The 57671-nt window shown below is 37.0% G+C and carries 51 protein-coding genes (2 of these 51 running past the window's edge); 33 read left to right on the forward strand and 18 right to left on the reverse strand.

All coding sequences use genetic code 11. From position 1 onward, the window contains the following. The 7 genes from speE to M1F37_RS00685 all read left to right on the forward strand — a co-directional run. Positions 1 to 269: the end of a polyamine aminopropyltransferase gene (gene speE / locus M1F37_RS00655; protein WP_247934324.1), read on the forward strand. 592 nt of this gene lie to the left of the window's left edge; 269 of the gene's 861 nt are visible here — the last part of the coding sequence; the start codon falls outside the window, past its left edge; the stop codon is at positions 267 to 269. Next, positions 266 to 1525: a saccharopine dehydrogenase family protein gene (locus M1F37_RS00660; RefSeq protein WP_006148503.1), complete on the forward strand. Its 1260-nt coding sequence runs from the start codon at positions 266 to 268 to the stop codon at positions 1523 to 1525. The genes speE and M1F37_RS00660 overlap by 4 nt, the downstream gene beginning before the upstream one ends. Then, positions 1525 to 2652 (forward strand): carboxynorspermidine decarboxylase, encoded by a 1128-nt coding sequence (nspC, locus tag M1F37_RS00665; RefSeq protein ID WP_247934325.1) that lies wholly within the window; start codon positions 1525 to 1527, stop codon positions 2650 to 2652. The genes M1F37_RS00660 and nspC overlap by 1 nt, the downstream gene beginning before the upstream one ends. Continuing rightward, the gene (gene aguA / locus M1F37_RS00670; protein WP_247934326.1) at positions 2649 to 3734 is read left to right on the forward strand and encodes an agmatine deiminase; all 1086 of its coding nucleotides are present in this window, start codon (positions 2649 to 2651) and stop codon (positions 3732 to 3734) included. Before nspC ends, aguA begins: the two co-directional genes overlap by 4 nt. Before the next feature lie 9 nt (positions 3735 to 3743). Beyond that, positions 3744 to 4619: an N-carbamoylputrescine amidase gene (gene aguB, locus M1F37_RS00675; protein ID WP_247934327.1), complete on the forward strand. Its 876-nt coding sequence runs from the start codon at positions 3744 to 3746 to the stop codon at positions 4617 to 4619. Positions 4620 to 4809: 190 nt separating this feature from the next. Beyond that, positions 4810 to 5511: a response regulator transcription factor gene (locus M1F37_RS00680; RefSeq protein ID WP_247934328.1), complete on the forward strand. Its 702-nt coding sequence runs from the start codon at positions 4810 to 4812 to the stop codon at positions 5509 to 5511. Then, a complete protein-coding gene (locus M1F37_RS00685; RefSeq protein WP_247934329.1) occupies positions 5508 to 6386 on the forward strand; it encodes a sensor histidine kinase in 879 nt (292 codons plus the stop codon). The genes M1F37_RS00680 and M1F37_RS00685 overlap by 4 nt, the downstream gene beginning before the upstream one ends. 147 nt (positions 6387 to 6533) lie before the next feature. On the opposite strand, the gene M1F37_RS00690 is transcribed toward M1F37_RS00685, so the two are convergent. From M1F37_RS00690 to M1F37_RS00700, 3 genes are all read right to left on the reverse strand, one after another. Further along, positions 6534 to 7295, reverse strand: a complete 762-nt coding sequence (locus M1F37_RS00690; protein ID WP_247934330.1) for an ABC transporter permease — start codon at positions 7293 to 7295, stop codon at positions 6534 to 6536. Positions 7296 to 7305: 10 nt separating this feature from the next. Continuing rightward, positions 7306 to 8214 (reverse strand): ATP-binding cassette domain-containing protein, encoded by a 909-nt coding sequence (locus M1F37_RS00695; RefSeq protein ID WP_247934331.1) that lies wholly within the window; start codon positions 8212 to 8214, stop codon positions 7306 to 7308. 270 nt (positions 8215 to 8484) lie between these two features. Then, the gene (locus tag M1F37_RS00700; protein WP_247934332.1) at positions 8485 to 9294 is read right to left on the reverse strand and encodes a Cof-type HAD-IIB family hydrolase; all 810 of its coding nucleotides are present in this window, start codon (positions 9292 to 9294) and stop codon (positions 8485 to 8487) included. A 118-nt stretch (positions 9295 to 9412) separates the two neighbouring features. On the opposite strand from M1F37_RS00700, the gene rexB reads away from it, so the two are divergent. Continuing rightward, positions 9413 to 12688, forward strand: coding sequence for an ATP-dependent nuclease subunit B (gene rexB, locus M1F37_RS00705; RefSeq protein WP_247934333.1), 3276 nt, complete (start codon positions 9413 to 9415; stop codon positions 12686 to 12688). Beyond that, a complete protein-coding gene (gene addA / locus M1F37_RS00710) occupies positions 12685 to 16335 on the forward strand; it encodes a helicase-exonuclease AddAB subunit AddA (protein ID WP_247934334.1) in 3651 nt (1216 codons plus the stop codon). Before rexB ends, addA begins: the two co-directional genes overlap by 4 nt. 22 nt (positions 16336 to 16357) lie before the next feature. On the opposite strand, the gene M1F37_RS09950 is transcribed toward addA, so the two are convergent. Continuing rightward, positions 16358 to 16483 (reverse strand): hypothetical protein, encoded by a 126-nt coding sequence (locus M1F37_RS09950; protein ID WP_282184438.1) that lies wholly within the window; start codon positions 16481 to 16483, stop codon positions 16358 to 16360. A 22-nt stretch (positions 16484 to 16505) separates the two neighbouring features. On the opposite strand from M1F37_RS09950, the gene M1F37_RS00715 reads away from it, so the two are divergent. The 18 genes from M1F37_RS00715 (at position 16506) to msr(D) (ending at position 36427) form a co-directional block, all read left to right on the forward strand. After that, positions 16506 to 17684 carry a hypothetical protein gene (locus tag M1F37_RS00715; RefSeq protein WP_247934335.1) on the forward strand — a complete coding sequence of 393 codons (1179 nt, stop codon included), beginning with the start codon at positions 16506 to 16508 and terminating at the stop codon, positions 17682 to 17684. Positions 17685 to 17872: 188 nt separating this feature from the next. Further along, positions 17873 to 18724: a ribosome biogenesis GTPase YlqF gene (ylqF, locus tag M1F37_RS00720; RefSeq protein WP_247934336.1), complete on the forward strand. Its 852-nt coding sequence runs from the start codon at positions 17873 to 17875 to the stop codon at positions 18722 to 18724. After that, positions 18711 to 19490, forward strand: a complete 780-nt coding sequence (locus M1F37_RS00725) for a ribonuclease HII (RefSeq protein ID WP_247934337.1) — start codon at positions 18711 to 18713, stop codon at positions 19488 to 19490. The genes ylqF and M1F37_RS00725 overlap by 14 nt, the downstream gene beginning before the upstream one ends. Before the next feature lie 16 nt (positions 19491 to 19506). Further along, positions 19507 to 21057 (forward strand): ClC family H(+)/Cl(-) exchange transporter, encoded by a 1551-nt coding sequence (locus tag M1F37_RS00730; RefSeq protein ID WP_247934338.1) that lies wholly within the window; start codon positions 19507 to 19509, stop codon positions 21055 to 21057. A 589-nt stretch (positions 21058 to 21646) separates the two neighbouring features. Then, positions 21647 to 22669 (forward strand): hypothetical protein, encoded by a 1023-nt coding sequence (locus tag M1F37_RS00735; RefSeq protein ID WP_075228601.1) that lies wholly within the window; start codon positions 21647 to 21649, stop codon positions 22667 to 22669. Then, positions 22656 to 24137, forward strand: coding sequence for an LA2681 family HEPN domain-containing protein (locus M1F37_RS00740; RefSeq protein WP_247934339.1), 1482 nt, complete (start codon positions 22656 to 22658; stop codon positions 24135 to 24137). The genes M1F37_RS00735 and M1F37_RS00740 overlap by 14 nt, the downstream gene beginning before the upstream one ends. A 375-nt stretch (positions 24138 to 24512) precedes the next feature. Next, positions 24513 to 25130 carry a TetR/AcrR family transcriptional regulator gene (locus M1F37_RS00745; RefSeq protein WP_025197146.1) on the forward strand — a complete coding sequence of 206 codons (618 nt, stop codon included), beginning with the start codon at positions 24513 to 24515 and terminating at the stop codon, positions 25128 to 25130. A gap of 109 nt (positions 25131 to 25239) precedes the next feature. Beyond that, entirely contained in the window at positions 25240 to 25950 is a 711-nt protein-coding gene (locus tag M1F37_RS00750) for an ABC transporter ATP-binding protein (RefSeq protein WP_025197147.1), read from the forward strand. Continuing rightward, positions 25943 to 27502 (forward strand): putative ABC transporter permease subunit, encoded by a 1560-nt coding sequence (locus tag M1F37_RS00755; protein WP_075228599.1) that lies wholly within the window; start codon positions 25943 to 25945, stop codon positions 27500 to 27502. Before M1F37_RS00750 ends, M1F37_RS00755 begins: the two co-directional genes overlap by 8 nt. Before the next feature lie 18 nt (positions 27503 to 27520). Next, positions 27521 to 27742 (forward strand): DUF1648 domain-containing protein, encoded by a 222-nt coding sequence (locus M1F37_RS00760; protein ID WP_025197149.1) that lies wholly within the window; start codon positions 27521 to 27523, stop codon positions 27740 to 27742. Continuing rightward, positions 27739 to 28080, forward strand: coding sequence for a GntR family transcriptional regulator (locus tag M1F37_RS00765; protein ID WP_025197150.1), 342 nt, complete (start codon positions 27739 to 27741; stop codon positions 28078 to 28080). Before M1F37_RS00760 ends, M1F37_RS00765 begins: the two co-directional genes overlap by 4 nt. A gap of 156 nt (positions 28081 to 28236) precedes the next feature. Beyond that, positions 28237 to 28872 (forward strand): TetR/AcrR family transcriptional regulator, encoded by a 636-nt coding sequence (locus tag M1F37_RS00770; protein ID WP_025197151.1) that lies wholly within the window; start codon positions 28237 to 28239, stop codon positions 28870 to 28872. A gap of 271 nt (positions 28873 to 29143) precedes the next feature. Further along, a complete protein-coding gene (locus M1F37_RS00775; RefSeq protein WP_000949747.1) occupies positions 29144 to 29884 on the forward strand; it encodes an ABC transporter permease in 741 nt (246 codons plus the stop codon). 135 nt (positions 29885 to 30019) lie between these two features. Next, positions 30020 to 30757, forward strand: coding sequence for an ABC transporter ATP-binding protein (locus tag M1F37_RS00780; protein ID WP_001244586.1), 738 nt, complete (start codon positions 30020 to 30022; stop codon positions 30755 to 30757). A 2-nt stretch (positions 30758 to 30759) separates the two neighbouring features. Then, the gene (locus tag M1F37_RS00785) at positions 30760 to 32442 is read left to right on the forward strand and encodes an ABC transporter ATP-binding protein (protein ID WP_000811441.1); all 1683 of its coding nucleotides are present in this window, start codon (positions 30760 to 30762) and stop codon (positions 32440 to 32442) included. 628 nt (positions 32443 to 33070) lie between these two features. Continuing rightward, complete coding sequence (locus M1F37_RS00790; RefSeq protein ID WP_000873143.1) at positions 33071 to 33241, forward strand: hypothetical protein; 171 nt, start codon at positions 33071 to 33073, stop codon at positions 33239 to 33241. Positions 33242 to 33626: 385 nt separating this feature from the next. Then, positions 33627 to 34844, forward strand: a complete 1218-nt coding sequence (mef(A), locus tag M1F37_RS00795; RefSeq protein WP_000417519.1) for a macrolide efflux MFS transporter Mef(A) — start codon at positions 33627 to 33629, stop codon at positions 34842 to 34844. Positions 34845 to 34963: 119 nt separating this feature from the next. Further along, positions 34964 to 36427 (forward strand): ABC-F type ribosomal protection protein Msr(D), encoded by a 1464-nt coding sequence (gene msr(D), locus M1F37_RS00800; RefSeq protein ID WP_000420313.1) that lies wholly within the window; start codon positions 34964 to 34966, stop codon positions 36425 to 36427. A 117-nt stretch (positions 36428 to 36544) separates the two neighbouring features. Here the strand turns inward: msr(D) and M1F37_RS00805 are convergent, their stop codons facing one another. The 4 genes from M1F37_RS00805 to M1F37_RS00820 are packed head-to-tail and all read right to left on the reverse strand — an operon-like array spanning position 36545 to position 37789. Further along, a complete protein-coding gene (locus M1F37_RS00805) occupies positions 36545 to 36844 on the reverse strand; it encodes a DUF5960 family protein (RefSeq protein WP_001072467.1) in 300 nt (99 codons plus the stop codon). Then, positions 36831 to 37199, reverse strand: coding sequence for a hypothetical protein (locus tag M1F37_RS00810; RefSeq protein WP_000567222.1), 369 nt, complete (start codon positions 37197 to 37199; stop codon positions 36831 to 36833). Before M1F37_RS00810 ends, M1F37_RS00805 begins: the two co-directional genes overlap by 14 nt. Before the next feature lie 12 nt (positions 37200 to 37211). Continuing rightward, a complete protein-coding gene (locus M1F37_RS00815; protein ID WP_000806926.1) occupies positions 37212 to 37547 on the reverse strand; it encodes a hypothetical protein in 336 nt (111 codons plus the stop codon). After that, complete coding sequence (locus tag M1F37_RS00820; protein ID WP_001813542.1) at positions 37544 to 37789, reverse strand: hypothetical protein; 246 nt, start codon at positions 37787 to 37789, stop codon at positions 37544 to 37546. Before M1F37_RS00820 ends, M1F37_RS00815 begins: the two co-directional genes overlap by 4 nt. Positions 37790 to 38689: 900 nt before the next feature. Between M1F37_RS00820 and M1F37_RS00825 the strand changes: the two genes are divergently transcribed. The 6 genes from M1F37_RS00825 to xerS all read left to right on the forward strand — a co-directional run bounded on the left by M1F37_RS00825 (position 38690) and on the right by xerS (position 47387). Continuing rightward, positions 38690 to 39958 (forward strand): site-specific integrase, encoded by a 1269-nt coding sequence (locus M1F37_RS00825; RefSeq protein WP_006151645.1) that lies wholly within the window; start codon positions 38690 to 38692, stop codon positions 39956 to 39958. A 3-nt stretch (positions 39959 to 39961) separates the two neighbouring features. Beyond that, positions 39962 to 41812, forward strand: a complete 1851-nt coding sequence (locus tag M1F37_RS00830; RefSeq protein ID WP_247934340.1) for a hypothetical protein — start codon at positions 39962 to 39964, stop codon at positions 41810 to 41812. Then, the gene (locus M1F37_RS00835; RefSeq protein WP_049498825.1) at positions 41809 to 43479 is read left to right on the forward strand and encodes a hypothetical protein; all 1671 of its coding nucleotides are present in this window, start codon (positions 41809 to 41811) and stop codon (positions 43477 to 43479) included. Before M1F37_RS00830 ends, M1F37_RS00835 begins: the two co-directional genes overlap by 4 nt. After that, positions 43472 to 44185, forward strand: coding sequence for a hypothetical protein (locus M1F37_RS00840; RefSeq protein ID WP_118228166.1), 714 nt, complete (start codon positions 43472 to 43474; stop codon positions 44183 to 44185). The genes M1F37_RS00835 and M1F37_RS00840 overlap by 8 nt, the downstream gene beginning before the upstream one ends. A gap of 8 nt (positions 44186 to 44193) precedes the next feature. Further along, complete coding sequence (locus M1F37_RS00845) at positions 44194 to 46041, forward strand: zinc-ribbon domain-containing protein (protein ID WP_075228591.1); 1848 nt, start codon at positions 44194 to 44196, stop codon at positions 46039 to 46041. A gap of 275 nt (positions 46042 to 46316) precedes the next feature. After that, entirely contained in the window at positions 46317 to 47387 is a 1071-nt protein-coding gene (gene xerS / locus M1F37_RS00850; RefSeq protein WP_247934341.1) for a tyrosine recombinase XerS, read from the forward strand. 71 nt (positions 47388 to 47458) lie between these two features. Here xerS and M1F37_RS00855 read toward each other — a convergent pair whose 3' ends face one another. From M1F37_RS00855 to M1F37_RS00900, 10 genes are all read right to left on the reverse strand, one after another. Continuing rightward, positions 47459 to 48448: a lipoate--protein ligase gene (locus M1F37_RS00855; protein WP_247934342.1), complete on the reverse strand. Its 990-nt coding sequence runs from the start codon at positions 48446 to 48448 to the stop codon at positions 47459 to 47461. Positions 48449 to 48506: 58 nt separating this feature from the next. Next, a complete protein-coding gene (gene lpdA, locus M1F37_RS00860) occupies positions 48507 to 50210 on the reverse strand; it encodes a dihydrolipoyl dehydrogenase (RefSeq protein WP_247934343.1) in 1704 nt (567 codons plus the stop codon). 39 nt (positions 50211 to 50249) lie between these two features. Then, positions 50250 to 51293 carry a dihydrolipoamide acetyltransferase gene (locus tag M1F37_RS00865; protein WP_247934344.1) on the reverse strand — a complete coding sequence of 348 codons (1044 nt, stop codon included), beginning with the start codon at positions 51291 to 51293 and terminating at the stop codon, positions 50250 to 50252. Between the two features lie 331 nt (positions 51294 to 51624). Beyond that, positions 51625 to 52617 carry an alpha-ketoacid dehydrogenase subunit beta gene (locus M1F37_RS00870; RefSeq protein WP_049548449.1) on the reverse strand — a complete coding sequence of 331 codons (993 nt, stop codon included), beginning with the start codon at positions 52615 to 52617 and terminating at the stop codon, positions 51625 to 51627. A 16-nt stretch (positions 52618 to 52633) separates the two neighbouring features. Next, positions 52634 to 53602: a thiamine pyrophosphate-dependent dehydrogenase E1 component subunit alpha gene (locus M1F37_RS00875; protein WP_247934345.1), complete on the reverse strand. Its 969-nt coding sequence runs from the start codon at positions 53600 to 53602 to the stop codon at positions 52634 to 52636. Between the two features lie 153 nt (positions 53603 to 53755). Next, a complete protein-coding gene (gene pdrM, locus M1F37_RS00880) occupies positions 53756 to 55117 on the reverse strand; it encodes an MATE family efflux transporter (protein ID WP_247934346.1) in 1362 nt (453 codons plus the stop codon). A gap of 41 nt (positions 55118 to 55158) precedes the next feature. Further along, positions 55159 to 56427: a dihydroorotase gene (locus M1F37_RS00885; RefSeq protein WP_247934347.1), complete on the reverse strand. Its 1269-nt coding sequence runs from the start codon at positions 56425 to 56427 to the stop codon at positions 55159 to 55161. Between the two features lie 12 nt (positions 56428 to 56439). After that, positions 56440 to 56904, reverse strand: coding sequence for an NUDIX hydrolase (locus tag M1F37_RS00890; RefSeq protein ID WP_247934348.1), 465 nt, complete (start codon positions 56902 to 56904; stop codon positions 56440 to 56442). 9 nt (positions 56905 to 56913) lie between these two features. Next, complete coding sequence (locus M1F37_RS00895; protein ID WP_247934349.1) at positions 56914 to 57567, reverse strand: uracil-DNA glycosylase; 654 nt, start codon at positions 57565 to 57567, stop codon at positions 56914 to 56916. A gap of 11 nt (positions 57568 to 57578) precedes the next feature. Then, positions 57579 to 57671 carry the 3' end of a DUF4336 domain-containing protein gene (locus tag M1F37_RS00900; protein ID WP_247934350.1) on the reverse strand. The gene runs 663 nt beyond the window's last position, so 93 of the gene's 756 nt are visible here — the last part of the coding sequence; its start codon lies off the right edge, out of view; it ends in the stop codon at positions 57579 to 57581.

Genomic DNA, 57671 nt, shown 5'->3' on the forward strand with positions numbered 1-57671 from the left:
AGTCAGCTTGCCGTAGTATGCACCGCAAGGTCAATCAAGCCTTTCCAATCAGCCGTGTCTATCAGGCACATATTCCAACCAGTCCTGCTGGTTATTGGTTGTTTGGATTTGCATCGAAAAAATATCACCCTGTCAAAGATTTTGACAAGGAAGGCTGGAAAAAACGCCAGTTATTTACGGAATATTACACTGCAAACTTACATGTCGGTGCCTTTATGTTGCCTAAGTATGTTGAGGACATTTTAGAAGAAGAGGAAGGAAGAAAATGAGTCGTTTATTAGTTATCGGATGTGGGGGCGTTGCCCAAGTTGCTATTTCAAAGATTTGTCAAGATAGCGAAACCTTTAAAGAAATTATGATTGCTAGCCGTACCAAGTCAAAATGTGATGACTTGAAGGCTAAATTAGAAGGCAAAACTAATACCAAGATTGAGACAGCCGCTCTTGATGCTGACAAGGTAGAAGAAGTGATTGCCCTGATTGAAAGCTACAAACCAGAAGCTGTTTTGAACGTAGCTTTACCATATCAAGATTTAACCATTATGGATGCTTGCTTGGCTACGGGTGTTCACTATATCGATACAGCCAACTACGAAGCAGAAGACACAGAAGATCCTGAGTGGCGTGCTATCTATGAAAAACGTTGTAAGGAACTTGGTTTTACAGCTTACTTTGATTACTCATGGCAATGGGCTTACCAAGATAAATTCAAAGAAGCAGGCTTAACTGCTCTACTTGGATCTGGTTTTGACCCAGGAGTGACTAGTGTCTTTTCAGCATACGCTCTTAAACACTACTTTGACGAAATCCACTATATCGACATTTTAGACTGTAATGGTGGTGACCACGGTTATCCATTTGCGACCAACTTTAACCCAGAAATCAATCTACGTGAAGTTTCTGCACCAGGTTCATACTGGGAAGACGGAAAGTGGGTAGAAGTCGAAGCTATGTCTATCAAGCGTGAGTACGATTTCCCTCAAGTTGGACAAAAAGATATGTATCTTCTTCACCATGAAGAAATTGAATCACTTGCCAAAAACATTCCAGGAGTCAAACGCATTCGTTTCTTCATGACTTTTGGTCAATCTTATCTAACGCACATGAAATGCTTGGAAAACGTTGGACTCCTTCGTACGGATGCGATTAATTTTAATGGACAAGAAATCGTACCAATCCAATTCTTGAAAGCTTTGCTTCCAGATCCTGCAAGCCTTGGCCCACGCACTGTTGGAAAAACAAATATCGGATGTATCTTTACAGGTGTCAAAGATGGCGTTGAGAAGACAATCTACATTTACAATGTTTGTGACCATCAAGAATGTTACGCAGAGGTTGGTTCACAAGCGATTTCTTACACGACAGGCGTTCCAGCCATGATTGGAACAAAATTAGTGATGGATGGCACATGGAAGCAACCAGGAGTTTATAACCTTGAAGAATTGGATCCAGATCCATTTATGGAAGCTTTGAATAAATACGGTTTGCCATGGGTTGTGGTTGAAAATCCACAAATGGTGGACTAATGAAGTTAGAACAAGTACCAACACCAGCCTATGTTATTGACTTGGCCAAGTTAGAAGCCAACTGCCGCATTCTACAATATGTACAAGAAGAAGCTGGTTGCAAGGTTTTGCTAGCTCAAAAAGCTTATTCCCTCTATAAAACCTATCCTTTGATTAGTCAGTATCTGTCAGGTACGACAGCTAGTGGACTCTTTGAAGCTAAGCTAGCTAGAGAAGAGTTCCCGGGAGAAGTTCATGTATTTGCGCCCGCTTTCAAGGAATCAGATATGGAAGAGCTACTGCAAATATCGGATCATATTGTTTTCAACTCAGAGAGACAACTACGTAAATATGGTCAACTTTGTCGTGAGGCTGGTATTAGTGTAGGCCTTCGCATTAATCCTCAATGTTCAACGCAGGGTGACCACGCGCTCTACGACCCTTGCGCTCCTGGCTCACGTTTTGGAGTGACTTCAGACAAGATACCAAGTGATTTGTTGGATTTGGTTGATGGACTACATTTTCATACCCTCTGTGAGCAAGGGGCAGATGATTTAGAGACAACTTTGAAAGCAGTAGAAGCGCAGTTTGGTCCTTATTTACATGAGGTGAAATGGCTCAATATGGGTGGCGGACACCACATAACAAGAGAGAACTACGATGTGGATTTACTGATTTCTGAAATCAAGCGAATTCGAGAAACCTATAACCTTGACGTCTATATCGAACCAGGAGAAGCCATTGCACTTAATGCGGGTTATCTAGCTACTGAGGTCTTAGATATCGTTCAAAATGAGATTGAGGTTCTAGTGCTGGATGCATCGGCGACTTGCCATATGCCTGATGTACTTGAGATGCCTTATCGTCCCCCATTGAGAGATGGCTTTGAAGCGCAAGAAAAAGCGTATACTTATAGACTCTCTTCCAATACCTGTCTAACAGGTGATATCATTGGAGACTATAGTTTTGAAAATCCTGTTAAAATTGGAGATAGACTTTATTTCGAAGATATGGCAATTTATTCCTTTGTCAAAAATAATACCTTTAATGGTATTGGATTGCCAAGTCTCTATCTCATGGACGAGCAGGGTGACTGCAGCTTAGTCAAAGCCTTTGGCTATCAAGATTTTAAAGGGAGATTATCATGATGGACAGTCCAAAAAAATTAGGCTATCGTATGCCGGCGGAGTATGAACCCCACCATGGAACTCTCATGATATGGCCGACTCGACCAGGTTCATGGCCTTATCAAGGAAAGGCTGCTAAAGCAGCTTTTAGCCAAATTATTCATACCATTGCTAAAGGTGAACAAGTCTATCTCTTGGTAGACCAAGCTCACTTATCTGAAGCACAATCTTATCTTGGAGACAAGGTCGTTTATCTAGATATCGCAACAAATGATGCCTGGGCGCGTGATACAGGTCCGACCATTCTCGTTAGTGATAAAAGAGAAAAGTTGGCAGTTGATTGGTCTTTCAATGCCTGGGGTGGGGCTGTTGATGGTCTCTACCAAGACTATGAAGCCGATGACCAAGTAGCCAGTCGTTTTGCTGAGGTCTTGGAAATGCCTGTCTATGATGCTAAACCTTTTGTATTAGAAGGTGGAGCTATTCATAGTGACGGTCAAGGAACGATTCTTGTTACAGAAAGCTGCTTGCTCAGTCCGGGTCGAAATCCTCACCTGACTAAAGAGGAAATTGAAGAGACCTTACTAGAGAGTCTTGGTGCAGAAAAAGTTATCTGGTTGCCTTATGGGATTTATCAAGATGAGACAAATGAACACGTCGATAATGTTGCAGCATTTGTTGGTCCTGCTGAGGTTGTTTTAGCATGGACGGACGACCAAGATGATCCCCAGTATGCCATGTCTGCAACTGATTTAGCTATCTTAGAAAAAGAAACTGATGCAAAAGGCCGTCCCTTCACTATTCATAAACTCCCGATTCCAGCATGTCATCAAGTAGTTACAGAAGAAGATTTACCGGGCTATTCTTATGAAGAAGGAGAAGAGGAGCGTTATGCTGGGGAACGTCTAGCAGCTTCCTATGTGAACTTTTACATCGCTAATAAGTCTGTATTAGTTCCACAATTTCAGGATGTAAACGACCAAGTAGCATTAGATATTCTGAGTCAGTGTTTCCCAGACCGTGAAGTTGTCGGAATTCCTGCAAGAGATATTCTATTAGGTGGTGGAAATATCCACTGCATTACCCAACAAATTCCAGAATAGGAGAAAAAGATGAGAAATGTAACGGTTGCAGCTATTCAGATGCAATGCGCTAAGGATGTTGAAACCAATATCCAAACAGCTGAACGTTTAGTTCGACAAGCTGCTGAGCAAGGAGCCCAAATTATTCTCTTGCCTGAATTATTTGAACGTCCCTATTTCTGTCAGGAACGTCAGTATGACTACTACCAGTATGCCCAATCGGTGACAGAAAATACGGCTATTCAGCATTTTAAAGGAATTGCCAAGGAGCTTAAGGTCGTTTTACCGATCAGTTTCTATGAAAAAGATGGCAATGTTTTATATAACTCTATTGCTGTCATTGATGCGGATGGAGAAGTGCTAGGAGTTTATCGCAAAACTCATATCCCAGATGACCATTATTATCAGGAGAAATTCTTTTTCACACCTGGAAATACAGGCTTCAAGGTCTGGGATACCCGCTACGCCAAGATTGGTATCGGCATTTGTTGGGACCAGTGGTTCCCTGAAACAGCACGTTGCCTTGCATTGAATGGTGCTGAATTACTCTTTTATCCAACAGCCATTGGTTCAGAGCCGATTTTGGATACAGATAGTTGTGGTCATTGGCAACGTACCATGCAGGGACATTCTGCAGCAAATATTGTCCCAGTTATTGCAGCCAATCGTTATGGTTTGGAAGAAGTTACTCCTTGTGAGGAAAATGGGGGACAAACTTCCAGTCTTAATTTCTATGGTTCATCCTTTATGACGGATGAAACAGGAGCTATTCTAGAGCGAGCTGAAAGTCATGGAGAAGCTATTCTGCTAGCAACTTATGACCTTGACAAAGGAGCAAGCGAACGCCTAAACTGGGGCTTGTTTCGAGATAGAAGACCAGAAATGTATCAACGGATTACGGACTAGTATGGGAGAAATGAGAGATTCATTCTGCTAGACTAACTTCTTATTATCAACAGAAAAATACTATGTTATCTAGCAAGTGGATTGTACATTTTAACCCTTTAAGGCTTTCTCGCGCTTTTATGCGAGGAGCTTTTCTGTTTAAGCTTTATCAATAAAACATGCTATAATAGTTGCAGAAAGGTTGGTATTTATGGCTAGAATACTTATCATTGAAGATAATAATGAGATCCAGGAAATTTTGAAAACTCTTCTTTCTAAGGAACATGAGGTGATTCAAGCTTTTTCTGGTACTGAAGGAATGATTCGATTTGAACAAGAGGCTATTGATCTAATCTTGTTAGATATTATGCTTCCGGGTAAAAATGGTGATCAGGTATTAAAACTCATTAGACAAGATAGTTCAGTTCCTATCATCATGCTAACTGCCCTAAGCGATAAAAAGCTTATCAGTCAATATCTCCTAGATGGTGCTAATGATTATATTGTAAAGCCTTTTGATTTGGATGAAGTTTTTGCCAGGGTTATGGTACAATTACGTCAAAATAGTGACAAACAACCAGCTGAAATTGAACATTCAGACAAGTTAATTCAAAAATTAAAAAACATTCAATTTGATGCAGATAGTTTTGAAATAAAAAATAGCCAGAAAACTATTCGCCTAGCTAAGAAAGAATGTTTGATACTCCAAACCTTGCTGAGACATCCTAAGAAGATTTTTACGAAAGAAGAACTCTATGAGTTGGTCTGGGAGGATACATATTTACCAGGCGACAATACTCTCAACACTCATTTAAGTAATCTCCGAAAAAAATTAGGTCAACTAGACCCAGAGCAAGAGTATATTGAAACTATCTGGGGAGTTGGTGTTCGGTTAAAAGGAGATGAGCAATGATCTATATTTTACTTTCTTTTCTACTGCTGGTTATTATCCTATTGACGATAGGCTTGATTCGTTATCATTTAGCACTCATGAACTTGAGCCAACAAATCGAAGACAAGATTCATACTGGAAGTATGAAGAGAATAGGAGTGTCAACCTTCTCCAAGGCTTTTTTACATCTTTACCAGCAAGTCAATCATCTTTTTCAAGAAGTTGAACAGTCACGCTTGATTATGAAGCGTGAAAAACAGACTTTAGACATGGCTATTAGCAACATTGCACACGATATTAGAACCCCTTTAACGATTGCGTCGGGTTATACTCAGCAATTACTTAAAACAGAAAATCCTGAGTCTGAGAGTTTAAAAAAAATTTCCCATCATCTCAATCAAGTTTCAAAACGTCTAGAGGCTCTTTTGGACTATCGTCGGTTAATGGAAGGAGCAGTGAAACCTAACTTATCAGAGTTAGAAGTTTCAACTTTTATAACTCAAAAATTACTGATCTATTATGATTCTTTTCAAACGGCAAAGATTAACCTTGATTTGCAAGTAGAACCTGGTTTGTATTTACTGACAGATTCAGATTTATTAGACCGTATGTTACAAAATCTGCTTGGCAATGTTCTAAAACATGGTAAAGATGAAGCAACATTTTCTTTGAAGGAAGTGGACAATCACATCTGTTTAGAAATTGCGAATCTGGTCAAACAACCGATTCGTAAAATTGAAAATCTCAGTCAACGATTTTACTCTGAAAATCTCTCAGATACTGAAGAATCCTCTGGTTTAGGTCTTTATATTACAGAAGAATTATCCCATATACTTGGTGCAGAACTGCAACTAAGTACAGATGGTGCTTGGTTTACAGTTAAAATACTCTTTTAATACTCTTCAAAAATCAAATTCAAACCATGTTAGCTTCACCTTGCCGTACTCAAGTACAGCCTGCGGCTAGCTTCCTAGTTTGCTCTTTAATTTTCATTGAGTATAAAACAAGAAAACCTCCTCTTTTTGAACAGAGGAGGTCATTTTTTATAGACTTTTCTTTTTGAAAACTGTCAGTCCACTTATATTAAAGATTACAATAACAACTAAAGTAACTATAAGTGTGTAGAGAATTGACTCACTATTAGCAGTCATAGCATAGACAAATTGTAATGATAAATATGGTAAAATTTTGATATTTGGAAAAATGAGCATCGGCAATGAAAGCAAGGTAGAACTGATTAAATAGCCAATGAAAACAGCCAAATAAGAATGAGTCACATAGAGAATGAAGGAAACAATAGATAGCCAAGCTAGAATGCAGAGAAATTGAAGAGAAATTGTTAGAAGGAGATTGCCAATAAATCCTTCTGGCATCGTACCAAGACCGTTTAGGATAGTCGCTGGTACGAAAGCAATAACTAGGCTAACAAGAATTTGCATTAGAGCGATACTTGCTAATACTACAGACTTGGCTAGGAAGAATTCTGTGCGAGAAACACCCACTGTCAAACTGTTTTTATAGAGTTTTCCGATAAGATCAACTCCTAGAACTAAGCAAGCAAGGATAATACAGAGGAAAACTAGGTTTGAGCTATTGCTAGAGGTGTTAATAAGGGCTTGTATACCATCCCATCCCTTGCTTGGCAGTTCGGTTTCTGCGTTTGTACTTGTATTGACGGATACGAAGTGTCCTGTAGCTCCGAAAGTAGCCCCCATTAGCATGAGTGCAAAGAGAATGAGCTCTGTAATCCAAAAGCCTTTGGAACGGAAAAGACGGTAAAAGTCTGCTTGAATTGTGTGTATCATGGTTTATCTCCTATTTTACTAATTGTGTGAAGTAATCTTCAAGATTTTGACGAGCATAGTAAATCTCATCCACAGCAACATCTGCTAGAGTAAGTTCTTTGAGAATGCGTTTGACATCTTGTTCATGACTAAAAATATGAATCTCATTGTCTGAATTAACAACTTTAAATTCAAGATGCACTTTGTCTTTTAAGATTTGACTAGCTTTTTCTTTGTCAATTGTTTTTAGAACGATATAGTCTTCATTAAGTGTCTCAAATTCGGTCTTACTGATTTCTCGAATGATTTTCCCTTGGTCAAGAATTCCAAAGCGATTGGCAACCAGATAGAGTTCTGACAAGATATGACTAGAGATGAGAATTGTTATTCCTAGTTCTTGATTCAGACGTTGAATCATTTGACGAAACTCTTTGATACCGATTGGGTCAAGTCCATTGATAGGTTCATCAAGGATGAGAAAGTCTGGTTTTGATAGGAGGGCAATCGCAATGCCTAAGCGTTGTTTCATCCCAAGAGAGAAATCTCGAAAAACTTTTCTACCTGTATCTGTTAACCCTACATACTTTAATGTTTCCTGAATGACTTGATCGGCATTTGGGATATGTCGAATAGTACAATAGTATCTTAGATTTTGATAGGCTGTTAAATGATTGTGAGCTACTGGGGATTCAATGACTGAACCTACTCGAGATAGGGCTTTCGTGCACTCCTTATACCCTTGACTAGAAAAGAGGGAAATAGTTCCATGGTCAGCAGATAATAATTGGGTAATGATTTTAATCAGAGTTGTTTTACCAGCACCATTTTTTCCGATAAGTCCATAGATATCTCCTTCTTTAACCGAGAGACTTAGATCTTGTAGAATAGGTTGTTTGCCAAAGTGTTTGGACAAGCCATGGATTTCGAGGACTGTTTTCATAGTTTTCTCCTTTAATCTTTAATACTCAATGAAAAACAAAGAGCAAACTAGGAAGCGAGCCGCAGGCTGTACTTGAGTACGGCAAGGCGAAGCTGACGTGGTTTGAATTTGATTTTCGAAGAGTATAAGATGTTTTATTTTTATAACTCTAGTATAAAGCATAGATATCAAAGAATCGTCAAGCATTTCTAAAGAGTTTCTAAAGTTTTTTAAATTTTAAATAAAATAAAAGCCCAGTTGGCTAGAAATACTAGTTGACTGGGCTTATTTCTACAAAATATATTTTTCAATAGCTCGTGCAACGCCGTCTTCTTCATTACTGGCAGTTACGGCATCAGCGAGAGATTTGACGTGGTCGCTGGCATTTCCCATGGCGATCCCCAGCCCAGCAAACTCTAACATCTCAATGTCGTTATTGGCATCACCCATAGCCATGATTTCAGAAGGTTGGATATCTAAAATCTCAGCCAAACGAGAAAGAGCAGAAGCCTTGGTTGTACCGAGTGGCATTGCTTCATAGATAACAGGTTGAGAACGAACACCGCTAAATCTTTGACAAAGCTCTTCAGAGAAACGTTGTTCAAAGTCATCTGTCTGTTCTTTTGTCCCTAAAAACATTCCCTGGAACATACGATACTTCCCACTAGTAGCTTCTTCCAGTGAGATTTCAGTCAGATCGGCAAAAACAAGTGTGGCATCATATTGAACGATAGGATTTGGTTTGCCTCCAAGAACGAAATAGTGTTCCTCATCAAAGAGAGTCAACTGGACCTCGCTCTTTTCAGCAAGGTCATTCAGGTATTCAATGTCTGATTTGCTAAGTTCTCGCCAGTCAATCAGACTCCAGTCGCTAGTTCGGTGAGTCGAGCAGCCATTATTGACAATGATATATTCATTTTTCGTATCTAAGCCGAGTTTTTTGTAATAGGGAAGAACTCCGAAAAGTGGGCGCCCAGTACAGAGAACTAGTTTAACACCTTTTTCTATGGCCTTATGAATGGCATCAATATGAGCCTGAGGGATTTCCTTGGCTTCGTTGAGAAGAGTACCATCCATATCTAGAGCAAGTAGTTTAATCATAATATTTCCTTTTCTCGTGTTTTGCCTATATTATAGCATATTTTGGAGGAAAGGAGGAGGAATCTTCGGGCTAATCATGGTATAATAAAAGGTAATGAAAAATTCCAACGAGGCAGAGATGAAATTACTTTACACTGATATTCGGACTTCTTTGACAAAAATTCTAACCAGAGAGGCAGAAGAGCTGGTTGCTGCTGGTAAGCGGGTATTTTACATTGCCCCCAACTCTCTTTCTTTTGAAAAGGAACGAGCCGTGCTGGAATGCTTGCCCCAGCAGGCTTCTTTTGCGATTACCGTCACGCGCTTTGCTCAAGTGGCTCGTTACCTGATTTTGAATGACTTGCCTATAAAGACCAGTCTAGATGACATCGGTCTTGGGATGGCCTTTTACAAATGCCTTGCAGAACTTGACCCTAAGGATTTACGTGTTTATGGTGCCATTAAGCAGGATCCTCAATTTATCCAGCAGTTGATTGAACTTTACCACGAGATGACCAAAGCTCAGATGAGTTTTTTGGACTTGGAGAGCTTGACGGATGAGGACAAGAGAGCCGATTTGCTCTTGATTTTTGAGAAAGTAACGACCTATCTTAATCAAGGCCAGTTGGCTCAGGGAAGTCAGTTGTCCCATTTGATTGAGGCTATTGAGAATGACAAGGTAAGTAGTGATTTTAGCCAAATCGCCTTGGTTATTGATGGATTTACCCGTTTTTCTGCCGAGGAAGAGCGGATTGTGGACCTACTTCATGGCAAGGGAGTTGAGATTGTCATTGGGGCTTATGCTAGTAAGAAAGCTTATACTAGTCCCTTTAGTGAGGGCAATCTCTACCAAGCCAGTGTGGAGTTTCTCCATCATCTAGCCTCTAAATACCAAACTTCTGCTCAGGACTGTTCTCAGACTCATGAGCAAATGGATAGTTTTGACAAGGCCTCTCGTTTACTGGAGTCTTCTTATGACTTTTCAGAACTCGCTTTGGATGTCGATGATAAGGACCGTGAAAACCTTCAAATCTGGTCTTGTTTGACACAAAAGGAGGAGTTGGAGTTAGTAGCCCGTAGCATTCGTCAGAAATTACATGAGAACCCAGAGCTGAGTTACAAGCATTTTCGAATTCTCTTGGGGGATGTAGCTTCTTACCAGTTATCGCTGAAAACCATTTTTGACCAGTACCAGATTCCTTTCTATCTTGGAAAAAGCGAATCCATGGCTCATCATCCCTTGACACAGTTTGTCGAGTCTATTTTAGCTTTGAAACGCTATCGTTTCCGTCAGGAAGATTTGATTAACCTTCTTAAAACAGGTCTGTATACCGACCTTAGTCAGGCTGATATTGATGCTTTTGAGCAATATATCCGTTATCTTGGTATCAATGGCTTGCTAGCCTTTCAGCAAGCCTTCACCAAATCTCACCATGGAAAATTTAATCTGGAACGTTTAAATGTTCTTCGTCTGCGTATTTTAGCCCCTCTTGAAACTCTTTTTGCCAGTAGAAAACAGAAGGCAGAAAATCTCTTGCAAAAGTGGAATTCTTTTCTAAAAGAAGGAGCGGTGACTAATCAACTCCAAGATTTGACAGCTACCATGGAAGCCCTAGAGCAGGAAAGACAGACTGAAGTTTGGAAGGCTTTCTGTCATGTTTTAGAACAATTTGCGACTGTTTTTGCTGGTTCACAAGTTAGTCTAGAGGACTTCCTAGCCTTGCTCCATTCTGGAATGAGTTTATCTCAGTATCGCACTATTCCAGCGACAGTGGATACTGTTCTGGTGCAGAGTTACGATTTGATTGCGCCACTGACTGCTGACTTTGTCTACGCCATTGGGTTGACTCAGGACAATTTACCAAAAATTTCTCAAAACACCAGTCTTTTGGCTGATGAAGAAAGGCAAAACCTAAACCAAGCGACTGAAGAGGGAGCGCAATTGCTGATTGCCAGCAGTGAAAATCTCAAGAAAAATCGCTATACCATGCTATCCTTGGTCAATTCTGCTCGTAAGCAGTTGATTTTGTCGGCTCCAAGCCTTTTTAATGAAAGTGAAAGCAAGGAGTCAACCTATCTTCAAGAGCTAGTCCATTTTGGATTTAGTCGGAGAGAGAAGAGGATGAATCACAAAGGACTGTCTAAGGAGGATATGGGGTCCTATCACAGTCTTTTGTCTAGTCTGGTTGCCTATCACCAGCAGGACGAACCGAGAGATACTGATCAAGATTTGACTTTTGTTAAGGTTCTGGCGCGTGTCATGGGTAAAAAACTTGACCAAAAAGGCCTTGCAAATCCTGCCCTTCCAACCAGCCCAAGCAGCAAGCCCTTGACCAAGGACACCTTGCAAGCTCTCTATCCTGCTGAACAGGAGTTTTACTTGTCTACCTCTGGTTTGACAGAGTTTTATCGTAATGAATACAGTTATTTCCTCCGCTACGTGTTAGGCTTGCAGGAAGAACTGCGCCTACGTCCTGATGCCCGTAGTCACGGGAATTTCTTACACCGTATTTTTGAACGAGCCTTGCAGTTGCCTGATGAAGATTCTTTTGACCACCGTCTAGAACAAGCTATTCAAGAAACCAGTCAAGAACGAGAATTTGAGGCTATTTATCAGGAAAGTTTGGAAGCCCAGTTTACCAAGGAAGTTCTTCTTGATGTAGCTCGGACGACTGGCCACATTCTCCGACACAATCCTGCTATTGAAACAATTAAAGAAGAGGCAAATTTCGGTGGAAAAGAGCAGGCCTTTATTCAATTGGACAATGGACGCAGTGTCTTTGTACGAGGCAAGGTTGACCGCATTGACCGCTTGAAAGCTGATGGTGCGATAGGAGTGGTAGACTATAAATCTAGTCTGACTCAGTTCCAGTTCCCTCATTTCTTTAATGGACTCAATTCCCAACTGCCAACCTACCTAGCTGCCTTAAAAAGAGAAGGGGAGCAGAACTTTTTTGGTGCCATGTACTTGGAAATGGCTGAGCCTGTCCAATCTTTGATGTCCGTTAAAAGTCTGGCAGGTGCAGTAGTAGAAGCTAGCAAGTCAATGAAATACCAAGGCCTCTTTTTAGAAAAAGAAAGCAGTCATTTGGGTGAATTTTACAATAAAAATAAAGCCAATCAGCTGACGGAGGAGGAATTCCAGCTCCTACTGGACTACAATGCCCATCTTTACAAGAAAGCTGCTGAGAAGATTTTAGAAGGTCAGTTCGCCATTAACCCTTATACTGAAAATGGCAGAAGTATTGCACCGTATGTTCAGCAACATCAAGCCATCACAGGATTTGAAGCCAATTACCATTTGGGGCAAGCCCGTTTCCTAGAAAAGTTGGACTTAACTGATGGCAAGCGTCTGGTCGGAGAAAAACTCAAGCAAGCTTGGTTTGAAAAAATAAGAGAGGAGTTGAATCGATGAAGCCTATTCCCTTTTTAACTGAGAAGGAAATTCAAAAATTGCAAGACGCAGAAGCAAATTCGAGCAAGGAACAAAAGAAAACTGCCGAGCAAATTGAAGCCATCTACACTTCTGGTCAGAATATCCTCGTTTCAGCATCGGCTGGTTCTGGGAAGACTTTTGTCATGGCAGAGCGCATTCTAGATCAATTAGCGCGTGGAGTGGAAATCAGTCAACTCTTTATCTCAACCTTTACCGTTAAGGCTGCCACAGAGCTTAAAGAACGTTTGGAGAAAAAAATAAGCCAACAAATCCAAGAAAGTAGCGATGTTGACCTCAAACAACACTTGGGTCGCCAGTTGGCAGACCTACCCAACGCTGCCATCGGTACCATGGACTCATTTACACAAAAGTTCCTTAGCAAACACGGTTATCTACTTGATGTTGCTCCTAATTTCCGTATTTTACAAAACCAGAGCGAGCAACTCCTTCTAAAAAACGAAGTCTTTCATGAGGTCTTTGAAGCCCATTACCAAGGTAAACAGAAAGAGAAGTTTAGTCATTTGCTGAAAAATTTTGCAGGGCGTGGCAAGGATGAACGTGGTCTGCGCCAGCAGGTCTATAAAATCTATGACTTTCTCCAATCCACCAGCAATCCTCAGAAATGGCTGAGTAAATCTTTCCTCAAAGGCTTTGAAAAAGCTGATTTTACCAGTGAAAAAGACAAACTGACCCAACAAATCCAGCAAACCCTTTGGGACTTGGAAAGTTTCTTCCGTTACCATTTGGATAATGATGCCAAGGAGTTTCCAAAGGCTGCTTATCTAGAAAATGTTCAGTTGATTTTAGATGAAATTGGCTCCTTAAATCAGGAGTCCGATAGTCAGGCTTATCAAGCAGTGCTTGCGCGTGTTGTCGCCATTTCGAAAGAGAAAAACGGTCGAGCCCTGACTAATGCCAGTCGTAAGGCTGATTTGAAGCCACTGGCCGATGCCTACAACGAAGAAAGAAAGTCCCAGTTTGCTAAACTAGGACAACTGTCAGACCAGGTAACCATTCTCGACTATCAAGAACGTTATCATGGAGACACATGGGAACTAGCTAAAACTTTCCAAACCTTCATGAGTGATTTTGTGGAGGCTTATCGTCAGCGTAAACGTCAGGAAAATGCCTTTGAATTCGCTGATATCAGCCATTACACCATTGAGATTTTAGAGAATTTCCCGCAAGTTCGTGAGGCTTATCAGGATCGCTTCCACGAAGTCATGGTCGATGAGTATCAGGATACCAACCACATTCAAGAACGAATGCTGGAATTGTTGTCTAATGGCCACAATCGCTTTATGGTGGGGGATATCAAGCAGTCCATCTATCGTTTCCGTCAAGCAGACCCGCAGATTTTCAACGAGAAATTCCAACGTTATGCGCAAGATTCCCAAGAAGGCAAGCTAATACTCCTCAAGGAAAATTTCCGTAGTAGTTCAGAAGTGTTGTCAGCAACCAATGATGTCTTTGAACGCCTTATGGACCAAGAAGTCGGCGAAATCAACTATGACAGCATGCACAAGCTTGTTTTTGCAAATACCAAACTGACTCCCAATCCAGACAACAAGGCAGAATTTCTCCTCTACGACAAGGACGACACAGGCGAGGAAGAAGATAACCAAGCAGACACACAATTAACTGGTGAGATGCGCTTAGTCATCAAGGAGATTCTGAAACTTCATCAAGAAAAAGGTGTTGCCTTTAAAGAAATTGCCCTTCTGACCTCCAGTCGCAGTCGGAATGACCAGATTCTCCTCGCCCTGTCTGAGTACGGGATTCCTGTCAAAACAGACGGTGAGCAAAATAATTATCTCCAATCGCTAGAAGTTCAAGTCATGCTAGACACCCTTCGTGTCATTCACAATCCCCTGCAAGACTATGCCTTAGTTGCCCTTATGAAGTCTCCAATGTTTGGTTTTGATGAGGACGAGTTAGCACGTTTATCCCTTCAGAAAGCAGAGGATAAAATCCAAGAAAATCTCTATGAGAAACTAGTCAATGCTCAAAAACTGGCAAGTAGCCAGAAAAACTTGATTCACACAGAGTTAGCTGAAAAACTAAAGCAATTCATGGATATCTTGGCTTCTTGGCGCTTGTATGCCAAGACCCACTCCCTCTATGACTTGATTTGGAAGATTTACAACGACCGTTTTTATTATGATTATGTTGGGGCTTTGCCAAATGGTCCTGCTAGACAGGCCAATCTCTATGCCCTAGCTTTGAGAGCTGATCAATTTGAAAAGAGCAATTTCAAGGGTTTGTCGCGTTTTATTGGTATGATTGACCAAGTCTTGGAAGCCCAGCATGATTTGGCAAGCGTGGCTGTCGCACCGCCAAAAGATGCAGTAGAGCTCATGACCATCCATAAGAGTAAAGGGCTGGAGTTTCCTTACGTCTTTATCCTCAATATGGATCAAGATTTCAACAAGCAAGACTCTATGTCAGAAGTCATTCTCAGCCGTCAGAATGGTCTTGGTGTCAAATATATTGCCAAGATGGAGACAGGAGCAGTGGAAGTTCACTATCCTAAAACCATCAAACTCTCCATTCCTAGCCTGACTTATCGGCAGAACGAAGAGGAATTACAGCTGGCAAGCTATTCTGAGCAGATGCGTCTGCTGTATGTTGCTATGACGCGAGCTGAGAAGAAGCTCTATCTTGTCGGCAAGGGTTCTCGTGAAAAGCTGGAAACCAAGGAATATCCAGCAGCTAAAAATGGAAAACTAAACAGCAATACGAGACTGCAAGCAAGGAATTTCCAAGATTGGATGTGGGCTATCAGCAAAGTGTTTGACAAGGACAATCTCAGCTTTAGCTATCGTTTTGTTGGTGAAGATCAGCTGACTAGAGAAGCTATCGGAGAGTTGGAAACCAAGAGTCCTCTCCAAGCTAGCTCCCAAGCAGACAACCGCCAGTCAGACACCATTAAAGAAGCTCTTGAAATGCTGAAAGAAGTGGAAGTCTATAATACTCTTCACCGCGCAGCCATTGAACTGCCTAGTGTTCAAACCCCAAGCCAAATCAAGAAATTTTACGAACCTCTTATGGATATGGAAGGTGTTGAGATTGCAGGTCAAGGCCAGTCAGTAGACAAGAAAATTAGCTTTGATTTGCCAAATTTTTCAAGCAAAGAAAAGGTGACAGGAGCTGAGATTGGTAGTGCTACCCACGAACTCATGCAGAGAATTGACCTCAGTCAGCAACCAACGCTTGCTAGCCTGACAGAAACTCTCAGACAAGTTCAAACCAGCACAGCTGTCAGAGACAAGATCAATCTTGCGAAAATTCTTGCATTCTTTGACACAGCGCTCGGTCAGGAGATTCTAGCGAATACCGACCATCTCTATCGCGAGCAACCTTTCTCCATGCTCAAACGAGACCCAAAGAGTCAGGAAGACTTCGTTGTCCGTGGTATCCTTGATGGCTATCTGCTTTATGAGGATAAAATCGTTCTGTTCGACTATAAGACAGACCGCTATGATGAACCAAGTCAACTCATAGACCGTTATCGTGGTCAGTTGGCCCTATACGGAGAGGCTTTATCACGAGCCTATTCGATTGAAAATATTGAAAAATACTTGATCTTACTCGGAAAAGACGAGGTTCAAGTAGTAAAAGTATAATTCATACTCTTCGAAAATCTCTTCAAACCACGTCAGCTTCACCTTGCCGTAGGTATAGGTAACTAACTTCGTCAGTTTTATCTGCAACCTCAAAGCAATTCTTTGAGCAACCTGCGGCTAGTTTCCTAGTTTGCTCTTTGATTTTCATTAACTATTAGAAAGGAGACCTCATGACACTTCCAGTTAGAAAATCCCTGCATGATGCGGTTTTACAGGCTTCAAAAGCTGATACTTGGGAACAAGCTACCAAGGAATGGAATGAAGTTTCCTTGATTTTTAACGGTATCGGCCGTAGCAATTGTGTCTGTGGAAATGCCATCAAGTACGCCTACGAACTCTTTAACGGTGTTACAGGTCAACGACTCTTTCCTATCGGTAGCGACTGTGTTCGGCATTTTCATCGATTAATCCTTGACCAGCAACTGGAAGAGGAAGAAAAACTGCTCAGAAAGGTAGAAAATCTGACCAGAAAAGCCCAGAAAAAGGAAAAAATCAAGGTTAACAAAAGTGACTTTGACGAGCGTCTTCTCAAATGGCTCTGGGAAAAAGGTGTTTTTAAGCCCAATCGTGGCAATCAGTTCTCACCTGAAAGAGACTACCAGCTCTTCCTAGAAGTCTTTCAAGGAGGAAGTTGGACCAAGGCAGAGCCTAAGAAGAAGGCTCGTATGGAGGAAGTTCTTGAAAAATGTATCAAACCCTTTTTACTTGGAAAACCAGATGACCAACTCTATCTTGTCAAGCTGGGTAAGGAGAAAATTGACTACGAGCAAGAACTCCGTATCCAGGCAGAGAAAGAGCGCAAGAAGAGGGATAAAATCGCCAAGCAATATGCAGACAATCTAGTCCTAGCCATGGGACCAGCAGAGCGTGCCTACCAAGATTATTTTGGCTTTACAGAGACCCTGACCCAAGAAGAACGCAAGTGGGAGAAAATTCTTTTTGGTAAAAATCGAACAGAACGGGCTATTAAGGCCAAACAATACCAAAAAGAGTTGGAAAAAGACCAACGAATAGCCAGTCAGGATCCAATTGAAAGAAAGCAGAAGCAGACCTGGCTCCTCAATTCCTATTTTCGTGAGCTTCCTGAAGAAAAATCCAGATTTGCTCGGCTCTTATTAGAATATCGAAAAAGTGGAGAAGTGCCCTTTTCAACTGAATACTTATCAGATCATCTGCTCGACTTTTTCTATAAAATGAAAGCCTTTGAGTTTGAAATCTCACCAGAACAAGTCCGCGATTTTCTAAAAGAAAGCCTCCAGGCAGAACATCTCTCTTCAGCACAGGAAAGCTGGATAGAAGGAATTCTAACAAATTGTATAGTCCCATTTTTATCTCGAATACTCATCTAAAACTAAATATATAAGACATAGAATTTTATATAAAGTTAATATACAAATCAAGTGGATTTAAAATCAGTCTTCCTTAATAAAGCAGCTATTCCAGATAAAAGCTTATGCAAAAAAGAATAATTTATGATAGAATAGAGGATAAGAAAGAAAACGTTTTTACAATTTTTTCAATCCGAAGGAGATATATTATGGCTACTATTCAATGGTTTCCTGGTCACATGTCTAAAGCTCGTCGACAGGTTCAGGAAAATTTAAAATTTGTTGATTTTGTAACGATTTTGGTGGATGCACGTTTACCTCTATCTAGTCAAAATCCTATGTTGACCAAGATTGTTGGTGACAAACCAAAACTCTTGATTTTAAACAAGGCAGACTTGGCCGATCCAGCAATGACCAAGGAATGGCGCCAATATTTTGAATCACAAGGAATCCAGACGCTGGCTATTAACTCCAAAGAGCAAGTAACTGTAAAAGTTGTAACAGATGCGGCCAAGAAGCTCATGGCTGATAAGATTGCTCGCCAGAAAGAACGTGGGATTCAGATTGAAACCTTGCGTACCATGATTATTGGGATTCCAAATGCTGGTAAATCAACTCTGATGAACCGTTTGGCTGGTAAAAAAATTGCCGTTGTCGGCAACAAACCAGGTGTTACCAAGGGACAACAATGGCTCAAAACCAATAAAGACCTGGAAATCTTGGATACACCAGGGATTCTCTGGCCTAAGTTTGAGGATGAAACTGTTGCGCTTAAGTTGGCCTTGACTGGAGCTATCAAAGACCAGTTGCTTCCTATGGATGAGATAACTATTTTTGGCCTCAATTATTTCAAAGAACATTACCCAGAAAAGTTGGCTGAACGCTTCAAACAAATGAAAATTGAAGAAGATGCGCCTGTTATTATTATGGATATGACTCGCGCCCTCGGTTTCCGAGATGACTATGACCGCTTTTACAGTCTCTTCGTGAAGGAAGTCCGCGATGGCAAACTCGGTAACTATACCTTAGATACATTGGAAGACCTCGATGGCGACGATTAAAGAAATCAAAGAACTCCTTGCAACAGTCAAGGAGTTAGATAGCCCTATTTTTTTAGAGCTTGAAAAGGACAATCGCTCTGGAGTTCAAAAGGAAATCAGCAAGCGTAAAAAAGCCATTCAGGCTGAATTGGATGAGGAGCTTCGTTTAGAATCTATGCTTTCCTACGAAAAAGAACTATATAAGCAAGGATTGACCTTGATAGCAGGTGTTGATGAGGTCGGCCGAGGTCCTCTGGCTGGTCCTGTAGTCGCTGCAGCTGTTATTTTACCTCAAAATTGTAAGATTAAAGGCCTCAACGACAGCAAGAAAATTCCTAAAAAGAAACATCTGGAGATTTTTCAAGCAGTTCAAGACCAAGCCTTGTCAATAGGCATTGGTATCATGGATAATCAGGTCATCGACCAAGTCAATATCTATGAAGCAACCAAACTAGCCATGCAGGAAGCAATCTCCCAGCTCAGTCCTCAACCAGAGCACCTTTTGATAGATGCCATGAAGTTGGAATTACCAATTTCACAAACCTCCATCATCAAAGGGGATGCTAATTCCCTCTCTATTGCAGCAGCTTCCATAGTAGCCAAGGTCACACGTGATGAATTGATGAAGGAATACGATCAGCAGTTCCCTGGCTATGATTTCGCTGCAAATGCAGGATATGGAACAGCTAAACACCTAGAAGGACTCGAAAAACTAGGAGTTACTCCAATTCATCGAACCAGCTTTGAACCCGTTAAATCACTGGTTTCAGGAGAAAAAGAAAGTTAAGTTAGAAGGAATGATTATGGAGGAACAGTCAGAAACACTCAGTTCCAAGAAAGAATTTGCCTTTGCCTCGAGCACTATCTTATCCCAAGTTGAACGAGGAATCATCGTCGGCCTCGTCGTTGGAATCATCGTCGGATCCTTTCGTTTCTTAATCGAAAAAGGATTCCACCTGATACAAGGACTTTATCAAGATCAAGCGCACCTCGTGCGCAATCTTTTTGTACTGGTTTTATTTTACATACTCATCTGCTGGCTCAGTGCTAAATTAACTCAATCAGAAAAAGATATCAAAGGCTCAGGAATTCCTCAAGTCGAAGCCGAACTGAAAGGCCTCATGACCCTCAACTGGTGGGGCGTTCTTTGGAAAAAATACGTGCTAGGTATTCTTGCTATTGCCAGTGGACTCATGCTGGGGCGTGAAGGGCCAAGTATTCAACTTGGAGCAGTTGGTGGAAAAGGTATTGCCAAGTGGCTCAAATCCAGTCCAGTAGAGGAACGTTCACTGATTGCCAGTGGTGCTGCAGCAGGATTAGCCGCAGCATTTAACGCTCCAATTGCAGGTCTTCTCTTTGTAGTAGAAGAAGTCTATCATCACTTTTCTCGATTTTTCTGGGTATCTACTCTAGCAGCCAGTCTCGTAGCAAACTTTGTCTCACTACTCATATTTGGTCTAACGCCAGTGCTGGATATGCCTGATAATATCCCTCTCATGACTTTAGATCAGTATTGGATATATCTCGTCATGGGGATTTTTCTAGGACTTTCCGCTTTTCTCTATGAAAAAGCTGTATTAAATGTCGGCAGAGTTTATGATTGGATTGGTCAAAAAATCCGTTTGGATAGAGCTTATTATCCAATTCTGGCCTTCATTCTCATCATACCAGTCGGAATTTTCTTACCACAAATTCTCGGTGGTGGAAATCAGCTAGTTCTTTCCCTAACTGAGCAAGATTTTAGTTTTCAACTTCTATTAGCTTACTTTTTGATTCGCTTTGTTTGGAGTATGATTAGCTATGGAAGTGGCCTTCCAGGTGGAATTTTCCTACCAATTTTGGCGCTTGGTTCCTTACTTGGTGCCCTAGTTGGTGTTATTTGTGTCAATCTTGGGCTTGTCAGTCAAGAGCAATTCCCTATATTTGTCATTTTGGGAATGAGTGGCTATTTTGGAGCAATCTCTAAAGCACCCCTGACAGCGATGATTCTTGTGACTGAGATGGTAGGAGATATCCGTAATCTCATGCCACTTGGATTAGTAACCTTGGTCGCCTACATCATCATGGATCTACTCAAGGGTGCGCCAGTCTATGAGGCTATGTTGGAAAAAATGCTGCCTGAAGAAGCATCAGATGAAGGAGAAGTTACCCTCATTGAAATTCCTGTTTCAGACAAAATCGCTGGAAAACAGGTTCATGAACTCAACTTACCACACAACGTTCTTATTACAACTCAAGTTCATAATGGTAAAAGTCAAACGGTTAACGGTTCAACCAGAATGTATTTGGGTGATATGATTCACCTAGTTATTCCAAAAAGTGAAATTGGGAAAGTGAAAGATTTGTTGTTGTAGAAATAGATATTTACATAAATTATATTACGTAAATTGTTAATCTTTAATGAATCATTAAGATGATATACCTAATCGTACGAAAAATAACCTCGATTCCTAAATAATGGTATCGAGGTTTTATATTGTATTCTAATAAACTGCAGAAGATTTAAAATTTTTTAAAGTGAATCAATCAATGCTAAATCATTAATCATTAATTAAAATTAAACGAATCTATATGGTTTTAGAATTGTATATGGTTTATTTATCCAGTCCTATAAAAACTAAAAGTTTATGTACAATTGACTAAACAAGACTTAAACCATTGATATAACTGAATTAGAAGCATAAAGTACATTATTTAAAAAGTGTACTTTATTTTTGTTTTGTACATTATTTTGGAGTGGTATTTTGTATGTTTTGTAGTACGTAATATTCTCTAATCTAAGAAATTGATTTGTACATTTTTTACTCTAATTGGTGTAGAAGAAGTGGTGGTTCAATTGTACATTTTATTTAAAATATTTATGGTTATAAGATTAGTATTTGAAGCATAAATAAAGTAGATACAGTGGTATAATAGTGTCAAAAGACTTTCAGGAGAAATGAGATGAGATCGCATACAGTTATTCTAGGCGCTGGTGCTACTATTGCAGCAATACCAGATGGTGATAAAAACGGCAAAAGTTCTTCAGTTATGAATGGATTGCTAAAAAAACTAAATTTAGAAGAAATTCTTGCTGGTGTTGAATTACAGACAAAGAGCGAAAATTTAGAGGATATCTACTCAGAATTATTTGAGAGAGAAGAGTGCTCCGAAATAGTTAGAAAGCTAGAAGAAAGACTCTATGATTATTTTGCTTCGTTGGAGTTACCTGATGAACCAACAATTTATGATTTTTTAATATTAAGTTTAACTAATAAAGATTGTATAGCTACGTTTAATTGGGACCCTTTACTTATACAGGCTTATATTCGCTGCTCAAAAATTACTCTGAACTTGCCAAAAATTCTTTGTTTACATGGGAATGTAGCTGTTGGGTTTTGTGAAGAACATATTGAGTTTGGAGGAGTAGATTGCTACTGCCCAACATGTTATAAAAAATTAAATCCAACAAAATTATTGTATCCCGTAAAAAACAAAGACTATTCTTCCGATGGATACATAAATTGGTGTTGGAAAGCATTAGATTACTTTGTCGATCATTCATATATGTTAACTATTTTTGGATACAGTGCTCCTAAGAGCGATGTAGATGCTGTTAATTTAATGAAAAAAGCATGGGGAAATATTGAAGACCGACCACTTGAAGAAGTTTCCGTAATAGATATTGTAGACGAAGAGACTATGCTAAATACATGGAAAGACTTTATTCATAGCCATCATTATAGGTATTCAAATTCATTTTTTGATTCTTACTTAGCAAAATTTCCAAGAAGAACTTGTGAAACTGTATTTGCAACATTTTCATTAAATGTTCCTTCTGATGGTAGTAGAGGTTTTAAAGAGAATTTTAATTGGGACATGATAAAAGAGTTTTTATCTGATATGTTAGTTGAAGAACAGGAAAATAAAGGAAAATCAAATTTAAAATCGAAATATTTAGTTTGGGGTGAAGATGTTAACAAATAATCCAATTAATCATAGTGTACTTAAATTGTCAATGGATTTCGATAATGCTTTTAAACATAAAAATATAGAGGAAATCTATAGACTAATAGAATTTGGAAAAAATATGGAAAATACTATTGATGATATTTCCAAAATTCAATTATTTTATTCTATTGGAACAGCATACGCTGATATATTTGAACTAAGTGATAACTTAGTTTTCAACATAGATACCGATTTTACAGTTCAACAAATTTATTACTTTAGAAAAGCTATAGAAATTTCAAATAACGCTGATATAAATTCTGAGAACAGTAGGTTTGTTTTCCCATTATTATGTTCACTATACACCAATTACGCGAATCTATTAGATGCTTGTGGTAGAAAGCAGTTAGCTATTAAGATGTATTGTAAATGTATACAAATCAATCCAAGATTCACAATGGCTAGTGGTAACTTGGCTATTTGTCTAGATCATTATCGTAATTTTTTGAATGATAACGAACACCTACACTTTATTAAAAAAATTAAAAATTTAATAGAAACAAGCATAACTGTTTCAGATCCAAACAGAGTTGATTATGCAGAAAAGCGATTTATTGAACTTTACGAACAATATCTTAATTATAAAGACTTAGATGAATGCTCTTGTAAAGACATCGATTATAATCCTAATTCAAAAAAGTATCGCGAATGGTGTTGGAACAACGGGCTGTATCTTAATCCACTTAATGACTTACAAGCTGACGATATAAATAGATATGATGATAATCTTTTACTACCAAGTTTATTATTTCAATCGGATAAATATTTAAACAAATATATTTCTATGTTTAATCAAATTAAGCAAGAATATGTTTATGCGCGTTATCTCTGTTTTAATAGCATTGAGAGTGATTCGGTTCATTATGCTGACGAGAATGTTAGTCTTATTGATTGTCTAGACTATGTACAATACTCTGTCAGAGTTGAAGGTTTAAAAGCGGCTTTCAAAACACTATATTCATTATTAGATAAAGTTGCAATGTTTATAAATGAATATTATTCTCTAAAAATTGAGACTAGACAAGTAAGTTTTCATTCAATTTGGAGGTCTAATAGCGATTTAAATAAATGTTTGGATAAGAACATTGGTCTGTCATCTATATTTTGGATAGCGAAAGATTTTGATAATGGTGATAATTCTTTAACAGCTAATCCAAACTCAAAGCGATTGAAAATTATTAGAAATTATTTAGAGCATAGGTTTACTAATATAACATTAAATTTTTTTGATGGAAGTGTAGATAATAACGAAAGTAGATTATATCTAACTGAATTTGAATTGAAAGAGTGTACATTAGATTTATTAAATCTTGTAAGAGAAGTTATTTTTTCACTCAAAAATGCCATTCAAATAAGTGAAAATGAAAAACAATCTACTCTAAGCAGTGAAGTTGCTTTAATTCCGATAAATTATGAAGAAGTAGATTTGGAAGATAAATTATAGCATTGAGCATACAATTTATAGTCGTTATAAAAAGCAATAGTCTAAATTAATTTAACTAATCGACTTAACTAGAGCTAAACCATTGATAAAACTGAATTAGAAGGATAAAGTACACTCATTAAGCAGTGTACTTTATTTTTGTTTTGTACATTATTTGTTGATTGCTTAATCAATACTACATCTCTATCAGGCAATTCAGACTCCATTTAGTCCTCTAAAACCCATGTTGAGGCAGCATCACTGCTTGTACGAGCTTAGAAAAAATGTTAACGAAAAAGCCCTGGTGTCAAGGTTTTTTTGGTATCCTCAAAAAGGTAATTTTATAATTGACAATTTGTCAGTAGAGTAGTATAATTTATAAACAGGAGGAATAAAATGCGAGATGTAAAAGATCCGGAAATTCGACGGGCTGAGATTATGGACGCTGCTATGCTCCTCTTTATGGAGAAAGGATATGCGAACACAACAACTCAGGATATAGTCGATAAGGTAAATATATCACGAGGTTTGCTATACTATCACTTTAAGAATAAAGAAGATATTCTGTATTGTCTCGTGGAACGATATTCAGAGAAATTATTGAGTGATATTCACGTGATTGTCTATGATGATGACAAAACTGCTATTGAAAAAACAAGAGCCTTTATAGATGCCACAATAATCTCTACAGATAACGTTTCAGCGGAAGGAACTGAGTTACAAAAGACGGTTGATCTTGAAGAAAATCGTTATATGTTAGATAAGTTATCTCATAAGCTCATTGAAAAACTGACTATATATTTTGAGAGGATAATAAATCAAGGCATCTCAGAAAAAGTATTTTCTGTAAAATATCCATCAGAAACAGCAGAATTTCTGATGACAGCCTATGTTTTTGTTTCAAATAACATAGGTATAAAAACTTCAAAGAAAGAAACTGTCAAAGATTACTTGAATGCATTTAAGATAATGCTGGAACAAAATCTAAATACAAAAGAACTCTTTAGCAATTAAAAAAAGATAGAATGTTTGTAAAGAGAACTATGTACCGATAGCTAAATCAAAACAAGCTATCGGTATTATTTCAAAATATGACTGACAAATTGTCAATGGAGACGAAAATATGTTAGAGATAAAGAATTTTAGTAAAAGTTATGGGGATAAGAAGGTTGTGGATAACCTGTCTATTTCAGTACAGCCTGGAGATATTTATGGTTTTATTGGAGCAAATGGTGCGGGAAAAACATCAACGATAAAGGCAGTTGTCGGTATCCATGATTTTGAAGAAGGAAGTATAATTATCAACGGTCATTCTATTAAAGAAGAACCTGTTATTTGTAAAAAAATGATGGCGTATATCCCAGATAATCCAGATTTGTATGAACATATGACAGGACTTCAATATATTAATTTTATTGCTGACTTGTTTGAAATTCCTACAAAAATACGCAAGGAGAGAATACAAAAATACGGTGATTTATTTGATATGACTGAGCATCTTTCGGGGATTATTTCTTCATATTCACATGGAATGAAGCAACGAACAGCCATTATTTCTGCACTTGTACATTCTCCCAAACTGTTGATTTTAGATGAACCTTTTGTTGGGCTAGATCCCAAAGCAACTTTCCTACTAAAGAAAATTATGCATGAGTGTGTTTCAGATGGAGGTGCTATTTTCTTTTCAACCCATGTATTGGATGTTGCGGAAAAATTATGTAATAAGATTGCCATTATCAAAAATGGAAAGTTAATTGCAAGTGGCAATACGGGAGACGTCAAAGGTGATGAATCATTGGAGGCATTTTTCATGGAGGTGCAGAACAATGAGTAACATTTGGATACTGCTTAAAGCGCAATTGATTAATTTCTTTCCTATTAATGAGATTAGAGATTCACGAAATAAAAAACAAAGTTCAATGGCTATTGCGAGTTTTGGCATAATAACTCTTTCCTTATTTTGCTTTGTTTATAATATAATAACAGCGAAAACATTGGTACACGTCGGACAGCAGAACTTGATTCCAGCATATATGGTCTCTGTCTCAAGTTTTTCAATATTATTTTTTACAGTATTTTATTCGAATGGCATTTTATTTGGCAGTCGAGATATGGAAATTCTCCAATCCTTACCTGTTAAAAGTTCGTATATTATCACCAGCAAGTTTATGTTTATGTACTTATTGAATTTTTTAATAGGCTTGATATTTATGCTCCCGGGTGGAATTGTATGGAGCTTGAACGGAAGTTTAAACCTCCTACAGATTATATTGTATTTTACTTCTATAATTTTTGTCCCTTTGATTCCCATGTGTATAGCGGCATGCATGGGACTCGTTATTGTTTTCGCTTCATCTTTTTTTAAAAGAAAAAATGTTATCTCTCTTATTTTTTCATTTGCGATGCTAGGTATAATTGGATATTTTGCATTATCAGCTTTGCAATCAGGTGATGAAAGTAGTATTGGGGTTACTCTGGCTAAGCAAATTACTAGACTGTATCCAATTTCTAGACTATTTATGTCATACTACAATTTTCCAATGTACTATGGGATGGGATTTTATATAGTTCTTTCAATAGTCGTCTTTTATCTATTTGTCAAAATTGCTTCGTTGAAGTATGGACTACTTAATACACTTGCCAATACAAAATCAAGTTATGCTAATGACAAAGTATCTTATGAAAGAAAATCGGTATTTTTTTCCTTGTATCAAAAAGAGCTTGGACGATTTTTAAGTTCTTATATGGCAGTCTTGAATGCTGGGCTTGGAGTAATTCTTTTATGTGTCTTTAGTATATGTTTCCTTTTTAATTCTGTAGGTCAAATAGGAAATTCTGCAGGAATTGAAAATATAAATGAGTATCTTTCAAACTTAGCTCCCGTCTTTATTGCATCTATGCTTTCACTCAGTTGTCCAGCAGCTTCATCTATATCTTTAGAAGGTAAAAATATTTGGATTTTGAAAAGTTCTCCAGTTGAAGTGAAAACGATTTTAAATGCTAAGATAGCTGTCAACCTTACACTTCATTTGATTGGATATATGATTTCTGTATCTGTATTTATGCTGAAACTTGATATGAATCCTATTCAAGTTATGAATCTAGTTATTGTTCCCATATGTTACTCCCTTTTTATAATGGTAATCGGAATTTCATTAAATAAAAAATATCCTAACTATGATTGGGACAGTGAGATGATAGTTGTCAAACAAAGTCTTCCTGTTATTGTAACTGGAATTATTAGTATGATTACGCTTATTACGCCTATTTTGCTTAATTGGTTTTTTAATCTTCCGATTATATTTGTTTTGCAAGCAGTATCAGTAATTTTACTGGCTATTTCGTTTAGAGTTTATATAAAAATGACCAAGTTAAATTTTATCTAGTTAAAGGAGGAAAATAAGATGAAAAATAGACTGTTAAAAGATATTTTGGTTTTGTTGGGAATGATGGTCATCATAGTCATTATTTGTGGATTTCTCCCTGAGAAAGTTCCTATTCATTTCAATGCAAAAGGAGTAGCAGATATGTTTGCAAATAAATACTATCTTCTACTAGCTACAGCCATCCCTTATTCTGCATATTGGAAGTTTGTTAGGGAAAGTAATAATAAAAAGATTAAATGAAACACCATCTATATTTACAAATTGCATCAAAATTAAGAACGACTATTTTAAGAGGTGATTATGCACCTGAACAACAAATTCCTTCAATAAGGAGATTAGCAGAAAACGAGAAGTGTAATCCGGCAACTGTCCAAAAAGCAATGAAAGTTCTCGAAGAACAGAATTTGGTTACTAGCTGTGGAACATTAGGATATTTTGTCATAGCAAGCGAGCAAGAAATAAAAGAGATAAGATATCAAGAATCTAACAAGCTAGTTAAAATTTTGTTTGAAAAACTTGGTGAGCTAGGCTTTTCAGAAGATGAGATTGTCAATTTATTTTTTAGAAAAGATGCTTAGAAGAAGTTGAATGGAATTTTATTAGGATTATTTGTGAAAGTATAGAAAAGCCTTGATTTTAAGGCTTTTTTCATTTTCCAATAAAGAACTTGACATTATTAGTTACTTCCACTACAATAGAATTACATACCATCAGTATGATAGAAAGGGACTAAAATGGCAAGGAATAGAAACTCACATGAAACTAGAAAAAAAATACTAGAGGTCTCCAAAAATTTATTTTTAGAAAAAGGATTTGATAATACGTCAATACAAGATATCATTGATGGCTTAGGTGGATTGACGAAAGGTGTTATCTATCATCATTTTGAGTCTAAATATGATATCCTACAAACAATCATTAGCGAAAATAATCAAGAAATTTTAAATTATAATTGGAGAGGAAATACTGGATTAGAAAAGATACAAAATTCTTTGATGGACTCTTTCTCTAATTTTGAACACCAAAGGCTCGTTTACTCTGCTTCAATTATGCTAAGAAGTCCACGTTTGTTAGGAGAGCAGTATCTAGGTCTATTTTCTGATTTTTTACCGGAAATTAGAGAAAAAGTTTACGAAGGTGTTGAAGATGGGTCTATTAAAACAGACTATCCAGAAGAGCTAGCAGATTTAATTGTTTTGACTCTAAATATTTGGATTGGTTTTCAAATTTCCGTTTTTTCAGTAGAGGAATTAAAGCGTAAAATGAATTTCATTAAACTTACTTTTGAAGGTCTAGGGGTACAGTTAATTTCTGATGAAATGATGGAGGTTATTTTCAACTTATTTGATCACTTAAAAAATAGTAAATAAGTAGTCCTATGACATTCTTGTTAATACTAATTTCTATTTATGTATTATTAATTGAATAAATTATCTTACATAATTGATAATTAAAAAATAACATACTTTAAGTGTGTTATTAAAAATCTATTATACATACCACAGGTATGTTTGTTTTTTAGTATATACATACCGATAGTATGTATGGTGTAATTGTCTGAAAAATAAGCTAATTTTTAAATATTTGTTGAGATTAGTTTGAATAGTTTACTCTTTATTTACACTTTGGAGGAAAGAATCTATGTTATCGCTTATTAAAATTGAATTAAATAAAATTTCTAAACCTAAATTATTTTTAGCCTGGTTGTGTACTATTTTTATAGTGTTAGGCATTACAGCAATCATTATTATGGGTTTAGGTACTGACAATAAACTAGGAGAATTCGCTGGTCAGGATTCTAATGTTATTAGAGTTACTGGTAAATGGGAAGGCTGGGCAATTGTAGCTTCATTGTTTTCATCTTTATTTACAAAAGCAGCATTTTTGATTTTCGAATCTTATTTATTATCTACGATTATCATTGATGAATTTAAACGAAGAACAATTTTTCAGTTGTTTTCTTACCCTATTTCTAAAATAAAGTTACTATGGGGAAAAATTCTTTTAGTCATCCTAATATCATTTATTGCCCATTTTTCTGCACATTTAGTTATTCAAATATTCATTAGATTCATGGCTGTTGTAACTGAATCTAGTTGTATCCCTGTAGCTAATCAATTAATTAACTTAGCTGGAATTACGTTTGGAACAGTACTAATAGGGTTATTACCATTTGTTTTAGGTATGATTAAGCATTCAACAGCTATAACAATGCTTACAGGACTTGGTTTAGCAGCATTACTTTCGAATGCCAGTCCAGGAAGTTTATCTAATAATATTGCTGATAACTTATTCTTTTTGATATTTGCAAGTTTCATAAGTTTAATGATTACTTCATTTTCAATTTATAATATTTCAAGACAAGATATTAGTATCAAGTAGCATAGCTGAATTTAATTGAAGGAATGTGATAATTCCTTGATGATTTCTATAAAAAAAGAGGCTGTATAAGTTGGTATTTATGCTCCAGGAGAAAAATTCTTTCATTTAAAGCTGGATATAGAAAGAGAGATAGAAATGAGAAATATTGTTGAAATAAAAGAAGTTTTTAAAACAATTGATAAAGAAGAAATTTTAAGTGGTATCAACCTTCAAATTGCTGAAGGAGAAATCTATGGTTTTTTAGGACCGAACGGTGCTGGAAAAACAACGTTAATGAAATGTATGTTAACCTTATCAACAATTACATCAGGTAGTATTGAAATTTTTGGGAAAAATCTACAAGAACACAGAGAAGAAATCCTAAGTCAGATTGGAAGTATTATTGAATCACCAATTTTTTATGATAATTGCACTGCAAAAGAAATTTTGGAAATTCACGCTCAATATATGGGGAAAAATATTATTGAATCAGATATAAAAAAAGCCTTAAGAATGGTCGGCTTAAAAAATACGACTAAAAAAGTAAAAGATTTTTCGTTAGGAATGAGGCAAAGGCTTGGTTTAGCTCGTGCCTTTCTAACAAAACCTAAATTGTTAATTTTAGATGAGCCAATCAATGGTTTAGATCCAATAGGGATTCAAGAAATTCGAAATCTTTTGTTGTCGCTTTCTAAGGAGCATGGAATTACTATTCTAATATCGAGTCATATATTATCGGAAATTTCACAGATAGCAGATAAAATTGGCTTTATCAAAAATGGAGAAATTGTAGAACAGGTTTCTATGAAAGAGATTAGGAGAGAGAATATTGACTTAGAAGAATATTTTATGTCACATTTTCTAAATGAAATTAAGAATTATGAGGTAGATTAAGGATGAAACAATTGATAAAGAACCATCAGAAGGCTTTTTATGCTTTCATGATATTTAATATACTGGTCCCTTTAACTAATATTGCTTTTGCTTATTCTATTAAAGGTATTATTGATAGTGGCATGTCCCAAAATAAAGAAGCCTTAACTCAAGCGGTACTAGTAGGAGCTACTGTTATTTTCATCTATGCAGCACTCAACTTTATATCTCTTCGATTGAGAAATAAACTTGTTAGGCAAATCATGTCAAGATACAAAAACAAGGTGTTCCAATCTATTTTAGATAGGGATTATAGAGACTTTTCTAAAGAAAAATCAGGGAAATTTATTTCCGTATTAACCGAAAATATGAAGAAAATTGAGCAAGATTATCTATACCAGTATTTTAATATTTCAAAAAACCTTTCCTTAATGATTTTTTCACTTCTAACTATGTTTATAGGTAATTGGTTTTTGACCTTATTAGTTATCATTGCTAGCATCATTCCGATGATGATTTCAGGATTTATTGGACAAAAATCAGCCTCTTTACAAAATAGAGCTATGGTTGCCGATCAGAAGTATTTAGCTAAGGTTAAAGATATTTTAGCAGGATTTCTTGTTATTAAAAGTTTTAATGTGAAAGATGCTATCTGTGAGGATTATAGTCATGAAAGTGAAAAATTTGATGAAATAAATTTTATAAAAGGGAAATTTGACGTTTTAGCTAATGTTATTTCACAGCTTTCAGGGATGATTGTTTTTTTGGTAGCCTTTGGTGGAGGGATGTATCTCGTATTTAATAGCTCTACCACAATTGGGAGTGTAACAGCTATTGTTCAACTGGTCAATTTTGTAGTAATGCCACTGAATGAAGTTGGAATGGGAATAAGTAAATTTCGTGAAGGTCAGGCAACACTAGATGCATTTGAGGTAAAAGATGTAACTGAGCTTCAGACTGGTGAAACAAAAGAATATTTCGATGATGTTATTTCTTTTTCAAATATAGACTTTTCTTACCCTAATACTAAAGAAAAAATTTTTAACCATTTATCTTTGAAGATTCAAAAAGGAGAAAAAATTGCAATTGTTGGAATGTCAGGGAGTGGGAAATCAACTTTGCTCAATCTATTACTGCGTTTTTACGATGTAACAAGTGGGCACATCTCCATTGATAATATAGATTTGCAAGCTATTTCAGCAGAGAGCCTTTATAACTTAATGACAATTGTTCAACAAGACGTTTATATCTTTGATGATACTTTAAGAGCAAATATTACTCTTAATCAATCCTTCACTGATGAGGAAATAAAGCAAGCTGTACAGCAGTCGGGTTTAGAAAGTTATGTTTTAGAAAATGAATCTGGTCTACAAACTTTATGTGGAGAGAATGGCTCAAATCTATCTGGCGGACAAAAACAAAGAGTTAGTATTGCGCGTGCCTTGATTCGAAAAACACCAATCTTATTATTGGATGAGGCTACTTCATCTTTGGATAATCAAGTAACTACTGAAATTGAAAGTTCAATCTTGGATATTCAAAATTTGACTGCACTTGTAGTAACCCACAAGTTGAATGAGAACATTTTGAAAAAATACGATAGAATTCTCTTTATGAAAGATGGCGTTATTGTTGAAGATGGTTCTTTCAGTGATTTGATGGATAGGAGAGGTGAGTTTTATAAGTTGTTTGAGTTGAGTGTGTAATTCTCTTTCATTTTATAGTATAATTTTATAAAACACTCTATCCTTTTCGTTCTATAATATATAAGCTTGCTAGCACCACATGTTGAGGCGGTAAGTTTGCTAGTCAAGGAGTAAAACGACGAAGATTAGCATTTACTTCCGCCCATGCGATAGCTGTCCGTGATTGACAAGTGCTAGCACGCAGACAGAACGGAGATAGCGAACCGCTGAGTGTGTCGCTCTGCTCGTAAAAGCTTAGAAACCTTTGAACGAAAGGGATAATGAAAGCCTTGATTGCAAGGCTTTTTGCTTTATGGTGGGTAAGTATCAGAGTGAGAAAATTTTTGGAATGAGTAGAAGTGATAGCTAGAAATTATCAGTTTCTATTTCCATTTACCCTGTGGGTACGTGTTTGTTTCCATTGACAAGGAGTTTGTGGGAATAGAAATGTACCCACCTTGTTTGAATCAAGTGAAGTGTAGTTGAAGGAAATCTGTTGAAAGCAATACTTCATTTTACCGAATAAGTAATAATTTAGGCAACTTCAAATCGATTAAAAAAAACTATTTTAAAGGTTAAGAGTAGACAAAAATTGTCCACTCTTTTTTGCAAACTCAATTTATCAATAAATGAAATGAGGGAATGTAAAATGAAATATTTTGAGGTTGAGTTAGAAAATCCTGATGAATTTTTAAAACTACAAACAGAAGATTTTGTGAAAGCTAATCGCTTGCTACTAAGGAAGATAATCCAGAGCGTTACAGTCTATGAAGAAAACTTCGTCATATCCTTTAAATCTGGCATCGAATTGGAAGTATGAGTCTCATTCCATAACTTTTATATTGAACATATCATCTTGTTGTGTTATACTATAAATTGATATAAACAAAGATGTAGGAGGAACCGAAACTATGACAGCCTCAATGCGTTTAAGATAAGCTGGCAATAAAAAAAGCAGAATCTATACCCGATGATAGGCTTTTTTGTTGTGCTTATTTATACGATATTGAGCATTCATTAGTTACGGTGAGGATATTGGTTATTTAACTATACCTTTATTTAACTATGTCTTTAATATGAATGTTTCCAAATTGTATGTATGCAGACCAAAAGCCACATTGTGGGGTTTGGCCTGCATTTTTTATTGCCTAGAATGCTATTCAAAATAGAAATTCAAGCAAAATAATATGCAGGAGATAATATAAATGGAAAAATACAACAATTGGAAACGAAAATTTTATGCAATATGGGCAGGGCAAGCAGTATCATTAATCACTAGTGCCATCCTGCAAATGGCGATTATTTTTTACCTTACAGAAAAAACAGGATCTGCGATGGTCTTGTCTATGGCTTCATTAGTAGGTTTTTTACCCTATGCGATTTTGGGACCTGCCATTGGTGTGCTAGTGGATCGTCATGATAGGAAGAAGATAATGATTGGTGCCGATTTAATTATCGCAGCAGCTGGTGCAGTGCTTGCTATTGTTGCATTCTGTATGGAGCTACCTGTCTGGATGATTATGATAGTATTGTTTATCCGTAGCATTGGAACAGCTTTTCATACCCCAGCACTCAATGCGGTTACACCACTTTTAGTACCAGAAGAACAGCTAACGAAATGCGCAGGCTATAGTCAGTCTTTGCAGTCTATAAGCTATATTGTTAGTCCGGCAGTTGCAGCACTCTTATACTCCGTTTGGGATTTAAATGCTATTATTGCCATCGACGTATTGGGTGCTGTGATTGCATCTATTACGGTAGCAATTGTACGTATACCTAAGCTGGGTAATCAAGTGCAAAGTTTAGAACCAAATTTCATAAGGGAGATGAAAGAAGGAGTTGTGGTTCTGAGACAAAACAAAGGATTGTTTGCCTTATTACTCTTAGGAACACTATATACTTTTGTTTATATGCCAATCAATGCACTATTTCCTTTAATAAGCATGGAACACTTTAATGGAACGCCTGTGCATATTTCTATTACGGAAATTTCCTTTGCATTTGGGATGCTAGCAGGAGGCTTATTATTAGGAAGATTAGGGGGCTTCGAAAAGCATGTATTACTAATAACAAGTTCATTTTTTATAATGGGGACCAGTTTAGCCGTTTCGGGAATACTTCCTCCAAATGGATTTGTAATATTCGTAGTTTGCTGTGCAATAATGGGGCTTTCGGTGCCATTTTATAGCGGTGTGCAAACAGCTCTTTTTCAGGAGAAAATTAAGCCTGAATATTTAGGACGTGTATTTTCTTTGATCGGAAGTATCATGTCACTTGCTATGCCAATTGGGTTAATTCTTTCTGGATTCTTTGCTGATAAAATCGGTGTAAATCATTGGTTTTTACTATCAGGTATTTTAATTATTGGCATTGCTATAGTTTGCCAAATGATAACTGAGGTTAGAAAATTAGATTTAAAATAAACAATATTGGAGGAATATTTATGTATCTTATTTTCATGTAACTCTTCCTGCTAAAATCGCAGGGTTTTCCCTGCATACAAGCAAATGAAAGCATGCGATTATAGACAGGAGGAAATGTTATGGAATTAATATTAAAAGCAAAAGACATTCGTGTGGAATTCAAAGGACGCGATGTTTTAGATATAAATGAATTAGAAGTATATGATTATGACCGTATTGGTTTAGTAGGAGCAAATGGTGCTGGAAAAAGCACTTTACTCAGGGTACTTTTAGGAGAATTAACTCCCCCAGGATGTAAAATGAATCGTCTGGGTGAACTTGCCTATATTCCCCAGTTGGACGAAGTAACTCTGCAGGAGGAAAAAGATTTTGCACTTGTAGGCAAGCTAGGTGTTGAGCAATTAAATATACAGACTATGAGCGGTGGTGAAGAAACAAGGCTTAAAATAGCACAGGCCTTATCGGCACAGGTTCATGGTATTTTAGCGGATGAACCTACGAGCCATTTAGACCGTGAAGGAATTGATTTTCTAATAGGACAGCTAAAATATTTTACAGGTGCACTGTTAGTTATTAGCCATGACCGCTATTTTCTTGATGAAATAGTAGATAAAATATGGGAACTGAAAGATGGCAAAATCACTGAGTATTGGGGAAACTATTCTGATTATCTTCGTCAGAAAGAGGAAGAACGTAAGAGCCAAGCTGCAGAATACGAACAATTTATTGCGGAACGTGCCCGATTGGAAAGGGCTGCGGAGGAAAAGCGAAAACAGGCTCGTAAAATAGAACAGAAGGCAAAAGGTTCTTCAAAGAAAAAAAGTACTGAAGACGGAGGGCGTTTAGCTCATCAAAAATCAATAGGAAGTAAGGAAAAAAAGATGTATAATGCTGCTAAAACCCTAGAGCACAGGATTGCGGCCTTAGGAAAAGTAGAAGCTCCGGAAGGCATTCGCAGAATTCGTTTCAGGCAAAGTAAAGCATTGGAGCTCCATAATCCATACCCTATAGTCGGTGCAGAAATTAATAAAGTATTTGGGGATAAGGCTCTGTTTGAAAATGCATCTTTTCAAATTCCGTTAGGAGCAAAAGTGGCGTTAACTGGTGGTAATGGAATCGGAAAAACAACTTTAATCCAAATGATCTTAAACCATGAAGAAGGAATTTCTATTTCGCCTAAGGCAAAAATAGGTTACTTTGCACAGAATGGTTACAAGTACAACAGTAATCAGAATGTTATGGAGTTTATGCAGAAGGATTGTGACTACAATATATCAGAAATTCGTTCAGTGCTAGCATCTATGGGGTTCAAACAGAACGATATTGGAAAAAGTTTATCTGTTTTAAGCGGTGGAGAAATTATAAAATTGTTGCTTGCTAAAATGCTCATGGGTAGATATAACATCCTAATAATGGATGAACCCAGTAACTTCCTTGACATACCAAGTTTAGAGGCTTTGGAAATACTAATGAAGGAGTACACCGGAACTATCGTGTTTATCACCCACGATAAACGATTACTCGAAAATGTAGCAGATGTAGTTTATGAAATTAGAGATAAGAAAATAAATCTGAAACATTAAATTTAAGGTAGTCGCTGGTCAGTATAGTCTGTTCTGGTTGGCGACTCCATTGTTAAAGAGTATAAAGACTTTAGATTTTATGAATATTAAAAATAGGAACAGTCAATTGAACTGCTCCTATTTTTCTGCTAAATATATTGTAGTTTTCTTATATGTATAATGATAGATTAGCGGATTCTCATCTACGGTACTTACTTCAAATATGAAGAAGTGATCGCGGTTATCTCTGGACTTTTCCTTATTGAGGACAAAGTAATTCTTACGTGAAGTCGCCATTGTTTTTAGGATATCATCAGTTAGGAAGGTCAATGGAATATTCATGTTAGAGTAGCGGTAGAAGTCACGTTCAAAATCTTGGTAGCTCTCGCTATAATAGTCCATTTGTAGGTGATTACGCTGAAACTCAAGCTGATTCATAGAGCACCTCCTCGACAAGTTCAATACTAATAATGTCTTTTAATTTCAAATTGATGTGACCTGTTGTAGTTTTTATCAAAATGAAATCTTTGGTCAGACTTGGTATTGTTCCAGTGTAGGAAACACGCTTGTTTTTTTCAATCACTTGAATGCGTGTGCGTAGCTGCCCGGCGTATACTTGACTGAGGAGTAATAATTTCTTCTCTAGTGATAAGTCAGACATGTACGTTACTTTGTTTGTATCATCAGAGAGTGCTGATGCATGTTCAGATAGGAAAAAGCCCATCCATTTTTGCATCTTTGTATCCTGGTACTCTCTTGCTGATTGAAATGGTAAATATGAACGGTCAATCATATCAAATCCTTTCTATGCAGAGGCAAGGGTATTTTTATCAAATTGAATCGTAAAACCTTGAATTCCCCCACCTGTGTAACATTCTTTAAAGCGATTGATTACCTCAGTATAGATTATCACAGATGAGCTTGTTGGCTTAATGCTAAATGTAAATTCCAATGGTAATCGGTTTTCAGATTTAGCATGTACTAGTCGTATCGATATTTCAGTTGTTTTGAGTTTTCTCTGACGAAGTTTTGAAGTTGCTGTTTCAACGATTCCATGTAAAAATCTTTCAAGCATTTCAATATCATTACATCCTTTGCTACGGATTTCTGAAAATTGTACTGTATTTTTTTCTTGTTTCATTTTAATCCCTCCAATCCACCCGCGGAATGACCACCGATAAGTTTACTGCGTTCAATATTTCTGGAACCTTCAGTTAGGACGGTTCCTTTTTGTATGGCTAAAAAACCAAACTGTTCTCTGACAACATCAATAGCTGTCTGAAGTCTATTATCTTTTTCAATTTGTTCTACATCATCAAAGAGTGATAGTAGAGTATAGCTTTCATCTACGAAGCCACTATAAGATACACCAATTTGTCTCACTGCACCAGAGGTGTATTTTTTCGGAATAATACAAGTACATGACTCACCATTGTTTTGGGGAGATTTGCGGGTTCAATTTTATTCTGAGCATTTATAGATTTTTTCATCTCAGTCCTAGAATAGCCAATATGAATAGAAACGACAGTAGTCAATACTAGGGCTACTGTTCCGTTCCACAGTATCATTTAAAAATCATTTTCACACCCTTTCGTCTATTAGTATAGAAGAAAGCTCTCAGCACATGAGGAGAAATCATGAGGGATATTCTCAGTTGAATAAGTAAGAGTATAATCTACATCTCCAAAGTAGGAGTGGCCAGTTCCAGCAGAAAGACCTTCATAGGTTTTATAACTGAATAGATCGACTACTTTGTTGTCGAATTTTTCCTGTTCTTCAAGTAATCCTGAGGAATAGACGACAACTTTAAAATCAAATAAGCTAAAAACGCTCTAAAATCATTAAATTGATATAAAAATGTTTTTTATTGTCAAAATATACAATTAAAAAAATTTCCAGTTTTTTTAAAATCACTATCTCAGATGACAATTTAATCAAAATATGATATAATACAGAAAAAGTAAAAATAACAAAAGTAACTTACAAAAGTAAAAGAAAAAAAGTAAATAGATAGCCACGGCGGATATTCCTTTCATTGTTTAGAAGGAGTTGCTGTGGTTATCGTTGTTGCTGAGCTAATTAATTGCTCTTATTACTTAGATGAAGTTACTTTTGTTATTGAATTAATTCAAATAATAATAACGATCAATGAAAGTACTCATCGATATTCCCTTTATGCAGTTTAGAGCACAAAGGAAAATGGTACTGATTTGATCGTTTTTTTGTGTATTGACATCCTAAAACCCAGTCAGAACCTTCAGTCATATTAAACAAGGAGATAACATGAGATTTGTTGTATATAAACATTCACTAGTTTTAGGTGATAACAACATCGTGACAAAGCAATTTATCGTTCTGAAGCACGATGACGGCAACTTACAATTTACTGATTTTCATCGTTATGTTAAATCTACTTCAAGAATCAAGTCTATTTCAGATGATGGGAATAAACGCTTTTCTTACGTTGTTAAGTTTCTAAATTTTATATTTGGTACTTCTGGACTTAAAAGTATAGATCAACTTACACTTGAAATGGTTAGAGAATTTTTTACGCTTTATGGATTATCTCAGTTACCAGGAGATAGAGAAAAAAGAAAGAAAAGCACCGTTGAAAAATGCGTAAATGCAGTTCTTGACTTCTTAACTCTTTATTTAAGTGAGCGAGAGGGAAAGGCTAAGTTAAAAGCAGAAGAATTGTATTCTACGACAACTTTTACGAATAGTAGAGGACGGGTTATAAAGCGTAAAGAACCAAATTTTGAAATATACGTAAATGATAGCAACACTGAGAAAGCTATTTTTCGTGATATGCCAAATAGTGCTTTTGAGATGTTATTTTCTCACATAGCACACTATCATAAAGATCTACTCATGGTTGTGGCCTTGGGAGCCTTTGTTGGCTTAAGACCATCAGAAGCATGCAATGTAAGACGTGAAGATAGTCCTCTAGGGCCAGGTATTTTGTTTCACCAAAGTGATGGGCAAGTATTTAAGATTGAGATCGATCTACGAAAAGAAATACCTCTCCGAAGCGATTTAAAGCCAACTGGACGGATTAAAAAGGAAAGACTTCAAGCAGTACCTTATATCTTTCTGGAGGTCTTTTTAGACACTTATAATGACTATATGACTTATCTGGAAGGTAAGAAGTATGAGAAGGATTATGGACCTTTAAATCTTAACAGACGAGGAAAAGCATTATCATACGATGTATACTATCAACGATTTCGTAAGATTATTCGCGACGAAATGATCCCAATCTTCTTAAAATCTGATGATGCAGAGGTTGTCTTTTTTGGGCAGCTTTTGCAGGAGCATAATATTTCCCCACATATTTTCAGACACTGGTACACGACACAGTTAGTATTATCTGGGGTTTCTGAAATAAGTGAGCTTATGTCAGCAAGAGGTGATAAATCGCCTGAGAGTGCTTGGGTTTATCTACAAAACAAAGGAGAAATCGCAAAACAATATGGTCAAGTTAATAATGGTGTTTTTGACTATATGAATTGGCGAGCAAATGAACTTTTTGGTGATAAGTTAGAAAGGTAATGTATGACTTATTCAATTAAATCTTTGATCGAAAATCTGTTAAGTGAACTCGGAAAAAACGATATACAGTATAAAGGCAAAATTAGTAAGTTTTTAGTTGATAACAATTGGTTTAATATTGAGATTGATTTGGATAACTATTCTATCTCAGATAAAGATGCTCAATTATTAATAGAAAAAATAACCAATTATCTTCTTGGACCAACTGGTTTAGCAGGAATTCAGCCTATATTTAAACAAAAATTCCCATTAACTTACAAATATTTTCAGCAATACTCAGAAGATAGCAACTTATCTAAGGAAAACATGTTTTATGTTCAAGATTTTCTTGCTTTTTATCTTAAAAGAGATTTATTTCTCTGTAATAATAATGAGATTGAATTGTTGGTTGAAGAAGCAGTATATGCACTTGAAAAGCAAAAAGGCGAAGTTTTTATTGATTTTTTAAAGTGGTTAATGAATAAAATGAGATGTAACTATCACAAAAGATATGAATTTACACCTCGATACACATTAGAACAGGAGACTAACGCTTATGAGTTAGACGAATATTTAGAATTACTGTATTTTCTTTTTAATGACAATTACATTAGAAAAGAAGATATGCTTTATAAAGCAGCAATCTCAAAAGACTACGCAGATACCTGGCTATTTCTAGCACTTCATTTTATATGTGCGCTACGTGGAACAGATTTAGAACAACTTGGACATCCACAACTTCCTAGAACACCGAAAGAAGTTCTAAAATCAGTTAGAAGTGGTAATTGGAGTAGCAGTGAGGCAAGAAGAACTCTTTTAAGTATTACAACTCGTTTAACTTATTTAAATATTACTCCAAACAAAACAAAGCGAACTAAAAATATTAGTCAGATTAAATTTCAGGTCCCTGAGAGTTGTCAGGTATTGATTGGAACGTTGTTGGCTATCTGTGAAGCTCATTATCAGTTGAATAAAGATAATAATGATGAACCTTTAATTCGACAAATAAAAGAATATAAACGAATTAATCGATATATGGGGAAAGAAATTGGAGACTTATTTCTTGAAAGGAATTTTAGTTCTAGATCTGCAAATAAATCCTATCTTCAAACTGTTGCCATGTTAGCAGATGATGTTTTGCAAGAAAAATCTGAGTTAAATATTAAAGGCTATTTTTTAGCCGCATTAGCCCGTAGCCATAAAGGTTCATTCGATGAATTTGCACAAACTACAACAACGTACCTAAAAGATGCCCAACTAAGCCAGCTTAAACCAGAAATGGTTGCGAGAGAACTATTTGAACGAGGTGTTTTATCTATGATTCCATCAATGATCCTGACGATTGTAACTAGAGGAAAGTATAAAGAATTAAGTCCTAGTCAACAGACTCAGATGATTAAACAGTTAGATTTGACACCAAATGAGATTGAAAAAACATTGGCTTTAAGCATTCAGGCAGAAGTGAAATCGCAAAAGGCATTAAAGATTTTGGTAGAAGAAGAAGCAGAGCCTAATCAACTTCTTACTATTTGTCATCGTATAGGAAACGGTGAAGCCTTCTCAAAACAAGGTGAAAGCATGTGTCTTTTATCTGCGCTTGGAAAGATTTGTCCATATGACGATAGGCAACATTGCATCGGTTGTCATTATGAATTACAAACGAAATCTACTTTATTGTTATTAGTAGGAGAATTCAATCGTTTGAACAAACAATACTCTAGAGTTCGAACTGATTTAGAAAAAGGTAAAATTCGGAGTATTTTAGAAGAACAAATAAAACCTTGTTTAACTGAAATGTTGCAAGCTTTATGCGAGCAATATGGAGATGACGTGTTACATGATTACGAAGAAATAATAAAGGAGTTAATAAATTGAACAATCAAGCTAAACTTTTTAAAATTGAAAATTATTTTGAAACTTTTGACCGTGATTGTGTTCTGCGAGCAAAAGAAGTTTTCGATGACTATTTTGATAAAGGAATTATTCTAAGTTACGATTTTGATCATAAGAAATGGGAAACTACAAATGAATATGCCAATATTAGCCTGTTTTTTAACATTTCTGAATTTCAATATAGGAGATTTTATCAATCAATTTTTCAGTTGCCTTATAAGGAATTTATCGATTACTTAAAAAGTTTTATTGTTTTCTCAATGAAACAACATGTTTTAAAAACTTTACAGCTATTTCTAATGGATATTAAACAAATTATTAAAAATACAACCAAAGATACGTTTTTAGATTTAGAAAATATTTCTGTAAAATTTCCTGGTTTATGTATTGACTTTTTCTCAAATCTTCCCTGTTCAGATGATAGTCAACTAAATCAACTATTGGAGCAATTAGATAATAAATTAACTATCAACCTTCAAAAAAAGCAGAGGTCAAAACAGCAAAGACAATTAGCGCAATTTCAATCCTATTTTACTTTTAATGACATTTTAAATGATTATTGGTCTCAAACATTATCTAAGAAAGAACGTCTATTTTATTATCCATTGTATCTCTGGTGGCAGATTACAGCAATTTTACCTTTAAGGCCAAGAGAATTTCTTTTAATACAAAGAAACTGTTTAACCGAGAAAGATGGAAAATATTTTCTTACATTAAGGAGAAATATAATCAAAGGAAGGGATCGACTTGTTGCACATAAAATTTCTGAAGATTATACTTTGAATACTTATGAAATTACTAATTCATTAGCTTCTGAAATAAAGACTTACCTCAAACTTACGGAAAATGATAATTCTACTAAATTAGATACATTATTTGTGACTGATCCTCATTATAACCGTTGGGGTCGTCGAACAGGTGTTAATAACCGATTTTTAACTTACACTAATCTCAATACTATTTTGAGGTATTTTTTTAATGAGATTATTTCTCAAAAATACGGTTATCAAGTTAATTATTTTAGTTTTCCAGCTAGATTAGATGAAAACGAGATTAATTTGATTCATATTGGGGATACGAGACACATTGCAATGATCAATTTAATTGCAGAAGGGGCTAGTCCTGTTACAGCTATGCTTTTAGCTGGTCATGAAGATGTGACAACTTCATCTCACTATTTTTCAAATTTAAGCCAATTTATTGAATGTCGTAGTTATCAAATGTATCGTAAACTAACGAGTAAGAATACGAATTACACCATAAGTAAGAGACAGCCATTTTATACAGCACAAGGACAATACATCACTTTAGAAAATAAAGGACGGTGTTACTCACCCCGCTTTGCGAAAGGTGATTATTCAGATTGTCTGAAAGTTATTAGTGAGCATGCAGAACTAGGTGCTTGTACGAGCTGCCCTTTTTACCGTAAAGCAGGTAAAGATTATTTTTCAATGGATAAAACATTTAAAAAGTCAGTTGATGAAAAAGCTATGGTTGTAGATGAAGCGATTAGAAAAGTTAGGCAAGGGAAAGGTCATATTGAAGATATTGGAGAAGCTTTGTTGAAATTAAAAACAGTTAGCAATACCTATCAAGATTACTTAAATGCTAAACAACTATCTTTAGAGGAGAATAAGTCTAATGGCTAGAAAGAAATCAATTTCTGATGATGAATTGATTCATTTGTTTGAACAGTATTTAATTTCCCAGTGTTCCTGTGATTTAAGCTTGGTAAAAATCCCTCGGTTTGGTGACTATGTTAGGAATAATGGCTATCAAAATGTTGCGGATACAACCATTAGACGTAATAAAAGATTCAGGGATTTTTTAAAAGAAAGTGAAATTAAATACCAAGATGAAAATTATGAAGCTGTAATTACTTATAAGACCATAGATCCTGACAATTTTATGGCAAAAAATCGTGCTCCAGGTGCTATGAAAAGAGCATTGGTGGAAATTAGCCAATACTACAAGAAAATAGCAAACATTGCGGCCAGCTATAAACAAGAAGCAGATAAGTTACGTAGTTTAAATTCTGAACTACAGTCAACTAATGAAGATTTAAAACAGAAGCTACAAAGAGAAAATGAGTTAAGTGATGAGAATCAAAAACTATTACAAATAATCAAAACAAGTGTCTATCCAGAAATTGCGAATGAGCTTTTAAAAGAAGAAGGATTGTTAAAATATTCTCAAAAGGTTATCAGTGAGGATTTCCTAGCAGACAATATCATCACCGCTGATTCAGAAATAGATTTTCATTCTGGTGGTCTTATTGAACAAGAAAATCCTCAAAAATTAACTAAAGTGGTTTCTATTAAAAACTTACTAGACAGCAAAACTAATTATAAATGAGGAAAGAAATGAACAAGAAAGTTAAAGATAATCCAGCTATTTACATGTACTGGGATCAAAAACGAAATGTTCTTGACCCCAAAAAATTATCGTCAAATAGTTTAAAATATGCCTATTGGTCTTGCCCTTATTGTCAACACCATTGGGAAGCGAAAATCATTGATGTGCAGCTTGACAGTTATGAATATCTTAGGTGTTGCCCCCATTGTGGATTAGGTGAACGTTCCATTGATGAAAATGAGAGCGTCCTTCAGGTTTATCCCGATTTCAGAAATTATATAAACTACAGCATTGAGCAAGATGAAGAATTAGATGAGAAACTTCTTACCTTGCCGTTCAATAGTAAAAGAAAATTCAATTTTAAATGTCCGACGTGTCAATTAAGTTGGAAAGATTCTGCGACAAATAAGAGGTTATTTCAACTAACAAGTGGGGATTTATTTCATTTTGGCTGCAATGAAACTTCCTATCATTGCGATTACAAATCAATTTATCCAAATTTAGCTAAAATCTATAGCGAACATTTAAACAAATTTAAATTTAACGAACTGAAGCTGAGTTACAATATAACAGTACCTATCCATTGGGAATGTGATAAGTGTCATTGCAAATTTGAATTATCTATTGATAGATTATTGAACCGAATTAAAAGAAGTGGTCATTACTGTTTGGAGTGTCATTCTTCATTTGAAGAGTTATTGGATAAAGATTTTGATGTTTCTCCTCTATCTTTTTTAAATTCTTCCATGCTCAAGGAGTGGTCTAAAAGGAACAATATTACACCTAATCAAGTTGATGTATTATCTAATGTTCATGTGTTATGGGAATGTACGAATTGTCACGGAGAGTATTCATGCTCACTATTTGAAAAAACAGATAGGTCTTGTCCATTTTGTTCAAATAGAGAAAAACTTCAGGATTTTAATACACTAAATGAAACACATCCCTATTTGAGGGAATTTTGGGACCTCAGTAATGAAAGGGATTTTTCCGAATATTGGTTTAAGTCAAATAATGTAGTTAGTTGGGTTTGTCCTTGTTGTAAAATCAACTTTCAATGTAGCCCAGCCGAAATGATCAGTCGAACCGATTTAGAAAATCAAAACTTTCAAACATGTCCCAATCAATGTGACTGGAGGACTGAGGTATTTAAAAATAATATTTTCCTTAAAGAACCAAAACTCATCAAAGAATGGAGCGATAAAAATAAAATTCCTATTCATTTATCTCAGACAACAATAGAAACGAAAAAATATTGGTGGGATTGTTCAAAGTGTCATGGGACATATTTATGTTCTATCCCAATTCGAAGAGAAGTTTCTCAGTGTTGTCCTTTCTGTAACAACGATAAGCCTCTGAATGGGTATAATACATTTGATTATTTGTACCCTGAACTAGCAAAATTGTGGGCACCAAATAATAAAGTCTCAATAGATAGTTTTGTTCCATTATTAACTGAAAAAAGGTTTTATTTATGGCGCTGCAAAGAATGTAACTTCGAATTTCATGAGCGCTTCAGCATTATATTAAATAAGTATTTAAATTCCGAGACAAAAGATCTTAAAGAAATGTGTCCATTTTGTGCAGAATTAAAAGAAAGACAAGATAATATCTCATTTGAAGATTTGATGAACGAGTGGGACTATCTTAACAATCTTATTCTAGGGGATCCAGAAAGAATCCCAAATAATACGCAATTAAGATTTTGGTGGATTTGTAAGAATAATCCAGAGCATCGTTATAGAATGGCTATTGTAGATAAGATTGCAAATGTAAAACGATCTATCGAGCCATGCATATTTTGTAAAGGGCGTAGACGAAAAAGAGAACATTTTGTTCCTTATAGGAAAATTTAAAAAACAGGTTCAAATTTGAACTTGTTTTTTATCATAGATTTTTATAAAGTACATTATTTTAAAAGATTGTATTTTTAGTTTTCAAGTAGATAGTGTACAGAATTTTAGTATGCGAAAGATTTAGTTTTCACGGGAATAAAGTACATTTTTTGCTCAAAAATTTTTTTCGGTTAACGCTTTTATCCCCTATAACATCTTTCCGAAAAACTATAATTTTCTTGAAAAATATATCTGATTATGCTATACTACTAGTATAGAAAGATTTGGAGATAAACATGAAACGTGAGATTTTACTAGAACGTATCGACAAACTAAAACAAATCATGCCTTGGTATGTATTGGAATACTATCAATCGAAACTAGCCGTTCCATATAGTTTTACGACCTTGTATGAATACTTAAAGGAATACGATCGATTTTTCACCTGGGTCTTGGAATCTGGTATATCAGATGCTGATATCATGAGCAATATCCCTTTAGACGTTCTGGAACACATGACAAAGAAAGATTTGGAATCTTTCATTTTATACTTACGAGAACGTCCCTTGCTGAATGCTAACACAACGAAAAACGGTGTGTCTCAAACAACCATTAACCGTACCCTTTCTGCACTGTCTAGTCTTTATAAATATTTGACTGAGGAAGTTGAAAATGAACAAGGGGAACCTTATTTCTACCGTAACGTCATGAAGAAGGTTGCTACCAAGAAAAAGAAAGAAACCTTAGCCGCTCGAGCTGAAAATATCAAACAAAAACTCTTTTTAGGTGATGAGACAGAAGATTTTCTGAACTATATCGACCAGGAATACCCTAAAACTCTCTCAAATCGCGCTCTCTCATCATTCAATAAAAATAAAGAACGTGATTTAGCCATTATAGCGCTTCTTCTTGCCTCTGGTGTCCGTCTCTCTGAAGCAGTTAATCTTGATCTTCGGGACCTCAATCTCAAAATGATGGTCATTGATGTAACTCGTAAGGGAGGAAAACGTGACTCGGTCAATGTCGCTGCATTTGCCAAACCCTATTTAGAACAATATCTCGCAATTCGAGACAAACGTTATAAGACAGAAAAAAAGGATACAGCTCTCTTTCTAACCTTATATAGAGGTGTTCCAAACCGGATTGATGCTTCTAGTGTTGAAAAGATGGTGGCCAAGTATTCAGAAGACTTCAAAGTCCGTGTGACACCCCACAAACTGCGCCATACTCTTGCAACCCGTCTCTATGATGCAACCAAATCCCAAGTTTTGGTCAGCCATCAGCTAGGACATGCTAGCACTCAGGTAACGGACTTGTATACCCATATCGTCAATGACGAACAGAAAAATGCCTTGGATAGTTTATAAGAGACATAATATAAATTATGTAATATATAGTTGCAAAAAAAGAAGCTGGATAAAACCAACTTCTTTTTTGTTTATTCAACAACAGCCTCTGCAATTTCTTCTGCAGTAATTCCTGCGAAATAACGACCTAAATTAATCGTTTGAAGTGCTTTAAGAACATCTTCGCGTTCGTATTTAACGCCACGAAGGACATCTTCTACTGCTGCAACGTCTTCAATACCAAAGAAGTCACCGTAAATCTTGATGTCTTGAATTTTTGATTCAATAACATTTGCAAAGATTTCAACCTTACCGCTTGGGAATTTAGTACCACGGCGAACATTATATTCAGGTGATTTCCCATAGTTCCAGTCCCAAGTTCCAAACTTAGTATCTTTGATACGATTGATTTCAGCCAATTCTTCATCTGAGAATACATACTCTGTCATCTCAGGATATTCTTTTTTCATGTATTCCAAGAGTAGATCACGGAATTCTTCAACGGTAATTTTTTCTGGCAATTCATTGATAATGTTGGTCACACGAGCACGAACTGATTTAACACCTTTTGATTCAAATTTGTCTTTAGATACCTTGAGAGCATTGGCAAGGACAGTCAAATCAACGTCAAAGAGAAGGCAACCATGGTGCATGATGCGTCCATTGATATAGGCTTGGGCATTACCACAGAATTTTTTACCGTCGATTTCTAAGTCGTTACGACCTGTAAATTCAGCTTTAACACCAAGTTGAGCTAAAGTATTGATTACTGGAGTGGAGAAACTCTTAAAGTCAAATGCTTTAGTTTCATCTTCTTTAGAAATGATGGTATAGTTAAGGTTGTTCAAATCATGGTAAACAGCTCCACCACCACTGATACGACGCACCACTTCAATTCCGTTTTCACGGACATAGTCACGGTTAATTTCTTCGATGGTATTTTGGTGACGACCTACAATGATAGAAGGTTTGTTGATCCAAAGAAGGAAGATTTGATCCTCGTCCAAAAGGTGTTTAAAAGCATATTCCTCTAAAGCAATATTAAAGGCAGTGTCATTTGAATGATTGATAATGTATTTCATAAGATACCTTCTAATACGATAGAGACTGGAAAATAATTCCAGTCTAGTCTATCTATTTTTATTTTTTCTTAGGTGAATGGATGGCCATTCCAAGAACATCCGCAAACGCTTCGTACATAACTTCAGAGTATGTTGGGTGACCGTGGATTGTCTTAAGCATTTCTTCAACAGTGATTTCCATTTCGATGATGCTTGACGCCTCATTGATCAATTCTGCTGCTGCAGGACCAATGATGTGGACTCCAAGGATTTCACCATATTTCTTATCGGCAATAACCTTAACGAATCCTTGAGCTGCATCTGATGCAATGGCACGTCCGTTTGCAGCAAAGTTGAATTTACCGATTTGGACATCGTATTTTTCACGAGCTTGTTCTTCTGTCAAACCAACTGCTGCTACTTCTGGAAGTGTATAAATAGCTGCAGGAGTCAAGTTCAATTTAGCAACATGGTGATTGCCTTTTAGAGCATTTTCAGCAGCAACTTCACCCATACGGAAGGCAGCATGGGCCAACATCTTGGTACCATTGATGTCACCTGGTGCATAAATACCAGGAACAGAAGTTTCCATGTACTCGTTAACCTTGATACGACCACGGTCTAACTCGAACTCAACTTCACCAATTCCCTCTAGATCTGGAACACGGCCAATTGAAAGAAGAGCTTTATTTGCGATGATATCATCTTTTCCTTCAACTTTGATACGGAGTTTACCATCTTCTTCAATGATTTCTTGAAGTTTAGTACCTGTCAAGATAGTCATACCTTTGCGTTCAAGGATCAAGCGAAGGTTCTTAGATACTTCCGCATCCATAGCTGGAACAATGCGATCCATCATTTCAATAACAGTTACTTTTGAACCAAATGTCATGAAGGCTTGACCAAGCTCGATACCGACAACCCCACCACCAATGATAACGAGGCTTTCTGGTACTTCATTCATCTCAAGGATATCGTCACTAGTCATAACAAGTGATGATTCCATACCAGGAACGTTAATCTTACTTACTTTAGAACCACCAGCAAGGATGATTTTCTTAGTTTCAAGTAATTCAGAACCATTTACCAAGACATTCTTATCTTTAGTAATAGTACCGATACCCTTATGAACATCAACTCCATAGCTACGAAGAAGTCCTGCAACACCACCAACAAGAGTATTCACAACTTTAGATTTAGTTTCTAAAAGTTTCTCCATATCAACAGTGAAGTTAGGATTTTCAATCACGATACCACGATTTGCAGCATGACCGATATTCTCAATAATTTCAGCGTTGTGAAGGTAAGTCTTAGTTGGAATACATCCGCGGTTCAAACATGTTCCACCAAGTTCAGATTTCTCAACAAGAGCAACCTTACCACCTAATTGAGCTGCTTTAATAGCAGATACATAACCAGCAGGTCCACCACCAATAACGACGATATCGTAAGCATCATCGCTCTTGCCATCATCGTTTGAAGCACTAACTGCAGGTGCTGGGTTAGCTTCTGGTGCAGGAGCTCCAGCTGATGGGATGTTTTCACCTTCCTCACCAAGATATCCGATAACTTCAGTAACAGGAACAGTCTCGCCGTCACCTTTGAGGATAGCGATCAAGTAACCGTCTTCTTCTGCTTCCAATTCCATGCTGACTTTGTCAGTCATGATTTCCAAAAGGATTTCTCCTTCTTTAACAAATTCTCCGACTTTTTTATTCCATTGGACGATTTGTCCTTCTGTCATATCCACGCCGGCTTTTGGCATAATTACTTCTAAGGCCATATCTTACTTCCTTTATCTATATTTCTAAAAATAAATTCTCTAAACCAACATTGAGATTGGGTTTTCAATCAAGGCTTTCAAGTCTTTCATAAACTTAGCACCAGCCATACCATCTACGACACGGTGGTCAATTGTTAAACCAAGACTCATAATTGGGCGAATCACGATTTCACCATTAACTACAACAGGTTTCTCAACTGTTGAGCTAACCCCAAGGATTGCTGAGTTCGGTTGGTTAATGATAGGTCCGAATGACTGAACTCCAAACATTCCCAAGTTACTGATGGTGAAGGTAGAATTTTGCAATTCGCTAGGAGCTAGTTTACCATCCAAAGTACGTCCGATAACATCTTTGAAGGCAACTACCAACTCAGACAAACTCATTTTTTCAGCATTATAAACAACTGGCGTCATCAATCCATTATCCATCCCAACTGCCATCGCAAGGTTGACATAATTGTGAGTGATAATTGTCTTACCATCTTCAGTTAATGAAGCATTGATGTATGGGTGTTTCATAAGAGTCTTAACAACCGCAAGTGAAAGCAAGTCTGTAACAGTAATTTTCTTACCAGTTGCTTCCATGATTGGATCAAGGACTTTCTTACGAAGGGCAAGCATTTCAGACATATCGACATCGTAGTTAAGCGTGAAGGTTGGTGCAGTCAAGTAAGATTCAACCATACGTTGAGCAATAACCTTACGCATCGGTGTCATTGGAATACGCTCGATTTCACCATAAGGAGTTACGTTATCTGGAACTTCCTCCACTTTTTCAATCTGAGAAGGTGACTTAATCGTATCGTTTTCGATATTTTCAGGAAGGAAAGCTAAAACATCCTTCTTCATAATCTTACCACGGTGACCAGTACCTTGGATTTCCTGCCATGCAATGTTATGTTCAAGGGCAATTCGTTTTGCAAGTGGCGAAATGCGAACCACATTAGTGTCTTTAAATGTTTCCACGTCTTCTTTGTGGACACGACCGTTTGCGCCTGAGCCAGAAATATCGTAGAGATTAATTCCTAAATCATCCGCTAATTTTCTAGCTGCAGGAGTCGCTCTTAGCTTATCATCAGCCATGACCTCTCCTATTCTATTAAAAGATACTAAGGGCGTCAAAAGTCAAAGTGAAAATAGGAAACTTGACGAAGAAACTTTAGTTTCTAGAAGAGTTTATCTTTTTCACACAGACTTTAGCCCGAGTTCAATTTTATGATGCAAAGGGCGTTTAAAAGCGACTGAAAAATAGGAAATCAAGGCAGACTTCGATGAAGTCAAGGCGATTTATCTTTTTTCCAAGCTTTTAGCCCGTGCTCTAATCAAAAGTATTAAGGACGTAGAGAACTTTGCATCATTAAATACAAAGCTTCTTCGTCTTAATTAATACAAGTTACATAATTTATTTTATGTATCACTGTTTGTTGTGAGTTTTACGGATTGCATCTTTGATGCTTTCCACTGTTGGAATCATTGCATTTTCAAGATTTTGTGCGTAAGGCATCGGTACATCTTCCCCTGCACAGCGACGGATTGGTGCATCCAAGTAGTCAAATGCTTCTGATTCAGAAATAATAGCTGAAATTTCACCGATAAATCCACTTGTCTTATGAGCATCATTGACTAGAACTACTTTTCCTGTTTTCTTGACAGAGTTAATAATAATCTCTTTATCAAGTGGAACCAAAGTACGTGGGTCTACTACTTCTACTGAAATGCCTTCTTCAGCCAACTCTTCAGCAGCTTGCATAACACGACGAAGCATTTTACCGTATGTTACTACAGTTACATCAGTTCCTTCGCGTTTAATTTCACCAACGCCAAGTGGAATTGTATAGTCAGGATCTACCGGTACTTCACCTTTTTGGTTAAATTCTGATTTGTATTCAAGAATGATAACAGGGTTGTTGTCTCGAATAGAAGACTTAAGAAGTCCCTTCATATCAGCCGGAGTACCCGGAGCAACAACTTTCAATCCAGGGATGTGAGTGAACCAAGATTCCAATGATTGTGAATGTTGCGCTGCAGAACCTACTCCATTACCAGCGGCACAGCGGATTGTAATAGGTACTTGGCCTTTACCACCAAACATGTAACGAGTTTTAGCTGCTTGGTTGACGATATTATCCATGGCAATAACAGAAAAGTCCATGAAAGTCATATCAACGATTGGGCGAAGTCCCGTCATAGCAGCACCCGCAGCTGCACCAGAAATAGCTGCTTCAGAGATAGGACAGTCACGAACACGTTCTGGTCCAAATTCTTCAAGCATACCAACAGATGTACCAAAGTCTCCACCGAAGACACCGACATCTTCACCCATCAAGAGTACATTTTCGTCGCGACGCATTTCCTCAGACATTGCAAGGATAATGGTATCGCGGAAAGACATTAATTTTGTTTCCATATTTCTCTACTTCTCCTTAGTCTGCGTAAATATCTTCGAATGCTGATTCTAGTGGAGGGAAAGGACTTTCTTCCGCAAATTTAACAGATGCTTCCACTGCTTCCTTAACTTGCGCTTGAATTTCTTCGAGCTCTTCTGCACTAGCAATATTATTCGTTACAAGGTACTTACGAAGGTTTTCAATTGGATCTTTTTCTTTCCACGCATCGACTTCTTCACGTGTACGATATTTACCAGGGTCAGATGACGAGTGACCAAGCCATCGGTAAGTTACACTTTCAATTAAGACAGGACCTTTACCAGAACGAACATGATCAACTGCTTTCTTAAATCCTTCGTAGACATCAATAACATTGTTACCGTCTTCGATAAACATTCCAGGAATTCCATATGCAGCACTACGATCATGGATATGCGCCACATTTGTCATCTTCTTGATGTCTGCAGAGATTCCATAACCGTTATTGATACAGTAGAAAATAACTGGTAGATTCCAAATTGAAGCCATATTAACAGCCTCGTGGAATACACCTTCATTTGTTGCGCCATCACCAAAGAAGCAAACAACAATCTTACCAGTGTTTTTCATTTGTTGAGTAAGGGCTGCACCTACTGCGATTCCCATACCACCACCTACGATACCGTTAGCACCAAGGTTACCCGCATCTAGGTCAGCGATATGCATAGATCCACCTTTACCTTTACAAGTCCCCGTATATTTACCAAGGATCTCGGCCATCATACCATTAAGGTCGATTCCTTTGGCAATAGCTTGTCCGTGACCACGGTGGTTTGATGTAATCAAATCATCTGGGTTGAGAGCTAACATAGCACCCACGTTAGCCGCCTCTTCTCCAACAGAAAAGTGAGTCATACCAGGAACTTTTCCCTTTTTCACTAACTGAGCTATTTTTAAGTCCATACGACGGATTTCTTCCATCTTACGGAACATCTCTAGCAAAAGATTTTTATCTAAATTTGACATAATCTTGCCTTTCTAACATTGTTCTTACCTTACTATTTTACCGTTTTTGCCAAATACTGTCAAAGTTTTTCTAAAGAAAATTTCACAAAATAAAAAAGAAAACCCCATGAAAACAAGGGATTTTCTTATCAAGAATATTTTTTCACAAACTTTTTAGCGTTTAGACTTTTCTAAAGATTCAAATCTCTTCATAACCACAGTTAAACGCCAACGGTAGAGCGCCCCACTGACAATCAGACTAATAATCAAACCGATCCAGTAAGAATAAGCGCCAAAATCTGTTAGGGAGTCAAATACCATAGCTACAGGAATTGCTACTCCCCAATAACCAACCAAACCAAGGTAAAAAGGAATAACTGTATCCTTATACCCCCGCAAAATTCCCTGAAGGGGTGCCGCAAAGGTATCTGCTAACTGGAAGAAAAGACTATAAGTCAAAAAACGCGCTGTCAAATCGATAAATTCTGGCTCGTTACCATAAAGACTGGCCACATTTCCTCTAAAAATGTAAAGGAAAGACAAGGTGAAACCTGCAAAAATAAGTGCTGTCCATCTTCCTAAACTAATATATGTTTTCGCATCATCAAATCGCTTGGCCCCCACTTCATAGGAAACAACAATAGCCATAGCCGAAGAGATACTCATAGGAAAGGCGTACATAAGAGTTGAAAAATTCATAGCTGACTGGTGACTAGCGATAATCAAGGATGAGAACTTAGCCATAATCAAGCCAACCACGGAAAAAATAGCCACTTCAGCAAAGACAGTTCCCCCAATAGGCAGACCTAAACGAACTCCTTCCTTGATTTTATCCATATTAAGCGGAATGCGTTTCCCAAGATGTAGGGCCTTGAGCTTCTCTTGTTTAAATAAAACTAGAACAGAAATCCCAAGTAAGACCCAGTAGGCCAAGGAAGTCCCTAACCCAGAACCAGCACCTCCTAGTTCTGGGACACCAAAGGCCCCGTAAATCAAGAGATAGTTAAATCCACTATTGAGAGGAAGTAACAAAAGCATGAGATACATAGAAAGTTTGGTCAAACCCAGCGAATCCAGCAAGGAGCGAATAACACTAAAGAGCAACAAGGGGATAATTCCGATAGATAAAAACCAGAGATAGCGAACAGCTACTGCCGCCACTGGTGCTTCTAACCCGATATGATTCAATATTGGTGATGCCAAGAAAAGTACCATCCCCAGCAAGACCACAGATAGACCCAAGGCCAGATAGATAAACTGGTAAAAATCAGACGCCACTTCTTCCTTTTTGCCTCGACCAAGATGGTGACCAATGATAGGCACCAAGGCCGATACAATCCCTGTCAGGAATGTAAAGAAGGGATTCCAGATACTGGTTGCCATAGACACACCAGCCAAGTCCATGGTATTGTATTGACCTGTCATAGTCGTATCAACAAAGGAGGCAGAATAATTTGCAAATTGATAAATCAGGATAGGGAAAAATATCTTTAAAAATAAGATAAACTTGTCTTTAAAATGATGGGTTTGATACATATAGGCTCTCTATTCTTTTTGTTTACAGAGCAGACTCCCACCTAGTTTTGATAGACGATTTGTCCCTTACAGATGGTGTATTTAACCTGCCCTTTTAAGGTTTCACCGATAAATGGTGAATTAGTTGCTTTCGAAGCAAAATGGGAGTCCACAAGGCGGTCAGCCTTAGCATCAAAAATAGTGATATCTGCTGGACCATTCTCAGCCAAATAACCTGCTTCAAAATGATACAATTTAGCTGGATTAATAGTCATTTTTTCTAATAACTGCATTAAGCTTAGTTCCCCAGCTTCTACTAGGTAAGTTAGACCAAGTGACAAGGAGGTTTCAAGTCCTGTCATACCTGATGGTGCTTTAGTAATATCCTCGACATTCTTCTCATCTACATGATGAGGCGCGTGGTCAGTCGCTATAACAGAGATAACTCCCGATTTCAGACCTTCAATAACGGCAAGACGGTCTGACTCCAATCGTAATGGTGGGTTCATTTTTGCATTGCTTCCTTGGGTCAATAGCAAAGCTTCAGTTTTAGAAAAATGTTGTGGTGCTACTTCTGCTGTTACTTGCGCACCTAATCCTTGAGCAAACTCGACAACTTTGACACTTTCTTCTTTTGATAAATGCTGAATATGGACATGAGCCTTTGTTGCATAGGCGATCATAACGTCACGTGCAATCATAGCATACTCAGCTACTCCTGTCGCCCCACAGATATGGAAATGTTCTTTAGCAATGTTTTCATTGAAACCGAGAATTCCATTCAAGCCAGGATCTTCCTCATGTAAGCTGATAAAGGTGTTATGTTTTTTAGCCTCTTCCATAGCTTCTTTGACAACTTTACTGCTTTCAAGCGGAATACCATCATCAGAAAAACCTACAGCTCCAGCTTCTAAAAGTACCTTAAAGTCTGTCAAATCTTGGCCATTAAAGTTTTTGGTAATAGTGGCCACAGTCTTGACGTTGATTTTTTCCTTAGCTGCTGACTGAAGGACTTCTTGCAAGGTCTCTACGTCAGAGATTGTTGGATTAGTATTAGCCATCATAACGACAGTTGTAAATCCACCAGCAGCAGCTGCAAGAGCACCTGTATGAATGTCTTCCTTGTGAGTTTGACCAGGTTCACGGAAATGAACATGGATATCAACCAGTCCAGGGGCAACTACAAGACCAGTAGCATCAATTATCTCTGCTCCTTCTTCTTTAATCTCAGGCGCAATTTTGACAATTTTCCCATCTTGGACTAAAACATCACACACTTGATCCAAACCAGTCTTGGGATCCATTACACGACCATTTTTGATTAGTAGCATCTGCTTTCTCCTTTATTCATAGAAATCAACTTGGGTATCCAACAATTTATCCCCATCATAAACAAACTTGGCTGAAAAGAAGGGTTTATCCTCTAAAAGCCACTCAACAAAGGTGTGGTCACCTTCCCAAGTCGGCTTGCTTAGAACTTGGTCGTAAGGAACCCATTCTAGTGTTCCCTCGTTACAATCAATCAAGTCGCCCTCAAACTCTGTCACCTTAAAAACATAGGTATACCAGTCTAAATCTGGTGTAAATTCAGGAAAAGTGATAACACCTTTTAGAACTGGCTTAGCTTTGAGACCTGTTTCTTCGAGGATTTCACGCGCCGCGCATTCCTGAGGCGTCTCTCCACGCTCTAACTTGCCACCCACACCAATCCATTTCCCTTCATGGACATCATTGGGTTTTTTATTGCGATGGAGCATGAGCAGTTCTTTCCCGTTATCAATGTAGCAAATCGTCGCTAACTGAGGCATATTTTCTCCTTATCTAAGCCAATCGATTGGCTCTTGTCCTGTCTCTTTTAAGAATGTATTTGCCTTGGAAAAAGGCTTGGAACCCCAAAATCCTCTGTAAACCGATAAAGGACTTGGATGGGCTGATTCGATAATCAAGTGATGAGGATTGGTAACCAGTGCTTTTTTCTTGCGTGCATAGGCTCCCCAGAGTACAAAAACGACTGGTCTATCAAGATTATTGACGACCTTTATAACCGCATCTGTAAAAGGCTCCCATATCTGACCAGCATGACCATTGGCCTGGCCAGCAGGAACCGTCAAACAAGCATTAAGAAGCAAGACTCCTTGCTGAGCCCAAGCTGTCAAATCATGAGATTTCTTAACGCCGATATCATCTGACAATTCTTTCAAGATATTTTGCAAAGATGGCGGAGCTGGGATAGAGTCAGGTACAGAAAAACTCAAGCCCTGCGCTTGATCTGGTCCGTGATAGGGGTCTTGCCCTAGAATCACCACCTTAACTTCTTCAAGCGGTGTTGTCAAGAGAGCCTGAAAAACCTTTTCCTTGGGCGGATAAACAGTTCCCTGAGCATAGACCTGCTCCATAAACTGATTGATTTTCCCAAAATAACCCTCAGGTAATTGTTCCTTAATCAAAGCATGCCAAGATGAGTGTTGCATCTTTCTCTCCTTTACCGTATCCATCTAAAAGCACGTCTTAATTCATCCGTACCATTCTCAAAAAAGCATAGGCCGTGTGCAAGTATAATCTTATCAGGTTCCCA

Source organism: Streptococcus mitis (assembly GCF_023109105.1).
Taxonomy (GTDB): Bacteria; Bacillota; Bacilli; order Lactobacillales; family Streptococcaceae; genus Streptococcus; species Streptococcus mitis_BW.

Excerpts from the sequence above, each read along its gene's own strand:
- M1F37_RS00715 (WP_247934335.1), top strand. The coding sequence starts at position 16,506 with ATGACACTTCCAGTTAGAAAATCCCTGCATGATGCGGTTTTACAGGCT.
- M1F37_RS00840 (WP_118228166.1), top strand. The coding sequence starts at position 43,472 with ATGGCTAGAAAGAAATCAATTTCTGATGATGAATTGATTCATTTGTTT.
- M1F37_RS00775 (WP_000949747.1), top strand. The coding sequence starts at position 29,144 with ATGTTATCGCTTATTAAAATTGAATTAAATAAAATTTCTAAACCTAAA.
- pdrM (WP_247934346.1), bottom strand. The coding sequence starts at position 55,117 with ATGTATCAAACCCATCATTTTAAAGACAAGTTTATCTTATTTTTAAAG.
- M1F37_RS00830 (WP_247934340.1), top strand. The coding sequence starts at position 39,962 with ATGACTTATTCAATTAAATCTTTGATCGAAAATCTGTTAAGTGAACTC.
- M1F37_RS00845 (WP_075228591.1), top strand. The coding sequence starts at position 44,194 with ATGAACAAGAAAGTTAAAGATAATCCAGCTATTTACATGTACTGGGAT.
- rexB (WP_247934333.1), top strand. The coding sequence starts at position 9,413 with ATGAAATTACTTTACACTGATATTCGGACTTCTTTGACAAAAATTCTA.
- M1F37_RS00825 (WP_006151645.1), top strand. The coding sequence starts at position 38,690 with ATGAGATTTGTTGTATATAAACATTCACTAGTTTTAGGTGATAACAAC.
- M1F37_RS00755 (WP_075228599.1), top strand. The coding sequence starts at position 25,943 with ATGAGTAACATTTGGATACTGCTTAAAGCGCAATTGATTAATTTCTTT.
- M1F37_RS00885 (WP_247934347.1), bottom strand. The coding sequence starts at position 56,427 with ATGCTACTAATCAAAAATGGTCGTGTAATGGATCCCAAGACTGGTTTG.
- M1F37_RS00855 (WP_247934342.1), bottom strand. The coding sequence starts at position 48,448 with ATGAAATACATTATCAATCATTCAAATGACACTGCCTTTAATATTGCT.
- M1F37_RS00790 (WP_000873143.1), top strand. The coding sequence starts at position 33,071 with ATGAAATATTTTGAGGTTGAGTTAGAAAATCCTGATGAATTTTTAAAA.
- M1F37_RS00870 (WP_049548449.1), bottom strand. The coding sequence starts at position 52,617 with ATGGAAACAAAATTAATGTCTTTCCGCGATACCATTATCCTTGCAATG.
- M1F37_RS00735 (WP_075228601.1), top strand. The coding sequence starts at position 21,647 with ATGAGATCGCATACAGTTATTCTAGGCGCTGGTGCTACTATTGCAGCA.
- M1F37_RS00740 (WP_247934339.1), top strand. The coding sequence starts at position 22,656 with ATGTTAACAAATAATCCAATTAATCATAGTGTACTTAAATTGTCAATG.
- M1F37_RS00695 (WP_247934331.1), bottom strand. The coding sequence starts at position 8,214 with ATGAAAACAGTCCTCGAAATCCATGGCTTGTCCAAACACTTTGGCAAA.
- M1F37_RS00700 (WP_247934332.1), bottom strand. The coding sequence starts at position 9,294 with ATGATTAAACTACTTGCTCTAGATATGGATGGTACTCTTCTCAACGAA.
- M1F37_RS00815 (WP_000806926.1), bottom strand. The coding sequence starts at position 37,547 with ATGAAACAAGAAAAAAATACAGTACAATTTTCAGAAATCCGTAGCAAA.
- M1F37_RS00660 (WP_006148503.1), top strand. The coding sequence starts at position 266 with ATGAGTCGTTTATTAGTTATCGGATGTGGGGGCGTTGCCCAAGTTGCT.
- M1F37_RS00680 (WP_247934328.1), top strand. The coding sequence starts at position 4,810 with ATGGCTAGAATACTTATCATTGAAGATAATAATGAGATCCAGGAAATT.
- M1F37_RS09950 (WP_282184438.1), bottom strand. The coding sequence starts at position 16,483 with ATGAAAATCAAAGAGCAAACTAGGAAACTAGCCGCAGGTTGCTCAAAG.
- M1F37_RS00805 (WP_001072467.1), bottom strand. The coding sequence starts at position 36,844 with ATGAATCAGCTTGAGTTTCAGCGTAATCACCTACAAATGGACTATTAT.
- M1F37_RS00690 (WP_247934330.1), bottom strand. The coding sequence starts at position 7,295 with ATGATACACACAATTCAAGCAGACTTTTACCGTCTTTTCCGTTCCAAA.
- xerS (WP_247934341.1), top strand. The coding sequence starts at position 46,317 with ATGAAACGTGAGATTTTACTAGAACGTATCGACAAACTAAAACAAATC.
- addA (WP_247934334.1), top strand. The coding sequence starts at position 12,685 with ATGAAGCCTATTCCCTTTTTAACTGAGAAGGAAATTCAAAAATTGCAA.
- aguB (WP_247934327.1), top strand. The coding sequence starts at position 3,744 with ATGAGAAATGTAACGGTTGCAGCTATTCAGATGCAATGCGCTAAGGAT.
- M1F37_RS00765 (WP_025197150.1), top strand. The coding sequence starts at position 27,739 with ATGAAACACCATCTATATTTACAAATTGCATCAAAATTAAGAACGACT.
- M1F37_RS00750 (WP_025197147.1), top strand. The coding sequence starts at position 25,240 with ATGTTAGAGATAAAGAATTTTAGTAAAAGTTATGGGGATAAGAAGGTT.
- M1F37_RS00895 (WP_247934349.1), bottom strand. The coding sequence starts at position 57,567 with ATGCAACACTCATCTTGGCATGCTTTGATTAAGGAACAATTACCTGAG.
- M1F37_RS00810 (WP_000567222.1), bottom strand. The coding sequence starts at position 37,199 with ATGATTGACCGTTCATATTTACCATTTCAATCAGCAAGAGAGTACCAG.
- M1F37_RS00770 (WP_025197151.1), top strand. The coding sequence starts at position 28,237 with ATGGCAAGGAATAGAAACTCACATGAAACTAGAAAAAAAATACTAGAG.
- M1F37_RS00745 (WP_025197146.1), top strand. The coding sequence starts at position 24,513 with ATGCGAGATGTAAAAGATCCGGAAATTCGACGGGCTGAGATTATGGAC.
- lpdA (WP_247934343.1), bottom strand. The coding sequence starts at position 50,210 with ATGGCCTTAGAAGTAATTATGCCAAAAGCCGGCGTGGATATGACAGAA.
- M1F37_RS00685 (WP_247934329.1), top strand. The coding sequence starts at position 5,508 with ATGATCTATATTTTACTTTCTTTTCTACTGCTGGTTATTATCCTATTG.
- M1F37_RS00890 (WP_247934348.1), bottom strand. The coding sequence starts at position 56,904 with ATGCCTCAGTTAGCGACGATTTGCTACATTGATAACGGGAAAGAACTG.
- nspC (WP_247934325.1), top strand. The coding sequence starts at position 1,525 with ATGAAGTTAGAACAAGTACCAACACCAGCCTATGTTATTGACTTGGCC.
- M1F37_RS00760 (WP_025197149.1), top strand. The coding sequence starts at position 27,521 with ATGAAAAATAGACTGTTAAAAGATATTTTGGTTTTGTTGGGAATGATG.
- M1F37_RS00875 (WP_247934345.1), bottom strand. The coding sequence starts at position 53,602 with ATGTCAAATTTAGATAAAAATCTTTTGCTAGAGATGTTCCGTAAGATG.
- aguA (WP_247934326.1), top strand. The coding sequence starts at position 2,649 with ATGATGGACAGTCCAAAAAAATTAGGCTATCGTATGCCGGCGGAGTAT.
- M1F37_RS00725 (WP_247934337.1), top strand. The coding sequence starts at position 18,711 with ATGGCGACGATTAAAGAAATCAAAGAACTCCTTGCAACAGTCAAGGAG.
- M1F37_RS00780 (WP_001244586.1), top strand. The coding sequence starts at position 30,020 with ATGAGAAATATTGTTGAAATAAAAGAAGTTTTTAAAACAATTGATAAA.
- M1F37_RS00865 (WP_247934344.1), bottom strand. The coding sequence starts at position 51,293 with ATGGCTGATGATAAGCTAAGAGCGACTCCTGCAGCTAGAAAATTAGCG.
- M1F37_RS00785 (WP_000811441.1), top strand. The coding sequence starts at position 30,760 with ATGAAACAATTGATAAAGAACCATCAGAAGGCTTTTTATGCTTTCATG.
- M1F37_RS00730 (WP_247934338.1), top strand. The coding sequence starts at position 19,507 with ATGGAGGAACAGTCAGAAACACTCAGTTCCAAGAAAGAATTTGCCTTT.
- ylqF (WP_247934336.1), top strand. The coding sequence starts at position 17,873 with ATGGCTACTATTCAATGGTTTCCTGGTCACATGTCTAAAGCTCGTCGA.